Source organism: Streptomyces sp. NPDC044033 (genome assembly GCF_056434425.1).
The window spans coordinates 172,595-218,675 of the sequence record NZ_JBWKFF010000010.1 but is presented as its reverse complement, the minus strand read 5'-3'; the positions used below and the strand labels follow the sequence as shown (position 1 = coordinate 218,675).

At 70.9% G+C, this 46,081-nt stretch carries 46 protein-coding genes and 1 riboswitch (1 of these 47 only partly in view); of the genes, 17 read left to right on the top strand and 29 right to left on the bottom strand.

What is annotated here, in order from left to right; translation table 11 throughout:
• Window positions 1–85: 85 nt before the first annotated feature.
• Window positions 86–1,549 (bottom strand): gamma-aminobutyraldehyde dehydrogenase, encoded by a 1,464-nt coding sequence (locus AC07AB_RS19885; protein ID WP_478568383.1) that lies wholly within the window; start codon window positions 1,547–1,549, stop codon window positions 86–88.
• Between the two features lie 178 nt (window positions 1,550–1,727).
• On the opposite strand from AC07AB_RS19885, the gene AC07AB_RS19880 reads away from it, so the two are divergent.
• The 6 genes from AC07AB_RS19880 (at window position 1,728) to AC07AB_RS19855 (ending at window position 8,021) form a co-directional block, all read left to right on the top strand.
• Window positions 1,728–2,216: an Lrp/AsnC family transcriptional regulator gene (locus tag AC07AB_RS19880; RefSeq protein ID WP_478568380.1), complete on the top strand. Its 489-nt coding sequence runs from the start codon at window positions 1,728–1,730 to the stop codon at window positions 2,214–2,216.
• Entirely contained in the window at window positions 2,201–3,580 is a 1,380-nt protein-coding gene (locus AC07AB_RS19875; RefSeq protein WP_478568598.1) for an aspartate aminotransferase family protein, read from the top strand. Before AC07AB_RS19880 ends, AC07AB_RS19875 begins: the two co-directional genes overlap by 16 nt.
• Before the next feature lie 229 nt (window positions 3,581–3,809).
• Entirely contained in the window at window positions 3,810–4,538 is a 729-nt protein-coding gene (locus AC07AB_RS19870) for an ABC transporter ATP-binding protein (RefSeq protein ID WP_478568377.1), read from the top strand.
• Complete coding sequence (locus tag AC07AB_RS19865) at window positions 4,520–5,683, top strand: hypothetical protein (protein ID WP_478568375.1); 1,164 nt, start codon at window positions 4,520–4,522, stop codon at window positions 5,681–5,683. Before AC07AB_RS19870 ends, AC07AB_RS19865 begins: the two co-directional genes overlap by 19 nt.
• Window positions 5,684–5,749: 66 nt before the next feature.
• Window positions 5,750–6,964, top strand: coding sequence for an LOG family protein (locus AC07AB_RS19860; protein WP_478568372.1), 1,215 nt, complete (start codon window positions 5,750–5,752; stop codon window positions 6,962–6,964).
• A gap of 94 nt (window positions 6,965–7,058) precedes the next feature.
• A complete protein-coding gene (locus AC07AB_RS19855) occupies window positions 7,059–8,021 on the top strand; it encodes a DMT family protein (RefSeq protein ID WP_478568369.1) in 963 nt (320 codons plus the stop codon).
• Between the two features lie 23 nt (window positions 8,022–8,044).
• Here the strand turns inward: AC07AB_RS19855 and AC07AB_RS19850 are convergent, their stop codons facing one another.
• The 9 genes from AC07AB_RS19850 to rpsB form a co-directional block, all read right to left on the bottom strand.
• The gene (locus tag AC07AB_RS19850) at window positions 8,045–9,073 is read right to left on the bottom strand and encodes an ABC transporter ATP-binding protein (protein ID WP_478568366.1); all 1,029 of its coding nucleotides are present in this window, start codon (window positions 9,071–9,073) and stop codon (window positions 8,045–8,047) included.
• The gene (locus AC07AB_RS19845) at window positions 9,074–10,714 is read right to left on the bottom strand and encodes an ABC transporter permease (RefSeq protein ID WP_478568595.1); all 1,641 of its coding nucleotides are present in this window, start codon (window positions 10,712–10,714) and stop codon (window positions 9,074–9,076) included.
• Window positions 10,715–10,809: 95 nt separating this feature from the next.
• Complete coding sequence (locus AC07AB_RS19840; protein ID WP_478568363.1) at window positions 10,810–11,892, bottom strand: thiamine ABC transporter substrate-binding protein; 1,083 nt, start codon at window positions 11,890–11,892, stop codon at window positions 10,810–10,812.
• A riboswitch (TPP riboswitch) is annotated at window positions 11,888–11,992 on the bottom strand. It overlaps the preceding gene by 5 nt.
• Before the next feature lie 22 nt (window positions 11,993–12,014).
• Window positions 12,015–13,121 carry a dual-specificity RNA methyltransferase RlmN gene (gene rlmN / locus AC07AB_RS19835; protein ID WP_478568360.1) on the bottom strand — a complete coding sequence of 369 codons (1,107 nt, stop codon included), beginning with the start codon at window positions 13,119–13,121 and terminating at the stop codon, window positions 12,015–12,017.
• An 80-nt stretch (window positions 13,122–13,201) separates the two neighbouring features.
• A complete protein-coding gene (locus AC07AB_RS19830; RefSeq protein WP_478568357.1) occupies window positions 13,202–14,350 on the bottom strand; it encodes a phosphatidate cytidylyltransferase in 1,149 nt (382 codons plus the stop codon).
• Window positions 14,350–14,907, bottom strand: a complete 558-nt coding sequence (gene frr, locus AC07AB_RS19825) for a ribosome recycling factor (RefSeq protein ID WP_478568354.1) — start codon at window positions 14,905–14,907, stop codon at window positions 14,350–14,352. The genes AC07AB_RS19830 and frr overlap by 1 nt, the downstream gene beginning before the upstream one ends.
• A gap of 183 nt (window positions 14,908–15,090) precedes the next feature.
• Window positions 15,091–15,870 carry a UMP kinase gene (gene pyrH, locus AC07AB_RS19820; RefSeq protein WP_478568351.1) on the bottom strand — a complete coding sequence of 260 codons (780 nt, stop codon included), beginning with the start codon at window positions 15,868–15,870 and terminating at the stop codon, window positions 15,091–15,093.
• A gap of 160 nt (window positions 15,871–16,030) precedes the next feature.
• Complete coding sequence (gene tsf / locus AC07AB_RS19815; protein ID WP_478568348.1) at window positions 16,031–16,885, bottom strand: translation elongation factor Ts; 855 nt, start codon at window positions 16,883–16,885, stop codon at window positions 16,031–16,033.
• A gap of 101 nt (window positions 16,886–16,986) precedes the next feature.
• The gene (gene rpsB / locus AC07AB_RS19810) at window positions 16,987–17,958 is read right to left on the bottom strand and encodes a 30S ribosomal protein S2 (protein WP_478568345.1); all 972 of its coding nucleotides are present in this window, start codon (window positions 17,956–17,958) and stop codon (window positions 16,987–16,989) included.
• A 313-nt stretch (window positions 17,959–18,271) separates the two neighbouring features.
• Here rpsB and AC07AB_RS19805 point away from each other — a divergent pair, with 313 nt between their 5' ends.
• Window positions 18,272–19,321 (top strand): peptidoglycan DD-metalloendopeptidase family protein, encoded by a 1,050-nt coding sequence (locus AC07AB_RS19805; protein WP_478568342.1) that lies wholly within the window; start codon window positions 18,272–18,274, stop codon window positions 19,319–19,321.
• A gap of 90 nt (window positions 19,322–19,411) precedes the next feature.
• Here the strand turns inward: AC07AB_RS19805 and AC07AB_RS19800 are convergent, their stop codons facing one another.
• From AC07AB_RS19800 to proS, 18 genes are all read right to left on the bottom strand, one after another.
• A complete protein-coding gene (locus tag AC07AB_RS19800) occupies window positions 19,412–19,951 on the bottom strand; it encodes a TetR/AcrR family transcriptional regulator (RefSeq protein WP_478568592.1) in 540 nt (179 codons plus the stop codon).
• Between the two features lie 92 nt (window positions 19,952–20,043).
• Window positions 20,044–20,880: an RNA polymerase sigma factor WhiG gene (gene whiG / locus AC07AB_RS19795; protein WP_478568339.1), complete on the bottom strand. Its 837-nt coding sequence runs from the start codon at window positions 20,878–20,880 to the stop codon at window positions 20,044–20,046.
• A gap of 242 nt (window positions 20,881–21,122) precedes the next feature.
• The gene (gene dprA / locus AC07AB_RS19790; RefSeq protein ID WP_478568336.1) at window positions 21,123–22,292 is read right to left on the bottom strand and encodes a DNA-processing protein DprA; all 1,170 of its coding nucleotides are present in this window, start codon (window positions 22,290–22,292) and stop codon (window positions 21,123–21,125) included.
• Complete coding sequence (locus AC07AB_RS19785; protein ID WP_478568333.1) at window positions 22,289–23,899, bottom strand: YifB family Mg chelatase-like AAA ATPase; 1,611 nt, start codon at window positions 23,897–23,899, stop codon at window positions 22,289–22,291. The genes dprA and AC07AB_RS19785 overlap by 4 nt, the downstream gene beginning before the upstream one ends.
• Window positions 23,899–24,204 (bottom strand): YraN family protein, encoded by a 306-nt coding sequence (locus tag AC07AB_RS19780; protein WP_478568589.1) that lies wholly within the window; start codon window positions 24,202–24,204, stop codon window positions 23,899–23,901. Before AC07AB_RS19780 ends, AC07AB_RS19785 begins: the two co-directional genes overlap by 1 nt.
• 352 nt (window positions 24,205–24,556) lie before the next feature.
• Entirely contained in the window at window positions 24,557–24,865 is a 309-nt protein-coding gene (locus tag AC07AB_RS19775; protein ID WP_004944840.1) for a DUF2469 domain-containing protein, read from the bottom strand.
• 39 nt (window positions 24,866–24,904) lie between these two features.
• Window positions 24,905–25,393: an NUDIX hydrolase gene (locus tag AC07AB_RS19770; RefSeq protein WP_478568586.1), complete on the bottom strand. Its 489-nt coding sequence runs from the start codon at window positions 25,391–25,393 to the stop codon at window positions 24,905–24,907.
• A 52-nt stretch (window positions 25,394–25,445) separates the two neighbouring features.
• On the bottom strand, window positions 25,446–26,207 hold the full coding sequence (gene lepB, locus AC07AB_RS19765; protein WP_478568330.1) for a signal peptidase I: 762 nt from the start codon (window positions 26,205–26,207) through the stop codon (window positions 25,446–25,448).
• Window positions 26,208–26,291: 84 nt separating this feature from the next.
• Window positions 26,292–27,203 (bottom strand): signal peptidase I, encoded by a 912-nt coding sequence (gene lepB, locus AC07AB_RS19760; protein WP_478568583.1) that lies wholly within the window; start codon window positions 27,201–27,203, stop codon window positions 26,292–26,294.
• On the bottom strand, window positions 27,145–28,155 hold the full coding sequence (gene lepB, locus AC07AB_RS19755; protein ID WP_478568327.1) for a signal peptidase I: 1,011 nt from the start codon (window positions 28,153–28,155) through the stop codon (window positions 27,145–27,147). The genes lepB (AC07AB_RS19760) and lepB (AC07AB_RS19755) overlap by 59 nt, the downstream gene beginning before the upstream one ends.
• On the bottom strand, window positions 28,148–28,942 hold the full coding sequence (gene lepB, locus AC07AB_RS19750) for a signal peptidase I (protein WP_478568324.1): 795 nt from the start codon (window positions 28,940–28,942) through the stop codon (window positions 28,148–28,150). The genes lepB (AC07AB_RS19755) and lepB (AC07AB_RS19750) overlap by 8 nt, the downstream gene beginning before the upstream one ends.
• Window positions 28,943–28,987: 45 nt before the next feature.
• Window positions 28,988–29,335 (bottom strand): 50S ribosomal protein L19, encoded by a 348-nt coding sequence (rplS, locus tag AC07AB_RS19745; protein ID WP_478568321.1) that lies wholly within the window; start codon window positions 29,333–29,335, stop codon window positions 28,988–28,990.
• Window positions 29,336–29,483: 148 nt separating this feature from the next.
• Window positions 29,484–30,299 (bottom strand): tRNA (guanosine(37)-N1)-methyltransferase TrmD, encoded by an 816-nt coding sequence (gene trmD, locus AC07AB_RS19740; protein WP_478568318.1) that lies wholly within the window; start codon window positions 30,297–30,299, stop codon window positions 29,484–29,486.
• Window positions 30,299–30,856 (bottom strand): ribosome maturation factor RimM, encoded by a 558-nt coding sequence (rimM, locus tag AC07AB_RS19735; protein WP_478568315.1) that lies wholly within the window; start codon window positions 30,854–30,856, stop codon window positions 30,299–30,301. The genes trmD and rimM overlap by 1 nt, the downstream gene beginning before the upstream one ends.
• A 148-nt stretch (window positions 30,857–31,004) precedes the next feature.
• Window positions 31,005–31,244, bottom strand: coding sequence for an RNA-binding protein (locus AC07AB_RS19730; RefSeq protein ID WP_030884973.1), 240 nt, complete (start codon window positions 31,242–31,244; stop codon window positions 31,005–31,007).
• 2 nt (window positions 31,245–31,246) lie between these two features.
• A complete protein-coding gene (gene rpsP, locus AC07AB_RS19725; protein ID WP_030884970.1) occupies window positions 31,247–31,687 on the bottom strand; it encodes a 30S ribosomal protein S16 in 441 nt (146 codons plus the stop codon).
• 156 nt (window positions 31,688–31,843) lie between these two features.
• Window positions 31,844–32,434 carry a hypothetical protein gene (locus AC07AB_RS19720; protein ID WP_478568312.1) on the bottom strand — a complete coding sequence of 197 codons (591 nt, stop codon included), beginning with the start codon at window positions 32,432–32,434 and terminating at the stop codon, window positions 31,844–31,846.
• Window positions 32,435–32,608: 174 nt separating this feature from the next.
• Window positions 32,609–34,021: a proline--tRNA ligase gene (proS, locus tag AC07AB_RS19715; protein ID WP_478568309.1), complete on the bottom strand. Its 1,413-nt coding sequence runs from the start codon at window positions 34,019–34,021 to the stop codon at window positions 32,609–32,611.
• Window positions 34,022–34,212: 191 nt separating this feature from the next.
• Between proS and AC07AB_RS19710 the strand changes: the two genes are divergently transcribed.
• Window positions 34,213–35,040, top strand: coding sequence for a class I SAM-dependent methyltransferase (locus tag AC07AB_RS19710; protein ID WP_478568306.1), 828 nt, complete (start codon window positions 34,213–34,215; stop codon window positions 35,038–35,040).
• Between the two features lie 90 nt (window positions 35,041–35,130).
• Here AC07AB_RS19710 and ftsH read toward each other — a convergent pair whose 3' ends face one another.
• Window positions 35,131–37,050, bottom strand: a complete 1,920-nt coding sequence (gene ftsH, locus AC07AB_RS19705) for an ATP-dependent zinc metalloprotease FtsH (protein WP_478568303.1) — start codon at window positions 37,048–37,050, stop codon at window positions 35,131–35,133.
• Between the two features lie 140 nt (window positions 37,051–37,190).
• Between ftsH and yhfZ the strand changes: the two genes are divergently transcribed.
• The 9 genes from yhfZ to AC07AB_RS19660 form a co-directional block, all read left to right on the top strand.
• Window positions 37,191–38,129, top strand: a complete 939-nt coding sequence (gene yhfZ, locus AC07AB_RS19700) for a GntR family transcriptional regulator YhfZ (RefSeq protein ID WP_478568300.1) — start codon at window positions 37,191–37,193, stop codon at window positions 38,127–38,129.
• Window positions 38,130–38,198: 69 nt separating this feature from the next.
• Window positions 38,199–39,554 carry a YhfT family protein gene (locus AC07AB_RS19695; protein WP_478568580.1) on the top strand — a complete coding sequence of 452 codons (1,356 nt, stop codon included), beginning with the start codon at window positions 38,199–38,201 and terminating at the stop codon, window positions 39,552–39,554.
• 94 nt (window positions 39,555–39,648) lie between these two features.
• On the top strand, window positions 39,649–40,026 hold the full coding sequence (locus AC07AB_RS19690) for a transcriptional antiterminator (RefSeq protein ID WP_478568297.1): 378 nt from the start codon (window positions 39,649–39,651) through the stop codon (window positions 40,024–40,026).
• Window positions 40,027–40,070: 44 nt separating this feature from the next.
• Window positions 40,071–40,427 carry a DUF2620 domain-containing protein gene (locus AC07AB_RS19685; protein ID WP_478568294.1) on the top strand — a complete coding sequence of 119 codons (357 nt, stop codon included), beginning with the start codon at window positions 40,071–40,073 and terminating at the stop codon, window positions 40,425–40,427.
• 65 nt (window positions 40,428–40,492) lie between these two features.
• Window positions 40,493–41,854 carry a YhfT family protein gene (locus AC07AB_RS19680; protein WP_478568291.1) on the top strand — a complete coding sequence of 454 codons (1,362 nt, stop codon included), beginning with the start codon at window positions 40,493–40,495 and terminating at the stop codon, window positions 41,852–41,854.
• A 34-nt stretch (window positions 41,855–41,888) separates the two neighbouring features.
• Window positions 41,889–42,830: a phosphotriesterase family protein gene (locus AC07AB_RS19675; RefSeq protein WP_478568288.1), complete on the top strand. Its 942-nt coding sequence runs from the start codon at window positions 41,889–41,891 to the stop codon at window positions 42,828–42,830.
• Window position 42,831: 1 nt separating this feature from the next.
• Complete coding sequence (locus tag AC07AB_RS19670) at window positions 42,832–43,965, top strand: aminotransferase class V-fold PLP-dependent enzyme (RefSeq protein ID WP_478568285.1); 1,134 nt, start codon at window positions 42,832–42,834, stop codon at window positions 43,963–43,965.
• 2 nt (window positions 43,966–43,967) lie between these two features.
• Complete coding sequence (locus AC07AB_RS19665) at window positions 43,968–45,131, top strand: alanine racemase (protein WP_478568282.1); 1,164 nt, start codon at window positions 43,968–43,970, stop codon at window positions 45,129–45,131.
• 30 nt (window positions 45,132–45,161) lie between these two features.
• Window positions 45,162–46,081, top strand: partial view of a phosphopentomutase gene (locus tag AC07AB_RS19660; RefSeq protein WP_478568279.1) — the 5' portion only. Its footprint extends 301 nt past the window's final position; the window shows 920 of its 1,221 coding nt (coding positions 1–920); the start codon lies at window positions 45,162–45,164; its stop codon lies beyond the right edge, outside the window.

Here is a 46,081-nt window from a genome sequence, read left to right as displayed (position 1 = left end):
CGGGAGGGGGGGGGGGGGTGTTTGGGAGAAAGCTCTGTTTCCTCCCACCCCCCCCCCCCCCCCCCCCCCCCCCCCCCCCCGCGACTCAGCCCTCCAGCGACGTCATCACGTGCTTGACGCGCGTGTAGTCCTCGAAACCGTAGGCGGAGAGGTCCTTGCCGTAGCCGGACTTCTTGAAGCCGCCGTGCGGCATCTCGGCGACGAGCGGGATGTGGGTGTTGATCCACACGCAGCCGAAGTCGAGCTTCTTGGACATGCGCATCGCGCGCGAGTGGTCCTTGGTCCACACCGATGAGGCGAGCGCGTACTCCACGCCGTTGGCGTGGCTGACCGCCTGCTCCTCGTCCGTGAAGGACTGGACGGTGATGACGGGGCCGAAGACCTCGTGCTGGATGATCTCGTCGTCCTGCTTGAGGCCGGAGACGACGGTCGGGGCGAAGAAATAGCCCTTCTCGCCGACTCGGTGGCCGCCCGCCTCGATCTTGGCGTGGGCGGGGAGCCGCTCGATGAAGCCGGTGACCTGCTTCAGCTGGTTGGCGTTGTTGAGCGGCCCGTACAGCACGTCCTCGTCGTCGGGCAGGCCGGTCTTGGTGTCGGCGGCGGCCTTGGCGAGGGCGGTGACGAACTCGTCGTGGACGCTCTCGTGCACGAGTACGCGGGTGGCGGCCGTACAGTCCTGGCCCGCGTTGAAGTAGCCCGCGACCGAGATCTCCTCGACGGCCTTGGCGATGTCGGCGTCCTCGAAGACGACGACGGGCGCCTTGCCGCCCAGCTCCAGGTGGACCCGCTTGAGGTCCTTGGCCGCCGACTCGGCGACCTGCATGCCGGCCCGCACGGACCCGGTGATCGAGGCCATGGCGGGGGTGGAGTGCTCGACCATCAGCCGGCCGGTGTCGCGGTCGCCGCAGACGACGTTGAAGACGCTCTTGGAGTGGCCGAGCTCCTCCAGCACGCCGCCGATGATCTCGCCCAGCAGGACCGTCGAGGCGGGCGTGGTGTCGGAGGGCTTGATGACGACGGTGTTGCCGGCGGCCAGCGCCGGGGCGAACTTCCAGACGGCCATCATCATCGGGTAGTTCCACGGCGCGACCTGCGCGCAGACGCCGATGGGCTCGCGGCGGACGATGGAGGTCAGGCCCTCCATGTACTCGCCGGCCGAACGTCCCTCCAGCATCCGCGCCGCGCCCGCGAAGAAGCGGATCTGGTCCGCCATCGGCGGGACCTCTTCGCTGCGGACGAGCGCGAGGGGCTTGCCGGTGTTCTCGGACTCCGCCGTGATCAGCTCTTCCGCGCGCGCCTCGATCGCGTCCGCGACCTTGAGCAGAACCTTCTGGCGTTCGCCGGGCACGAGGTCCCGCCAGGCCGGGAAGGCGGCCTCGGCGGCGGCCATGGCGGCGTCGACGTCGGCGGCCCCGGAGAGGGGGGCGGTGGCGTACGCCTCGCCCGTGGTCGGGTCGACCACCTCCGTGGTCCGCCCGTCGGCGGCGTCCCGGAACTCCCCGCCGATGTAGTTGCGCAGTGTGCGAAGCCGTCCAGGCTCGGTGGTCACTTGCCACCCCTCCTGTCAGATGTCCGATGGGTGAGATGCCCAGCCTAGCGAGGGGGGCGACGTTTTCGACACACCCACCACGCATAGACAACGGAATCCGTGAGATTTAGAGCGCCACACAACGAATTTCATCGGTTTGAGGTTGCGGGACAGTCGAGTCCCATGCACAGTGGGACGCGTGGCCACTCGTAGTACGGATCCGAGAAGCGCGAACGGCGCGCAGCCGATCGACGCCGTCTCCCTGGCGATCGTCGAACAGCTCCAGGAGGACGGCCGCCGCCCCTACGCGGCGATCGGCAAGGCCGTCGGCCTCTCCGAGGCCGCGGTGCGCCAGCGCGTACAGAAGCTGCTCGACCAGGGCGTGATGCAGATCGTCGCCGTGACCGACCCGCTCACCGTCGGTTTCCGGCGGCAGGCGATGGTCGGCATCAACGTCGAAGGCGACCTCGATCCGGTCGCCGACGCGCTGAGCGCCATGAGCGAGGTCGAGTACGTCGTCATGACCGCGGGCTCGTTCGACCTCCTCATCGAGGTCGTCTGCGAGGACGACGACCAGCTGCTGCACATCATCAACAAGCGCATCCGGACCCTCCCCGGCGTGCGCTCCACCGAGAGCTTCGTCTACCTGAAGCTCCGGAAACAGACCTACACCTGGGGAACGCGATAGCCGTGAGCAAGGACCTCTCGAAGACGGCGTACGACCACCTGTGGATGCACTTCACCCGCATGTCGTCGTACGAGAACGCGCCCGTGCCGATGATCGTGCGCGGCGAAGGCACGTACATCTACGACGACCAGGGCAAGAAGTACCTGGACGGGCTGTCCGGGCTGTTCGTGGTCCAGGCCGGGCACGGCCGGGCGGAGCTGGCCGAGGCCGCCGCCAAGCAGGCCCAGGAGCTCGCCTTCTTCCCGGTGTGGAGCTACGCCCACCCGAGCGCCGTCGAACTGGCCGAGCGGCTCGCGCACTACGCGCCGGGCGACCTCAACAAGGTCTTCTTCACCACCGGCGGCGGCGAGGCCGTCGAGACCGCGTGGAAGCTCGCGAAGCAGTACCACAAGCTGACCGGCAACCACACCAAGTACAAGGTGATCTCACGGGCCGTCGCCTACCACGGCACCCCGCACGGCGCCCTGTCCATCACCGGGCTGCCCGCTCTCAAGGCCCCCTTCGAACCGCTGGTGCCCGGCGCCCACAAGGTGCCCAACACCAACATCTACCGCGCGCCGATCCACGGCGACGATCCGGAGGCGTTCGGCCGCTGGGCCGCCGACCAGATCGAGCAGGAGATCCTCTTCGAGGGCCCGGAGACCGTCGCGGCGGTCTTCCTGGAGCCGGTGCAGAACGCGGGCGGCTGCTTCCCGCCGCCCCCCGGCTACTTCCAGCGGGTGCGCGAGATCTGCGACCGCTACGGCGTGCTGCTCGTCTCGGACGAGGTCATCTGCGCCTTCGGCCGCCTCGGCACGATGTTCGCCTGCGACAAGTTCGGATACGTGCCGGACATCATCACCTGCGCCAAGGGCATGACCTCCGGCTACTCCCCGATAGGCGCCGCGGTCGTCTCCGACCGGATCGCCGAGCCCTTCTACCAGGGGGACAACACCTTCCTGCACGGCTACACCTTCGGCGGCCACCCGGTCTCCGCCGCGGTCGCCCTCGCCAACCTCGACATCTTCGAGCGCGAGGGTCTGAACCAGCACGTCCTGGACAACGAGGACGCCTTCCACGCCACGCTGTCCAAGCTGACCGACCTGCCGATCGTCGGCGACGTGCGCGGCAACGGCTTCTTCTACGGCATCGAGCTGGTGAAGGACAAGGCCACCAAGGAGACCTTCGACGAGGAGGAGTGCGAGCGGCTCCTGTACGGCTTCGTCAGCAAGAAGCTGTACGAGAACGGGCTCTACTGCCGGGCCGACGACCGCGGCGACCCGGTCATCCAGCTCTCCCCGCCGCTGATCTCCGACCAGTCGACGTTCGACGAGATCGAGGGCATCGTCCGGGGCGTGCTCGAAGAGGCGTGGACCAAGATCTGACGGACCTCCGCCGACACGCGCAGAAGCGGCCGCTTCTGCGCGTGTTCGCGTCTACACATCCGTAATCAGCCCAATGTAATGAGCCCGACCGGAGGAAACTGGGCCGCTCCTGCGCCGAGCCTCGACGGAAGCTAGTATCCGGGTTCCGTACGGTGCCAGTGACCCATTGGCCTCCGGTTCGTTCACCCGGACAGGGGAACGGACCCCACAGCGACCCGAGGTGCTCGACATGGCGGCCCCGCCGGACAACGACGTGCTCTGGGCACGCGGACTGCACTACTCGCACAGTGGCTCCCCCGCTCTCGCCGGTATCTCCCTCGGTGTCCGCGAGCGCGAAATCCTCGCCGTCACCGGGCCCCGCGGCTCCGGCAAGACCACGCTGCTCAAGTGCCTCTCCGGCCAGTTGCCGCCCGAGAGCGGCGAGGTGTGGTTCAACAGCGCGCCCGTGCACACCCTCACCCCGCTGGGCCGGGAGCGGCTGCGGCGCGAACGGTTCGGCTGGATCGACACCGAACCGCATCTGGTGCCCGAGCTGACCGGCTGGGAGAACGCCGCCCTGCCGCTGCTGCTGCGCGGCACCGGCAACCGGACCGCCCGCCGGAAGGCCGTCGAGTGGCTGGAACGGCTCGATGTCGGTGACTGCGTTCGCAAACGCCCGGGGGCGCTGCTCCAGGCGCAACGGCAGCGCGTCGCCATCGCCCGCGCGCTCGCCGCCGAGCCGACGGTGCTCTTCGCCGACGAGCCGACGGCGCCGCTGCACCGCGCCGACCGCGCCCAGGTGCTCCGTACGATCACGACGGCGGCCCGCTCGCACGGCATCACGGTCGTCCTCGCCACGCACGACACGGAGGCGGCCACCCTCGCGGACCGGATGATCTCGGTGGTGGACGGCCGCCAGGTCGGCGCGGTCCCGGCCCCAGAGGCGGAGGGCAAGCCCGCGTGCTCAGTCTCCGCCTAGCCCGCGGCGCCCACCCCCTCGTACTCCTGCGGCGGCTGCTGCTCACGGCGGCGGCCGGCAGCGTGGGCTTTCTGCTGCTCTGCACGCTGGGGCACGCCGTGGCGCATCCCAAGGACATCGACGGCTCCCTCGTGCGCCTCGCGTGGTGCGCGGTGCCGCTGGCCGCCACCGCCCAGCTCTCCGTGGCCATCGCCCGTACGGACCCGGCCACCGGCCCGCGCTCGGGGCTGGCCGCCGCCGGGTACGGGCCGGGCCGCCTCACGCTGCTGTCCGCCGTGTCGGCCGCCGTGTCCTGCGCGCTCGGCAGCGCGCTCGCGCTCCTGGTCTTCCTCCAACTGCGCGGCGACCTCGTCGGGGGCCCGGTCGGCGCGACCGCCGAACTGCTCGGCGCGGGCAGGCCGCTGCCGTGGGCCGCGGTCCTCACGCTGCTCGCCGTGGGGCCCGTGACCACCGCGGCCGCCAGCGCCGTCGCGCTGCGGCCCCGGGCGCCGCGCGTCGAGACCCCCGCGCCGGCCGGCATCTCGCACAGCCTGCCGTGGGGCATCGCGCTGACCGCGGTCGGCCTCGCCCTGGAGGCGTACGCGGGCCGCGGCCCGGCCCCCTCTCCCGAGTCGCTGTTCCCGCTGCCCGGCCGCCTCGACGGCAGCCCGCCGGGCGTCGTCGGCGGCTGGGCGCTCACGGCGGTCGGACTCGTGCTGGCCGGGCCCGGCCTCGCGCAGCTCATCGGCAAGGTGCTGTCCGCCGGGCGGCCCGGCGCGCTGCGGCTGCTGGCCGGCCGGGTGCTCCAGGACGACGCGGTACGGATCGGCCGCCCGCTGGGCGTGGTGTGCGCGGTCGCCTCGGGCGCGCTGGCGGCGGCCGAACTGTACGGCACGGCCTGGGAGTCGGCGGGCCCCCGCCCGTTCGGCCCGCTCACCGGTCTGGGCGCCGCGGTCGTCATGGCGTGCGCCGCCGCGACGGCGATCACCGCGGGTCTGGAGACCCGCCACCGCCGGGGCGAGACCACGGCCGCCCTGCTGCGGCTGGGCGCGCCGGTCGCCGTGCTGCGCGGCGCGGCGGTGCTCCGTGCGACCGTACTGCTGGCCGTGCTCGCCGCGCTGACGTGGGCGGTCGGGCTGTTGGCGGCGCTTCCGCTGACCCGGTGAGCGGCGGGGCGGGCCCGTTCTTCGGGCGGGCGACGGGAGTCCGGCGGCAGGACCTAGCATGGCCGGATGCAGCCGAACACCCATTCTCCGGCCGGGCGGGACGCGTCCCACCGCCCCGTCTCGGCGGAGCCGTCGACGCCTTCGCGGCCGTCCTCTCCCGCGTCCTGTGAGATCGCGTCCGTCGAGGAGTTCGACGCGGCCGTGGCCGCCGGTTCGCTCGGCGGCTGCCGCGTCCAGTCCGTCGACCTGACGGAGCGGGGCGCGGCGCTGCTGACCGCGGAGTGCGCTCAGACCGTCTTCCTGGGCTGCCGGATGCCGGAGGAGGCGGCGACGCGGGTGCGGGCGTCGGGCGCGCTGGTCTTCCCACCCATACCGGAGCTGCCGTTCGACCCGTACCGCGGTTCGCTCTACCGGCCCGAGGAGCTCTTCGAGGGGCTGGCGGTGAGCTACGAGAGCACACCGGACGCGCTCGCGTACGCCTGGTACGAGCGGACCAGGGCCGATGGCGACGTCTTCGCCTCGATGCTGCGCGGCATCCACGACGACTCCGTCTCCGACGCCCTGGACGAACTCCTCGTCGGCGCACGGGTCGTGGGCGTCATGGGCGGGCACGCGCTGGAGCGCGGTTCGCGGGGGTACGCGGGCGCGGCCCGCCTCGGCCGGTCGCTGAGCCGGTCCGGGCTGACGGTGGCGACGGGCGGCGGGCCGGGTGCGATGGAGGCCGCGAACCTCGGCGCGTACGCGGCTCCGTACGGCGACTCCGTGCTCGACGAGGCCCTCGAACTCCTGGCGAAAGTCCCCTCGTTCGTGGACTCGGTCGGCGACTGGGCGGCGGCCGCCTTCGCGGTGCGGGAGCGCTGGCCGGACGGCGGCGCCTCGGTCGCCCTGCCCACCTGGTTCTACGGGCACGAGCCGCCGAACGCCTTCGCCGCCCACATCGCCAAGTACTTCGCCAACGCCATCCGCGAGGACGGCCTGCTCGCCCGCTCCGACGCGGGCGTGGTCTTCCTGCCGGGCGCGGCCGGGACGGTGCAGGAGATCTTCGACAACGCGACGTCGAACTACTACGGATCGCACGGCGAGGCGACCCCGATGGTGCTGGTCGACCGCGATCACTGGACGCGCCGGCTGCCGGCCTGGCCGCTGCTGGAGGCGCTGGCCGAGGGCCGCCCCATGGGTGGGCGCATCGCGCTCGTCGACTCGGTGGAGGAGGCTCCCGCGGCGCTGGACCGGCTGCGGTCGACCGACCCGGCCGACCGGTCCCGGTCTGCGGATGACTAATATTTGACCAGTTCTTGACCGGAGGCAACTCTTCCCCCGAAATGCGCGTCTGCCAGACAGAACACAGAGTGCGCACGCGCGAACGGAGCTACTGGTGATCATCGGCCTTCTGACGGCTGTCGCGGCCTCGGCCTGCTACGGCACGGGGTCTGTCCTGCAAGCCGTGGGCTCACGCAAATCCGCCCGGCGGGAGGCAGCCGCGGCCTCGTCGACCGGCACCACGCAGCATGGCGGCCCCAGCCTGTCGTCCACCGCGAAGGCCGCGGTGACCTGGGAGTTCATGGTCGGTACGGGGCTCGACTTCATAGGGTTCGCGCTCGGCGCGCTGGCCGCGCGGCTGCTGCCGCTCTTTCTCTCCCAGACCGTCATCAGCGCCAACCTGGTGGTCACCGCCGTGCTGAGCATCAAGCTCCTCGGCATCAGGCTGACCCGGCCCGAATGGACCTCGATCGCGGTCGTCTGTTCGGCGCTGGTGCTGCTCGCGACCGCGGCCGGGCACGAGGGCGGGGGCAACAGCTCGACGGCCACCCACTGGTGGCTGCTGGCGATCTCGATCGTGCTGATGGCGGGCGGCACGGTGGTCGTGCGGATGCTCGGCTCGCGGGCCGCGATCCTGGCCGGTCTGCTCTCCGGCCTCGGCTTCGGCGCGCTGGGCGTCGGGGTGCGCGTCCTGAACGGCATCGATCCGTTCAACCTGCCCACGCTCCTCGCGGACCCCGCGCTCTACGCCATCCTCGTGGCCGGCATCGGCGGCATGTACCTGCACACCATCGCCCTCCAGATCGGCTCGGTCAACGGAGCGACCGCCGCCCTGGTGGTGGGTGAGACGGTACTGCCGGGCATGATCGGCGTGCTGTGGCTCGGCGACTCCTCACGGCCCGGCTTCGCCTGGGTGGCGATCCTCGGGTTCGTACTGGCGGTGGCGGGCGCGGTGGCCGTCGCCTGGTTCGGCGAGCCGGAGGGCGCTCCGGCGGCGGAACCCCAGCCGGACGACCCGCTCCCGGTGGACGCCGATGACGCCGTGCGGCACAGCGCCGCCTCCCCTACGGGGAACTGATCCAGGGGAAGCCGGCCTGAGGGCTACGGAGAGCTGAGCACCACTACCTCGTCCGCGTCGAACTCGACACCGACCCGCGCGCCCGCCTCCGGCGCGTCGCGCAGCGCGCACGCCGCTTCCAGCTGCGGCCCCCTCTCGGGCCGCAGCAGCAGCGCCACATGGTCGCCGCGGAAGGTGCGCGCCTCGACGGTGCACGGCAGCCCGTCCCGTACGCCCGCCAGCCGCACCCCCGCCGGGCGTACGAGCAGCCGCCGCGCGCCCTGTGGCGCGCCCCGGCGCACCGGGACCTTGCCCCAGGCCGTCTCGGCGGCCTCACCCGTGACGCCCGCCTCGACGACGTTGTCGAAGCCGAGGAACCGGGCCACGAATTCGGAGGCGGGGCGCTGCCACACCTCCAGCGGTGTGCCGCTCTGGGCGACACGCCCGTCGCGCATGACGACGACCCGGTCGGCGAGCGCGAACGCCTCACCCTGGTCGTGGGTGACCGCGAGGACCGTGGTGCCCAAGGTGTCGAAGAGAGAGCGCAGCTCCACCACCAGGCGCTCACGCAGCCCCCGGTCGAGCTGGCCGAAGGGCTCGTCGAGCATCAGCAGCCGGGGCTGCGGGGCGAGCGCGCGGGCGAGCGCCACGCGCTGCTGTTCGCCGCCGGACAGCGCGCCGACCGCGCGCCCCTGCGCGCCCGGCAGGCCGACGAGGTCGAGGAGTTCGGCGACGGTACGGGCCTGCTCGGTGCGGCCGGCCCCGCGCATCCGCAGTCCGAAGGCGACGTTCCCGGCCACATCGCGCTGCGGGAAGAGCTGATGGTCCTGGAACATCAGGCCCACGCCCCGGCGGTGCGTCGGGATACCGCTCTGGTCCCGGCCCTCCAACGTCACCCGTCCGCCGTCGGCACACTGGAGCCCCGCGACGACCCGCAGCAGCGTGGACTTGCCGCTGCCGCTCGGCCCGAGCACGCACACCGTCTCGTGCTCGGCGACCTCCAGGTCCACCGCGTCCAGCGCCGTCCTCGCACCGAAGCGGACGCTCACGCCGTCCAGTCGCAGCAGGGCCATCTAGAACTCTCCCGAACGGTCGGTGCGAATGCGCTCCAGTACCAGCAGAGCCACCGCGCATACCAGCATCAAAATGGTGCTGAGGGCCATCGCCTGCCCGTAGTTCATCTCCCCGGGCCGGCTCAGCAGCCGGGCGACCGCGACCGGCAGCGTCGGGCTGTCCGGCCGGGCGATGAAGACGGTCGCCCCGAACTCGCCGAGCGAGACCGCGAACGCGAACCCCGCCGCGACCGCCAGCGCCCGCCCCACCAGCGGCAGATCCACTTCCCGCCAGGCCCTCAGCGGGGACGCCCCGAGCACCGCGGCGGCCTCCCGCAACCGCGCGTCGACCGCGCGCAGGACCGGGAGCATGGTCCGTACGACGAAGGGGACGCCCACCAGCGCCTGGGCCAGCGGCACCAGGATCCAGGAGTCCCGCAGGTCCAGCGGCGGCTTGTCGAGGGTGATGAGGAAACCGAAGCCGACGGTCACGGCGGAGGTGCCGAGCGGCAGCATGAGGAGCGCGTCGAAGCCCCGTACGAGCCGGCCCGTGCCCTTCGCCCCGCCCTTCGCCCCGCCCCGTAGCGTCAGGGCTGCTGCGGCCAGCCCGCCGATGACCACGGCGATGGCCGTGGCGGCGAGCCCGTAGGAGAGCGAGTTGCCGATCGCCTCCAGCGGCGCGACGACGAAGGTGCCGCCGTTGTCGGCGGCCGATTCGAGGGCACGGTAGAAGGCCGGGCCGTAGCCGTCGGGCCCGTCGAAGGAACGCTGCACCAGCACGGCCAGCGGCAGCAGGATCAGCAGGGCGACACTGGCCAGCACCCCCGACAGCAGCGCCCACTGCCCCGCGCCCCGCGGCCGCCGCGATGTCTGCGCCGCGTCGACCAGCCGGAGCGTCGACTCCCGGCGCCGTACGGTCCAGGCGTGCACGGCGAGCAGCACGCCCACCGCCAGCAGCTGCGTGATCGAGAGCACGGCGGCCGTCGGCAGGTTCAGGAGCTGCGCGGTCTGCTGGTAGATCTCCACCTCCAGCGTCGCGTAGCGCGGGCCGCCGAGGATCTGGATGACGCCGAAGGAGGTGAAGGTGAAGAGGAAGACCATGAGGGCCGCGGCCGCCACGGCGGGCGCGAGCGCGGGGAGCGTCACCCTGCGCCAGGCCGCGAAGCGCCCGGCGCCCAGCACCCGCGCCGCCTCCTCCTGGCGCGGGTCGAGCTGCGCCCACAGGCCGCCGACGGTCCGTACGACGACCGCGTAGTTGAAGAAGACGTGCGCGAGGAGAATGGCCCAGACCGTGGTGTCGAGGCGGACACCCCACATCTCGTCGAGCAGTCCGCCGCGGCCGAGCAGGGCCAGGAACGCCGAGCCCGCGACGACGGTCGGCAGGACGAAGGGGACGGTCACCACGGCGCGCAGCACCTGCTTGCCGGGGAAGTCGAAGCGGGCGAAGACGTACGCGCCGGGGAGCGCGAGGGCGAGGGTCAGCGCGGTGGACGCGGCGGCCTGCCAGGTGGTGAACCACAGGACGTGCCCGATCTGCGGGTCGCTGAGCACATCGGCTATCCGGCCGAACTGCCAGTGCCCGCCGTCCTTCAGCCCCCGGGCCACGATCGCCGCGACGGGGTAGGCGAAGAAGACGGCGAAGAACGCGAGCGGCACGGCCATCAGCGCGAGCCGCGCCGCGGCCCCGCGCGCGGCGGTCCGGCGATCCGCCGCCGCGCGGCCGGGAGCGGTGCCGTCCGGCGCGTTGCCCGGGGGCTCTACTTCAGGACGAGCGACGACCACGACTTGACCCACTGCTCACGGTTCTTGGCGATCTGCTCCGGGGCCAGGGTCTCGGGGTCGGAGATCTTCGCGCCGTACTTCGTGAACACCTCGGGCAGCTTCGCGTCCTGGTTCGCCGGTTTGACGAACATCTGGAGCGGCATGTCCTCCTGGAACTCCTTGCTCACCAGGAAGTCGAGGAGCGCCTTGGCGCCCTTGGCGTTCTTCGCCCCGTTCAGCAGCCCCGCGAATTCGATCTGCCGGAAGCACGTGCCGGTCGCGACCCCGGTGGGGCCCTCCTTCGGCTGCGGCTTCGCATCCAGCACCTCGGCGGGCGGACTGGAGGCGTAGGAGACGACGAGCGGCTTGTCGCCCTTGGCCTTCTTGCCTGCCGCGGAGCCCGAGAACCGCTGGTTGTACGCCTGCTCCCAGCCGTCCACGACCTCGACGCCGTTGCTCCTGAGCTTCTTCCAGTACTTCTGCCAGCCGTCTTCGCCGTACTTGGCGACGGTGCCGAGCTGGAAGGCGAGTCCGGGGGACGAGGTGGCGACGTTCTCGGTGACGAGGAGGTTCTTGTACTGCGGCTTGACCAGGTCGTCGAAGGACTGCGGCGGTGCCAGCCCGTGGTCCTTGAAGTACGCGCGGTCGTAGTTGACGCAGATGTCCCCGGTGTCGACGGGGGTGGCCCGGTGCGCTGCCGCGTCGAGCTGGAGGTCGTGCGGTACCCGGTCCAGCCCCTTGGCCGCGTACGGCGTGAACAGGCCGTTGTCGAGGGCGCGCGAGAGGAGGGTGTTGTCGACGCCGAAGAAGACGTCCCCCTGCGGGTGCGTCTTCGAGAGGATCGCCTGGTTGACGGCCGCGCCCGCGTCGCCGCTCTTGACCACCTGGACCTTGTAGCCGGTCTTCTTGGTGAACTCGGCGAGCACGGGCTTCGAGGCGTTGAACGAGTCGTGCGAGACCAGGGTGACCGTCTTGGCGTCCGACGCCGACGATCCGGAGCCGCCGCAGGCGGCGAGCGTGGCGACGCCGAGGGCACCGACGGCAGCGGCGCCGATGGCACGCCGGATATTGCTGTTCATGAGTGAGCTGACTCCCTACGCCGGTATGACCCGGATCAGGTCCGAGGGTCTGCGGCCGGGCCGCACTCTCAGCGCTCTGTGCGCTCCCCTGTCGGATTGTTCAATTGTGCGAAAGCACCATATCAGCGCTCGGAAGCGGCCAATTGTCCGCAGGCCCCGTCGATCTCCTGGCCCCGTGTGTCGCGCACGGTCACGGGCACGCCGTGGGCCGCGATCGACTCGACGAACGCCTTCTCGTCCTCCGGACGCGACGCGGTCCACTTGGAGCCGGGCGTCGGGTTGAGCGGGATGAGGTTGACGTGCACACGCTTGCCCTTGAGCAGCTTCCCAAGCAGATCGCCGCGCCACGCCTGATCGTTGATGTCGCGGATCAGCGCGTACTCGATGGAGATGCGGCGGCCGGACTTCTCCGCGTACTCCCAGGCGGCGTCGAGGACCTCGCGCACCTTCCACCGAGTGTTGACCGGCACGAGCGTGTCGCGCAGCTCGTCGTCGGGGGCGTGCAGGGAGACCGCGAGGCGGCACTTGAAGCCCTCGTCGGCGAAGCGCAGCATCGCGGGGACGAGCCCGACGGTGGAGACGGTGATGCCGCGCTGCGAGAGGCCGAGCCCGTCCGGCTCGGGGTCCGTGAGCCGGCGGATGGCGCCCACGACGCGCTTGTAGTTGGCCAGGGGCTCGCCCATCCCCATGAAGACGATGTTGGAGAGCCGGGCCGGACCACCGGGCACCTCGCCGTCGCGCAGGGCGCGCATACCGTCGACGATCTGGTGGACGATCTCGGCGGTGGACAGATTCCGGTCCAGGCCGGCCTGGCCGGTGGCGCAGAACGGGCAGTTCATTCCGCAGCCCGCCTGAGACGAGATGCACATGGTGACCCGGTCCGGATAGCGCATCAGCACGGACTCGACGAGCGTGCCGTCGTGCAGCTTCCAGAGCGTCTTGCGGGTGGTGTCGTCGTCGCACGAGATGTGCCGCAACACGCTCATCAGCTCCGGCAGCAGCTCGGCCGCCAGCCTCTCGCGCGCCGTCGCGGGGATGTCGGTCCACTGCGCCGGGTCGTGGGCGTACCGGGCGAAGTAGTGCTGCGACAGCTGCTTGGCGCGGAACGGCTTCTCGCCGATCGCTGCCACGGCCTCGCGGCGCTCGGCGGGGCTGAGGTCGGCGAGATGCCGCGGCGGCTTCTTGGCTCCGCGCGGCGCGACGAAAGTGAGTTCTCCGGGTACAGGCATGGTCCATCCAGTGTGGCAGACAACCGGAAAGGGGTCCGCCGCCCTGTGGACAACGAACCCCTGGCCGGGAAAAGCGCAGGTCAGCCGCTGCCGACGAAGATCACCATAAGCAGCCACACCACCGGCGCGGTGGGCAGCAGGGAGTCCAGCCGGTCCATGATCCCGCCGTGCCCGGGCAGCAGCGTGCCCATGTCCTTGATACCGAGATCCCGCTTGATCATGGACTCGCCGAGGTCCCCGAGCGTGGCGCTGGCCGCGACCGCGCAGCCGAGCAGCAGCCCGTGCCACCAGGTCCCGTCGTCGATCAGGTACTGCATGCACAGCGCGCCCGCCACCATCGCGAAGGCGACCGCGCCGACGAGGCCCTCGCGCGTCTTGCCGGGGCTGATGCGCGGCGCGAGCTTGTTCTTGCCGAACTTCCAGCCCACCGCGTACGCACCGGTGTCGCTGACGACCGTCAGCACCAGGAAGGTGAGCACCCGCCACGCGCCGTCGTCCGCGGCGAGCATCAACGCCACGAAAGTGGCGAGGAAGGGCACGTAGAACGCCGCGAAGATGCCCGCCGTGACATCGCGCAGATAGTCCTCGGGCGGCTCCGTCATCCGCCACACCAGCACGGCGAGCGCGGTGAAGGCCATGGCCACCCAGGCGCCCTCCGGGCCGTCCAGGTAGCCCGCGACGACCATGGCGGCGCCGCCGACCGCCAGCGGCACCAGCGGGGCCTTGATCGCCTTCTTCTCCGACAGGCGCGAGGTCAGCTCCCACAGCCCGACGACGACGGCGACCGCTATCACGCCGAGGAAGACGGGCTTGTAGATGAACAGGGAGGCGATGATGATCCCGCCCAGCCCCAGGCCGACCCCTATGGCCGCCCGCAGGTCACGCCCCGCGCTCTTCTTGACGGGCGCGGCGGCGGGCTCCGGCGCCGCGGGAACGGGTTCGGGCACCGCTGCGGGCTCCTGCTCCCCGTGGAACCGCTCACCACGGAGCTGTTCGTCACGGAACCGTTCTTCACGGAACTGTTCATCGCGGAACAGGGGGCCGCCGAGGTAAGCGGCCCCCTTCTCACGGTCGTCCTGATCTCCGCCTGCGTCGGGCACGATGGGCATGGGCCGAGTCTGCGCCGCGTCACCCATGTCGTGCACGGGACCCGCCGGACGGGCCGGCCCCCGGTCGGTCGGCCCCCGGTATCCGGCGCTCGGCGGGGCCCCCCAGGAAGAGTCGTTCATCAGACTTCGAGCAGCTCGGCTTCCTTGTGCTTGAGCAACTCGTCCACCTGCGTGACGTACTTCGCGGTGGTGTCGTCGAGCTCCTTCTCGGCGCGGCGCACCTCGTCCTCGCCGGACTCCTTGTCCTTGACGAGCTTGTCGAGGGTCTCCTTGGCCTTGCGGCGGACAGCGCGGATCGAGACCTTCGAGTCCTCGGCCTTGCCCTTGGCGACCTTGATGTACTGGCGGCGCCGGTCCTCGGTCAGCTCCGGGAACGTCACCCGGATGATGCTGCCGTCGTTGCTCGGGTTGACGCCCAGATCCGAGTCGCGGATCGCCTGCTCGATGTTGCGCAGCGCGCTCTTGTCGAACGGGGTCACCACGGCCATCCGCGGCTCCGGCACCGAGAACGACGCCAGCTGGTTGATCGGGGTCAGCGAACCGTAGTAGTCCGCCACGATCTTGTTGAACATCGCCGGGTGCGCACGCCCCGTACGGATCGCCGCGAAGTCCTCCTTGGCGACCACGACGGCCTTCTCCATCTTCTCCTCGGCCTCGAGGAGGATCTCTTCGATCACCACTTGCTCCTGGTGTTATCAGTAAGCAGAGCCTCGCCCCTGCGCGCGTCTTCTCCTGCACGGTGTCCGACCGGCAGGCCGTTGTCCATCCCCGTGCCGCGCATCTCCCGCGGCGGGGGTTGCCGTCGTGGCCGCACGGTCCCGGATGGGGGGCGCGTGCCGCTCGTACGGCCGTACGAGCCGTCAGGCCCGGGTACCCCGGTCGCTCACGAGCGTGCCGATCTTCTCACCCTTCACGGCACGCGAGATGTTGTCCTTGGCGAGCAGCTCGAAGACGAGGATCGGCAGCTGGTTGTCCATGCACAGGGTGATGGCCGTGGCGTCGGCGACCTTGAGCCCGCGGGTGATGACCTCGCCGTACTCCAGGGCGTCGAACTTCACCGCGTCCGGGTTCTTCTTCGGGTCGGAGTCGTAGACCCCGTCCACGCCGTTCTTGCCCATCAGCAGGCACTCGGCGTCGATCTCCAGCGCGCGCTGGGCGGCGGTGGTGTCCGTCGAGAAGTACGGCATCCCCATGCCGGCGCCGAAGATGACGACGCGGCCCTTCTCCAGGTGCCGCACCGCCCGCAGCGGGATGTACGGCTCCGCGACCTGGCCCATGGTGATGGCGGTCTGGACGCGGGAGTCGATGCCCTCCTTCTCCAGGAAGTCCTGGAGGGCCAGGCAGTTCATGACCGTGCCGAGCATGCCCATGTAGTCGGAGCGGGCCCGGTCCATGCCGCGCTGCTGGAGTTCGGCGCCGCGGAAGAAGTTGCCGCCTCCGATGACGACGGCGATCTCCGCGCCGTCCCTGACGACCGCGGCGATCTCTCTGGCGATCTTGTGCACGACGTCCGGGTCGACGCCCAGTCCCCCGCCGCCGGCGAATGCCTCACCGGACAGCTTCAGCATGAACCGACGGTGTTTGCCGCCGCCGGTGCCCTCGTCGTCGGCAGCCTGCGTGGCGTCCGCGCCCTGATTCATTGGAGATCTCCTCGTGCACATACGAAGAAGGCCATTGCCGGTGGTACCTTTCGGTTCCCTCTGCGGCAATGGCCTCCTCGTCACATCTGCGGCCGGCCGGTGGACGGTCGGCTGCGTACGACCCTAGCGGGTCGCAGGTCATTCGCTGACTTCGTCAGGCTCAGACGCCGACGCGGAAGCGGGCGAAGTGCTTGAGCGTGACGCCGGCCTCGTCCAGGATCTTCCGGACGGTCTTCTTGTTGTCCTTGGCGAACGGCTGGTCCAGCAGCACGCTCTCCTTGAAGAAGCCGGTGACGCGACCCTCGACGATGCGCTCCAGGGCGGCCTCGGGCTTGCCCTCCTCGCGGGCGGTGGCCTCGGCGACGCGACGCTCGTTCTCGACGGTCTCGGCCGGGATCTCCTCACGGGTGAGGAACTTCGGCGCGAACGCGGCGATGTGCTGCGCCACGTCCTTGGCGGCCTCGGCGGCGGCCTCGTCGGAGGCGGTGCCCTTGTCCAGCTCGACCAGGACGCCGACCTGCGGCGGCAGGTCCGGGCTGGTGCGGTGCATGTACGCGGCCACGTAGCCGGCGGAGTACCGCGTGAAGCGGTCGAGGACGATCTTCTCGCCGAGGGTGGCGTTGGCCTCGTCCACGTAGGCCTGCACGGTCTTGCCGGGCTCGATCTCGGAGGCGCGCAGCGCCTCGATGTCGGCCGGGGCGGTCTTGGCGACGTGCGCGGCGAGGGCGTCGGCGACGGCGACGAACTTGTCGCCCTTCGCGACGAAGTCCGTCTCGCACTTCAGCTCAAGGAGCACGCCGGAGGACTTGTCGTCGGCGATGAGGGAGACGACGGCACCGTTCTGGGCGCTGCGGCTCTCGCGCTTGGCGACGCCCTTCTGGCCCTTGACGCGGAGGATCTCGACGGCCTTGTCGACGTTGCCCTCGGCCTCGTCCAGCGCCTTCTTGCAGTCCATCATGCCGGCGCCGGTGAGCTCGCGGAGCTTCTTGACGTCAGCGGCGGTGGTGTTCGCCATGGTCTGTGAATCTCTTCTCGAAAGTCGATGTGACTACGGGTGAACGGCGGGGACGGTGCTCGTGGCGCCGTCCCCGCCGTCATCAGCCGTGACGTGTGAGGTCAGGCCTGCTCGGCGTCCGTGGCCGGGGCCTCGACGGCCTCCGCGGCCGGGGCCTCGGTGGCGTCCGCGACCGGAGCCTCGGCAGCGGCCGGGGCCTCGGCGTCGGCCGGGGCGTCAGCAGCGGCCGGGGCGTCAGCAGCGGCCTCGGCCGGCTTCTCGGCCTCGGCGGCGGGGGCCGCGGCCTCTTCCTCGGTCTTCTTGGTTTCGAGCAGGTCGCGCTCCCACTCGGCAAGCGGCTCACCGACGGCCTTCTCGCCCTTGGCGTCGCCGGAGGCGGCGCCGGAGCGGGCGATGAGGCCCTCGGCGACGGCGTCGGCGATCACGCGGGTGAGCAGGGTGACGGAGCGGATCGCGTCATCGTTGCCGGGGATCTTGTAGTCGACCTCGTCGGGGTCGCAGTTGGTGTCGAGGATCGCGACAACCGGGATCCGGAGCTTGCGCGCCTCGCCGACGGCGATGTGCTCCTTCTTGGTGTCCACGATCCAGACGGCGCTGGGCACCTTCTGCATCTCGCGGATGCCGCCCAGGGTCTTCTCCAGCTTGGCCTTCTCGCGGGAGAGAACCAGGAGCTCCTTCTTGGTGAGGCCGGAGGCGGCCACATCCTCGAAGTCGATGAGCTCAAGCTCCTTGAGGCGCTGGAGGCGCTTGTAGACCGTGGAGAAGTTGGTGAGCATGCCGCCCAGCCAGCGCTGGTTGACGTAGGGCATGCCGACGCGGGTCGCCTGCTCGGCGATCGCCTCCTGCGCCTGCTTCTTGGTGCCGACGAACATGATGGAGCCGCCGTGCGCGACGGTCTCCTTGACGAACTCGTAGGCGCGGTCGATGTACGACAGCGACTGGAGCAGGTCGATGATGTAGATGCCGTTGCGCTCGGTGAAGATGAAGCGCTTCATCTTCGGGTTCCAACGGCGGGTCTGGTGACCGAAGTGGACGCCGCTTTCCAGCAGCTCCCGCATCGTGACGACGGCCATGGCCGTACTCCTATGTGCTCGGTTCCCGCGCCGGCCGGGCGGCCGTCGCGCCTGACGCCCCGTCGCGCCCGCCGCGGTCGGTGCCTTTGCCAGGAACCGTTCCGCGGACCGAGGGACACGGCCACCGGGCTGCCCGAGAGGGACTGACGCGCCGGCGGCGGGGCGTGCGAAGTCGATCCGGTGACCCGGATCGCCAAAAGAAGTGTACGGGACCGCCGCGCCGACGGGTGACGCCGTTGTCCACAACCCGTCAGTAGTCCACAGATCCGCTCCATGATCCCCGCGCGGAGGCGCTCTGCGCCACCGTTCTGCCATGCGCCGACTGATGACGGCCGTGGGCACGGCCCTGCTCTGGGCCCTCATGGCCACGTATACGACGGACGCCCACGCACTGGTCAGGTACGTGGACGCCCACGCCCCGGAAACCCGTTCGCTGAACGCACGCGCCTCGGGCGCGGGCGCCCCGGAGACCCGTCCGCCGGGCATGCACGCCCCGGACATCCGCTCGCCGGATACGCACGCCCTGGACAGGCCTTTCCTAGGCATGCCCGTCCTGGACGCACAGGCGAGGAGCGAGCCCGAGGGCGGCGGGCGGGCGACTGCCACGGCCCCCGCCGGCAAGGCCGCCCGCGCCTGGCCGGTAGCCGGAGCGGGCACAGCGTCCCGGCCCTTGGTCGTACGGGCGTGGGAACCGCCCCCGGCGCCGTGGGCGGCGGGGCACCGCGGCGTGGACCTCGCCGCCCTCGCCGGGGAAGCGGTGCGCGCGGCCGGGGGAGGCACGGTGTCCTTCGCGGGGACGGTCGCGGGCCGCGGCGTGCTGTCGATCGAGCTGTCCGGCACCGGCAGCCCGCCCTTGCGCACCACGTACGAGCCGGTACGCGCGACGGTGCGCGTGGGCGACCGGGTGGCCGCGGGGCAGACGGTGGGCGTCTTGCGATCCGGTCCGTCCCACTGCGCAGCGGCCTGCCTCCACTGGGGCCTGCTGCGCGGCCACCGCTACCTCGACCCGCTGTCGCTGCTGCCGCCTGAGCTGCTGGGCGGCGGCCCGTCGCGGCTCCTGCCGGTCTTCGGCGTCCCGATGGGCTCCCCGGCCCTGGCCCCGTCGGCCCCGGCTGCCGCCTCCCCGGCGGCACACGCGTCGCGGCGACTGCGACCGGCCGGGTGGGGCGACGACATGTCCCTGGGGCACGTGGCCGCGGCGGCGGCCCTGGTGACGGCCGCGGTGTGGGCGCGCCGCGCGTTGCGCACCTCCCGGCGCACACGACGCGCGCCGGGCGGCCGACGCATGGGGCGCGAGCCGTGGACCGCGGACACACGGGAACGACTCACGCGCAGGGCAGGCGCGCGAAAGCGCGCGGCGTAGACGGCCGGCCCGCGAGAGCGGCCGGCACCGAGGACAGGCCGGCGACAAGCAGCGCGGGCGACCTGCCCGCCGGGGCGGGTCGTGGAGGGGTCAGCCCCGTACGCCCCGAAGGGCCATCGCGACGGCCGCTTCCGTGATGCGGTCCGGGTCCTCGGCCGCGCCGAGCTCGATGCGGCGCACGGCGGCGTCGACGACGCCCTGAAGCAGCATCGCCGCCAGCCGCGGCTGCTCATGCCCGAGACCGCCGAGCGCCTCGACGACCATCGCGATCAGCCCGCCATGCGCGGCGCGGATCTTCTCGCGCGCCCCGGCGTCCAGCTCACCCGCCGAGATGGCGACGACGGCCCGGTGGCGGCGGTCGCCGACGAGCGCGAGCTGCCGCCGCACATACGCCTCGATCTTCGCCTCCGGCGTGTCGACCCGCTCCATGGCGGACTCGACCTCCGCCGCCCAGACGGGGAAGTCGACGGCGCACAGCTCTTCGACGACGGCCGCCCGGGAGCGGAAGTACTCGTAGACGGAGGACCGCGCGAGCCCGGTCCGCTCGGCGAGGGCGGGGAAGGTCAGCGCCTCCGTGCCGCCTTCGGACAGCAGGGTGCGGGCGGCGTCCAACAGGGCGCCGCGCTGCATCGTCCGGTGCTCGGCCACTGAGGCCGCTCGAATCCTTGGCACGCTTCCACTCTACGGATGCCCCGTGCGGGGGACGACGCTGGAGGGACGATTCAGCGTCCGACATCGGCCAATTTGGCCCGCAACTGGAGCACGGACTTGGTGTGGATCTGGCTCACCCGGCTCTCCGTGACACCGAGGACGTTGCCGATCTCGGCGAGCGTGAGCCCTTCGTAGTAGTAGAGGGTGACCACGGTCTTCTCCCGGTCCGGGAGCGTGTTGATGGCGCGCGCCAGCAGCCGCCGCAGCTCCCGGTCCTCGGCGACCTCGACGGGGTTGTCGGCGGCGGTGTCCTCAAGGGTGTCCATCAGGCTCAGCCGGTCGCCACTCTCGCCACCGACGTGCAGCAGCTCCTCCAGGGCCACCACGTTGGCCAGCGACAACTGGCTGAAGACTCCGTGCAGTTCCTCCAGCCCGATGTCCATCTCCGCAGCCACTTCCGCCTCCGACGGCGTGCGGCGCAGGGCCGCCTCCAGCGTGGCGTACGCACGCTCGACCGCCCGCGCCTTCTGCCGGACCGATCTCGGAATCCAGTCCAGGGCCCGCAATTCGTCGATCATCGCCCCCCGGATCCGGGTGATGGCGTATGTCTCGAACTTGATGGCGCGCTCGGGGTCGAACTTCTCGATGGCGTCGATGAGCCCGAAGACCCCGGAAGAGACGAAGTCCGCCTGCTCGACATTGGGCGGCAGCCCCACGCTGACCCGTCCCGCCACATATTTCACCAGCGGCGAGTAGTGCAGGATCAGCTGCTCCCGCAGCCGCCCGTCGCCCGTCGCCTTGTAGGAGCGCCACAGCTCATCGAGCGTCGAGGGCGCGGGAGGGCGCACCGTGCCGCGGGCGGCGGGCGGCACTGCCGCGCGGTCAGAACCCGAGGTGTGCTGGGGCATTCTTCGCCTTGAGCCGTTCTGCCGTGACGTGGATCGAGTGATCCGTGGGAGCCGGATTTCTTGTGAGCGTAGCGTGACTGGAGCGTCGCAGTGTGCGAAGAGGGTGGGTTCGGTGGTGCGCAGATACGTTCCGCTGCCCGCACTCCGGGATGACAGCCGCCGGGTCGAACGGCGACCACGACGGGGACGCATCGCGCGCTTTTGCGGTCATCGTCCATAGCCTTCCACCGAAGCGGCCCAGGTCAAGGACCGCCCCGCCGCGCGCCCGCGCGTCGCCCGGCGACCTCCGCGCCCCCGGCCTCCCCGGTCAACTGCCAGCGTTCGCCGGTGCGTTCGACAAAGCCGAGAGCCCGCAGCTCATAGAGCCTGCCCAGCACCTGATCCCGGCTCAGGCCGGTCTCCCGCACCAGACGGTCCCAGGACGCCCCGCCGCTCCCGGGCAGCGCGTCCAGCACTCGCGCCGCCGCTGCCTCCAGCAGGTCCCTGGCCACCACCGGCCCCTCTCGGGCGGGCGCCAAGTCTCCTATGCTCCCCACCAGCTCGACCACTTCGTCGGCGTCGGTCACCAGCGCCGCCTCCCCCCGCAGCAGTTCATGGACCCCTGCGGACAGACCCGAGGTCACCGGCCCCGGCACGCCCATCGTCGACCGCCCGAGCCGCTGCGCCCGCCGCGCCGTGACCAGGGAACCGCTGCGGTACTCGGCCTCCACCACGACCGTGCCCCGGGTAAGCGCCGCGATGACGCGGTTGCGCAGCACGAAGCGGCTGCGAGTGGGATGCCCGCCGGGCGGCAACTCGGCGACGACAAGCCCTTGTTCCGCTATCCGCTGGATCAACTCGGCGTGCCCGCGCGGGTACGGCACGTCCACCCCCGATGCCAGGACGGCCACGGTCGCTCCGCCCGCGGCGAGCGCTCCCCGGTGCGCCGCCCCGTCGACTCCGTACGCCGCGCCCGAGACCACCACCCAACCGCGCTCGGCGAGCCCCGCGCCGAGGGTCGCCGCCACGCGCGAGCCGTAGTCCGTGCAGGCCCGGGCGCCGACGACGGCGACGGAGCGGAGCGCCCAGAGCCGCAGGTCGGCGTCGCCGCGCACCCAGAGGCCGACCGGCACGGCATCCCCGAGGTCGTCGAGCTGCCGCGGCCACTCCAGGTCGCCGGGGCACAGAAAGCGCCCGCCGAGCCGGGCGACCGCCGCGAGATCCCCGGCGGGGTCACACGCGGCCGCCCGGCGCCGGCACCCCTCGATGCGCTCGGGCCCCGCTCCGGGCGGCGGCTGCGCGCGCCCGGTCAACGCCTCGACCAGCCGCACCGCCCCCAGCTTTCGCAGCCACCGTCCCACGGTCTCGTCGCCCGGCTCGGTGAGCCGGGTGAGCGCCGCCCGCGCGAGACGTTCGCGCCCTGGAACGCTCACGGGAGGCCCCCCGCCATGACGGTGCCGCGCGCGATGCCCGTACGCAGTTCCAGCGCCCGGCCCACGTCCTCTTCCTGCGGTCGGTCGTGTCCGGCAAGGTCCGCGACAGTCCAGGCGACGCGCAGCACCCGGTCCAGACCGCGCGCGGTGAGGAGTCCGCGCTCCATGTCCCGTTCCACGTCGCTCAGCGCCCCCGGGGCAACCTGCCAGCGAGTGCGCAGTTCATGGCCGGGCACCTCGCTGTTGGTGTGCCAGGGGGTGTCGGCGTACCGGGCGGCGGCCCGGTCGCGGGCCGCCCGCACCCGCGCCGCGACCTCCGCGGTCGTCTCTGTCTGCGCGTCGAGACCGACCAGTTGGGACCGGGTGACCGGTTCGACCGTCACCGTGACGTCGATGCGGTCGAGCAGCGGCCCGGACAGCCGGGCCCGGTAGCGCTTGACCATCTGCGGCGAGCACTCGCAGCCCGCCCCGGAGAGCCCGTGCCGCCCGCACGGACAGGGATTCGCCGCCAGGGCGAGCAGAAATCTGGCAGGCAGTCTCATCACTCCCCCGGAGCGCGCGACGATCACGTGTCCCGACTCCAGCGGCTGCCGCAGGGCGTCGAGCACCCGGCCGCTGAACTCCGGAGCCTCGTCCATGAAAAGTACGCCGTTGTGTGCCAGGGAGACCGCTCCGGGCCGGGGCAGACCGCTGCCGCCTCCGACGAGCGAGGGCATCGAAGCCGAGTGGTGGGGCGCGCAGTACGGCGCTCGTTCGATCAGGGGCTGGCCGGCGGGGAGCGCTCCGGCCACGGAGTGCACGGCAGTGACTTCCAGCGACTCCTGCGGGGTCAGAGGCGGCAGCAGGCCGGTCAGCCGCTCCGCCAGCATGGTTTTGCCGGCTCCGGGCGGGCCCTTGAAGAAGATGTGGTGCCGCCCGGCCGCCGCCACCTCCAGTGCGGCGCGGGCCTTGGTCTGTCCGGCGACGTCGGCGAGGTCGGGGATTCGCTCGGCGACGAGCGAGCCGGTGCCCATGCCGGCCCCGGGCAGCGCGAGCCCGGCCAGCATCGGATCCGGCCGCCCGTCGCCGGGCGATTCCTCCTCGTCGGGCACCGGTTCGTCGCCGAGCACCGCGATGAGCTGGCGCAGCGTCCGTACGCCGAGCACGGAGACGCCCGGGACCAGTGACGCCTCGGCGACGGTGCGCTCGGGGACGACCACCTGCCGGTATCCCGCGTCGGCCGCCGCCAGTACCGCGGGCAGGATGCCGCGCACCGGGCGGACCCGGCCGTCGAGCCCCAGTTCACCGATCATCATCAGGTCCGCGATCTGCCTCGGGTCGACCCGTTCCGCGGCGCCGAGCACCGCGCAAGCTACCGCCAGGTCGAAACCGCTGCCGCTCTTGGGCACGGACGCCGGGCTGAGACCGACCGTCAGCTTCTTCTGCGGCCACTCGGCGCCCGAATTGACGACCGCCGCCCGGACCCTGTCGCGGCTCTCCACGAGGCTCTTGTCAGGGAGCCCGACCAGCGCGAAGGCCGCGAGGCCGGGTTCCAGGTCGGCCTGGACCTCCACGACGACGCCTTCGACGCCGACGAGCGCCACGGAGCACGTACGGGCGAAACCCATCAGGCCACCCCCTTGGCGTGCTCGACGACCGGAGCGCCCCGATGGGGCAGCAGCACACCGATCAGATCGATGCGCACGCCGCCGGGCGGCGGCCCTCCGTGCCGGTCGAGCCAGCGCTCAGCGAGCCGCCGCAGCCGCGCGGCCTTGGCCGGGGTGACGGCGGCCATGGGATGTTCGTACGGTCCCGCCCGCCGGGTCTTGACCTCGCAGACCACGAGCGCGTCGCCGTCGAGCGCGACGATGTCGATCTCGCCGTCGCGGCACCGCCAATTGCGCTCCAGGACGGCCAGCCCGGCCTCGGCCAGCTGCCGCGCCGCGAGGTCCTCCCCGTAACGGCCGAGCGCGCGGCGCCGTACCTGCGCCGGATCACGCCGGGCGCTCTCCGCCGGTCCCGCGCCGGCGTGCGCGCCGCTCCGGGACGCGCCGCCTTGCCGTGCCCGTCGAGGCTGTTGAACTTGTTGTGACTGTTGGGCTTGATGTGACTGTTGACCTTGATGTGGCTGTCGCGTTCGTCGCGGCTGTCGTGGGGCTGCGGTCGGCCGCTCCCCGGGGTGCAGCAGCATCGGCACCACCTCCGACACCGACTGTGACGCCCCCGGCCCGATCCATTGGATCTTGGTGGATAACTCTGGCGGTTACCGCCGGGTTGTGGACAACTCAGCCACTCGGAAGGTCGAGGTCGCTCTTGTTGAGCTCCTCAATATTCACGTCCTTGAACGTCAGAACCCGCACCTGCTTGACGAAGCGAGCCGGTCGATACATGTCCCAGACCCACGCATCAGCCATCGAGACCTCGAAGAACACCTCACCTTGAACCGAGTGCACCTGCATCTCGTAGTCGTTGGTGAGGTAGAAGCGCCGTTCGGTCTCGATCACGTATTTGAACAAGCCGACGACATCGCGGTACTCCCGGTAGAGCTTCAGCTCCATCTCGGTCTCGTACTTTTCGAGGTCCTCGGCGCTCATGGCGTGTTCCCCTTCAGCCGTGCGTCCCCCCATTGTGCGTCAGGCGCGCTCAGTCTCCAGGAGCACCGGCCTACTCGGGGGCCCCTCGTCGAGCAGCGTACGCACCAACGCGGCGAGTTTGGTCGGATACACAGTCTCACGCGTCGTGAGAAGTTCCTCGCAGGTCCACCACCGCAACCCGGCCACACTGCGGCGCTCCAGGTCCGTCGCACCGCCCGTCCAGGACGCCTCCTGCTCGGTCCGGGCCAGGTAGTACCACTCCTCCTGCTCCCAGCGCCGCGCGTCGAAGAAGAACGAGCAGTGCCGCTGCCAGAGCACCGGACCCAGCTCGATGTCTGTGATCCCGGTCTCCTCCTCCAGCTCCCGGCGCGCCGCCCGCTCCCACGCCTCGTCGCCCTCCAGCCCGCCGCCCGGCGTGAACCACCAGGTCATGGACGGGTCGTCCGGCTCGAAGCCATGCATCAGGAGCACCCGGTCCCGCCGATCGAGCAGCACCACTCGTGCGGCCCTCCGCCGCCCCTCAGACACGAGCCCCTCAGGCACAGCCCCCTCGGACACGGCCCCCTCGGCCGCGGACTCCTCAGACACGGGCCCCACCGCCCTCCGCGGCGGCCGCCCCGGCCTGCCGCCGCCGGCCCAGCCGGCGCGCGATCGGCCCGTACGCCGCACCACCCAGGATCAGCACCGCACCCGCGGCCACCGAGATCACCACCGGCCGCAGCGGCCCGGGCTCCGAGGTTCCGCCGGGCATCGCCGCGAAAGCCGCCGGACGCGCCATCATGCCGAGGCTCTTCATCGGCCAGGCCGTCGCGTCCACCCGTGCCTTCACCGCGCCGCGCGGTACGGAGCCATGGTCACTGTCGGTCAGGTGCACGCGCGAGTCGAGCGAGCTCATGCGGTGGTCGCCCAGCAGGAAGAGCTGCCCCTTGGGGACCGTGGAGGAGAAGGCGGTCGGCGATGCCGACCCCTTGTCCGCCAGATACGGCTCCTCGACGGGTGCGCCGTCGACGGTCATCCGGCCCGCGCGGTCGCAGCAGGCGACCTTGTCGCCGCCGACCGCCACAACCCGCTTGACCATCGGCACCTTGCCCCACACCTTGTCCTCGAAGACGACGACGTCGCCGCGGCGCACCGCGGCGCCGTCTATGCGCTGCGCGAGCACCCGGTCGCCCTGCCCGATGGTCGGCGCCATCGAGTCGGTGGGCACGGTGTAGGGCTGGTAGAGCACGGCGCCCCAGACGAACCCGCCCAGGAAGAGCACACAGCCGACGGCCACGGCCAGCCCGGACAGCACCCTGCCCGCGCGGCCGTGGCCGTCGTCCGTACGTACCGCTCCACTCATCCCTGCTCCCGCCCCGCGTAGAAGTCGGATCCCCCTGTGCCATCAGGCACGGGATCGCACACTACCCGGCGGTACGGACCGCAGTCAGCCCACTTGCGCGGCCTTGCTGATCAGCCGGCGCCGACGCCAGAGCACCAGCGGCACCGCACCCGCGAGCCCCGCGACCGGCGGTGCGACGGCGCCTGCCGCGCTCAGTCCCGGCTGGTCGAAGGTGTCGGGGACGGACAGCGCCGACCAGCGGTTGATCGGCCAGGCGACGACGATGGCCCGCCCGACGACCTTGCTGACCGGGACCGTGCCGCCGCCGGGCAGGTCCTGGTGGTACCGCGAGTCCAGCGAGTTCTGGCGGTGGTCGCCCATCACCCAGATCTTCCCCTTGGGGATCTTGATCGGGCCGAACGGCTTGTCGCCGCAAGGGGTGTTGCCCGGGAAGATGTACGGCTCGTCGAGCGCCTTGCCATTGACCTTGACAGGGCCGGTGTTCTTGCACTCGACGGTGTCCCCGCCGACCGCGATGGCCCGCTTGATCAGGTCTTTCTCCTGGGACGAGGGCATCAGCCCGATAAAGCTCAGGGCATCCTGGATCGCATTGGTCTTCGGGGTGGGCTCATCGTCGAGCCAGTGCCCGGGGTCGTGGAAGACGACCACCTCGCCCCGCTCGGGCTCCGATCCGAACCACGGCGTCAGCTTGTCCACCAGCACCCGGTCGCCCTCCAGCAGAGTGTTCTGCATCGAGGCCGACGGGATCGAGAACGCCTGCACCAGAAAGGTCTTGATCAGCAGAGCGAGCACCAGCGCGATGCCGATCAGGATCGGGAGTTCCTTCCAGAAGGAACGCTGCTTCTTCTGCTTCACGCCGCGGCTTCCTCGTTGCGAGGAGTCCTCCGGTGGCTCCGGGGGCCCGGCCGCCTCCGGCACACCGGTCTCCGGAGCCCCCTCAGTCCCATCGGGTCGCCTTTCGGGCTCTTCGTGACCGGATCGTGCGCCGACCGCCAAATCCCCCACATCCACTCCTCACTCCGCGCTGCCGCCAGACCCACGACCGACGTAGGCCCACAACTCCCATAACGAGCGGGAGTTCCGCAGGGGTCGGGAGCTGGATCATTCCTTGCCGATCTGTGGAGGACAGACTATTCGGCGAACCCCTCGCCCGCGTCGCCTCGCCTCGCGCGTCTTTCACCGATGCGAACGGGGCCGATTCCGCGAGCCCCCGCCAGTGCGAGAACGGCCACGCGATGACCACGGCCCGCCCCACGACCTGCTCTTCGGAGACAGTGCCCAGGTGAGCGTCCTGCAAGTGGTAGCGCGAGTCCCCCGAGTTGGAGCGGTGGTCGCCCATCATGAAGAACCGTCCGGCAGGCACCGTGACGGAGAATTCGATCTTCGAGGGCGGGTTGCCGGGGTGCAGATACGGCTCGTCGAGCGGCGTTCCGTTGACGGTGATTTTGCCGTTCTCATCGCAGCACTTGACCGTATCGCCGCCGACGCCGATAACTCGTTTGATCAGATCCTGCTCGTCCGCGGACGGCAGCAGCCCGATGGCCGCCAGCCCCTCCTTGACCTGCTTGATCCCCACCGGGTCGGGCTTCGGCTTCGGCTCGCCGCGGAGCCAGCCCCCCGGATCCTTGAAGACCACCACGTCACCGCGGTGCGGCTTGGACCCGAACCAGGGCGTCAACTTGTCCACCAGCACCCGGTCGCCGATCCGGATCGTCTGCTCCATCGAGCCGGTCGGGATCACGAAAGCCTGGACGAGAAAGGTCTTCAGCACCACGGCGATCAGCAGTGCCACACCGATCAGGATCGGCACTTCCTTGACCGCGGACCGGCGTCGCCGACGCTTGACGCGCCGCGCCGTCTTCCGCCGGTCGGCCCGGCCGCCCGTCGCCGCGCGGGGTATCTCGCCGTCGTGCTGCGCGTGCTCCCGCTCCCGCCCCCGGCTACCCATGCGCGCCGCCGGGCTTCGGTACGTCCGCGAAGCCGGCCGGCCGCTTCAGCGAGGTCATCCGGCCGAAGGGCCAGCCGATCCAGTCCGCCCGTCCGATCACCCGGTCGACGGGCACAGTGCCGCCGCCGGGCTCCCCGAGGTGGTCGCGCGAGTCCCGGGAGTCGCTACGGTGGTCGCCCATGACCCACAGCTTCCCCTCGGGCACCACGATGTCGAACGGTGCCCGCGACGGTACGTCCCCCGGATACAGGTAGCCCTCGGTGATCGGCCGACCGTTCACCATCAGCCTCCCACGCTTGTCGCAGCAGGTGACATGGTCCCCGCCGACGCCCACGACCCGCTTGATGTAATCCGTGCCGGCCGGCTTCATCAGTCCGACCACCGAGCCCGCGCGGCGCACCAGGCCGGCCACCGCGTTCTCGGACGGCGCGTTCTGAAGGAAGGAATCGGTGCCGTCGAAGACCACAACGTCACCGCGGCGCGGTTCGTCCCCGAAGCTGTACGCGAGCTTGTTGACCAGGACCCGGTCCCCCACCTGGAGGGTGTTCTCCATGGAGCCGCTGGGGATCAGAAAGGGCTGCACCACGAAGCCGCTGACGAACAGCAGCACAACGATGCAGGTGACTAGCAGCAGGGCCGTTCTGCGCAGCGCCCCGCCGCCCGTGAGCCACTGCCAGGACGCCCCTGGGGAGAAACGGGGAAAACGCGCGGAGCGCGACCCCTGCTCCTGACCCTCATCGGGTTCAGGAGAGCGGTCGCGCTCCGAAAGCTGTGCGTCGGTGTCCATCGAGCCGAGAGCCTATCCGGCCTGGCCCGGACGCCGGACGGCAGATTACTTGTCGCGCTTCTCCTTGATCTTCGCGGCCTTGCCGCGGAGCTCACGGAGGTAGTACAGCTTCGCGCGACGCACGTCGCCGCGGGTGACGAGCTCGATCTTCTCGACGATCGGGGTGTGCACGGGGAAGGTGCGCTCGACGCCGACGGAGAAGGAGACCTTGCGGACCGTGAAGGTCTCGCGCACGCCGGCGCCCTGGCGGCGGATGACTACGCCCTTGAACTGCTGGACACGGGAGCGGCTGCCCTCGATGACGCGCACGTGGACGTTGACGGTGTCGCCGGGGCGGAAGGCCGGAAGGTCGCTGCGCAGCGATGCGGCATCGACGTTGTCGAGAAGGTTCATGACCGTCTGCTTTCTTCGCTGATGCCACAGGTCATCAGCGGAAATTCGTGATGAGAGTTGAGGGGTGCCGCTCCGGTGGAGCGGCGCTGTGTCGGGCGGACGTCGTTCCCCCTGTGGCAGGGGCGCACGCCGGACGTACAGCAGCGGCCTATTCTTCCACGGTCTGACCCGACCGCCCAAATCGGCCGTCGGGAAGCTCCGCCCAGCCCAGCGCGGCGAGGATTTCGCGGTCCTTCTTGTCGAACGCGGCCGAATCGGCGCGCTCGATCAGGTCGGGCCGGTTCGCGGTCGTGCGGCGGAAGGCCTCATCGCGCCGCCAGCGGGCGACCTTGCCGTGGTGGCCGCTGAGCAGGACGTCGGGGATGCCGTGCCCGCGCCACTCGGGGGGCTTGGTGTAGACGGGCCCTTCCAGCAGGTCGGCCATCGCGCCGGGGGCGAAGGAGTCGTCGCGGTGCGAATCGGCGTTGCCGAGGACGCCGGGCAGCAGCCTGGCGATGGCCTCGACCATGACGAGGACCGGGGCCTCGCCGCCGGCGAGCACGTAATCGCCGATGGAGACCTCGCGCACGTCGAGCCGCTCGCCGTACTCGGCCATGACGCGGCGGTCGATGCCCTCGTAGCGTGCCGGGGTGAAGAGCAGCCAGGGCCGCTCGGAGAGCTCCACCGCGAGCCGCTGGGTGAAGGGCACGCCACTGGGGGTCGGTACGACCAGGGTGGGCCGTGCGTCGTCGGCGCCCGATTCGATGACCGCGTCGAGGGCCTCGCCCCAGGGCTCTGGCTTCATGACCATGCCAGGGCCGCCGCCGTACGGGCTGTCGTCGACCGTGTTGTGCCGGTCGTGCGTCCACTCGCGCAGGTCGTGCACCCGTACGTCCAGCTGCCCGCGGGCGCGCGCCTTGCCGACCAGCGAGACGTTCAGCGGCTCCAGGTACTCCGGGAAGATCGTGATGACGTCGAGGCGCATCAGGCGTCGCCCTGCTCGGCGTCCCGGGCGCTCGCGACCTCGGCCTGGCTGTCGTCGATCAGACCGGGCGGCGGGTCGATGACGGCGCGCTGCGCCTCCAGGTCGATCTCCGGGACGATCTCGGTGACGAAGGGGATCATCACTTCGCTGCCGTCGGGCCGCTCGACGATGAAGAGGTCCTGGGAGGGCAGGTGGGAGATCTCGGTGATGCGGCCGACCTCGGTGCCGTCGACGGTGACGACGTCGAGGTCCATCAGCTGGTGGTCGTAGTACTCCTCGGGGTCCTCGGGGACCTCCTCGGGGTCGACCTCCGCGATGAGGAGTGTGTTGCGCAGGGCTTCGGCGCCCGTACGGTCGGTGACGCCCGCGAAGCGCAGCAGCAGCCGGCCGCTGTGCACCCGCCCGGTCTCGATGGTCAGCGGGCCGGCGGCGGCCGGGTCCGTGGCCAGTACGGCGCCGGGGCCGAGCCGCAGTTCGGGCTCGTCCGTACGTACCTCCACCGTCACGTCGCCCTTGATGCCGTGGGCGCGTCCGATCCTGCCGACTACCAGCTGCACTGTGCCTGTCTCCTCCGTGCGGCCGAGCCGCGGCCGCTCGCGCGGGTGTGATCGCGCGCCGTCGCGGTTGCTCGTTTCTTGGTCACCGCCGACAAAGGCCGGGGGTGGCCGAAGCCTCCCCCGGCCCATGCCGGTGCTGTATCGCTGCTCAGTGGACCTGGTCCACGTCGACGAGGTCGACGCGGATACCGCGGCCTCCGAGCGCCCCTACGACAGTGCGCAGGGCACGCGCGGTACGGCCATTGCGGCCGATCACCTTGCCGAGGTCGTCGGGGTGCACCCGGACCTCCAGAACGCGCCCGCGACGCAGGACGCGCGAGGCGACCTGCACGTCGTCGGGGTTGTCGACGATGCCCTTCACCAAATGCTCGAGGGCTTCCTCGAGCATCCTCAGGCCTCGGTCGACTCGGTGGACGCGGTGGCCTCGGCCGCCTCGTCCTTCTTCTCCGACTTCTTCGCCTTCGGGGTGATGGCCTCACCCTTCGGCTCGTCGCCGGAGCTCTTGGCGGCGGCCTCGAAGAGGGCGCGCTTGTCAGCCTTCGGCTCGGCGACCAGCATCGGGGCCGGGGCGGGCAGACCCTTGAACTTCTGCCAGTCGCCGGTCACCTTGAGGATGGCCATGACGGGCTCGGTCGGCTGCGCGCCGACACCCAGCCAGTACTGCGCGCGCTCCGAGTCGACCTCGATGCGCGACGGGTTCTGCACCGGGTGGTACAGGCCGATCTCCTCGATGGCCCGGCCGTCACGGCGGGTACGGGAGTCGGCGACGACGATGCGGTAGTGAGGCGAACGGATCTTGCCCAGACGCTTCAGCTTGATCTTGACTGCCACGGAAGTGGTGTCTCCTGGTCTTGACGTGGTTGGGCACAACGAGATGCCACGTGGGGTTGCGGTACCCGATTTGCCCGATGGACGCGTCAGCCGGAGGAGAGAGGGGTCCTATGCGGCTGTCGAGTACAGCTGACCATTCTGCCATACGGCGACTGATCAGCCGACCGCCAGCGCCTCGGGGATGCGGAACGGCTGTCCGCACCCGCCGCACATGATCGGGGCCTGCGCCAGCACCGACGGCACCACGCGGACGTTCCGGCCGCAGTCGCAGACGGCCTTCACACGCACCCCGCCACCGGAAGAGCCGTGCCGGGCGGCGGGCCCCCGGAACGTACGGGAGGTGTCGGCCGTGGTGGCGACAGTGTGGGCCTTGAGCGCGCGCTGGAGTCTCTCGATCGTCGGGCGGTAGCGCTTTCGCGCCTCGGGGTTGAGCATGACCAGCGAGAAACCGCTGCTGGGATGCGGCTCCTCGGAGTGGTCCAGGCCCAACTCCTCGGCGATCGCCAGGAATCGGCGGTTGTGGTAGCGGCCGGCGCGTGAGGTGTCGCGGACGCCGCGGGCGGCGGCGATGCCGTGGACTGCCTCATGCAGCAGCCGTTCGAAGGAGAGTTCCGCGCCGCAGGCGGACGAGGATTCTCCGATCAGGGATTCGGGCGCGGCCAGGTCCGGCAGCTCGGGATGGTGCCGTTGAATGTCGGCCCAGGCGAGCGCCAGTTCGGCGGCGAGAACAGGCGGTGTCGTGCTCACGTCGTGACAACGAGCCGGGATGGCCCGGTGTTCCGATACCGGGCCATCCCAAATAATTTGCACGTACCAGTCAGTTCACGCTCATGCGTCCCGACGAGGGCGGGTGCGTCGATGTGCGGAGAAGTCGCGCACCCGTTCCCAACCCGGGACGTAACCCCGGCTGAGACCGGGGTATCAGTAGGCGCGCGCGACGATGGCGACGGTACCCGGGGCGTCGTCCGCGTCCGGCACCGCACCGTCCTCGGTCACCAGGCACCGTACGGACGCGGCCTGCTCGGCGAGGGCCGCCTCGCCCGCCGGGCCCAGGTCCGCCCACGGAATGCGCGCCCAGCCGCCCCCGGCCGCCACCTCCGCGGCCTCCTCGACCGTCGTCACCTCGGCGGTACGGGCCTCCCGGCGCTCCCGGGACTGGCGCAGCAGCGTCTCCTGGTCCTCTTCGAGGACCTTGGGGAGCAGGTCGGCCAGCCCCTCCAGGCGTACGGGCTCCTTGCCGCCCGGGATGCGGCGGGCGAGCATGGCGGTGCCGCTCTCCAGGTCGCGCGGCCCGACCTCGATGCGTACGGGCACGCCCTTGAGCTCCCAGTCGACCGCGCGGCGGCCGAAGGGGGTGTCGACGCGGTCGTCGACCTGGACCCGGATGCCCGCGGCCTTCAGCCGGTCGCCGATCTCGCGGACCTTGGCGACGGCCTCGTCGCCCTTGATCGCGAGGACCACGACCTGGATGGGGGCGAGACGTGGCGGGACGCGCAGCCCGTTGTCGTCGCCGTGCATCATCACCATGGCGCCGACCATGCGGGTGGTGGAGCCCCAGGAGGTCTGCCAGACGTGCTCCTGCCGCCCGTCCTTGGAGAGGTACTGGGTGTTGAACGCCTTGGCGAAGTTCTGGCCGAGTTCGTGGCTCGTCCCCATCTGGAGGGCCTTGCCGTCGCCCATCATGCCCTCAAGGGTGAGGGTGTTGATGGCGCCCGCGAACCGCTCCTTGGGCGTCTTGCGGCCCAGGACGACATCCATGGCCAGGACGTTCTCCATGAATTCCGCGTAGACGTGGCGGTGGATGCGAGCCGCGAAGTCCCGGGCGTCCTCATAGGTGGCGTGGGCGGTGTGGCCCTCCTGCCAGAGGAATTCACTCGTCCGCAGGAAGAGGCGCGGGCGCAGCTCCCAGCGGACGACGTTGGCCCACTGGTTGATCAGCAGGGGCAGGTCCCGGTAGCTCTGCACCCACTTCGAGAAGTACTCGTTGACGATCGTCTCCGAGGTGGGCCGGATGACGACCGGCTCTTCCAGCTCCTTGCCGCCACCGTGCGTGACGACCGCGAGCTCGGGCGCGAAGCCCTCGACGTGCTCGGCTTCCTTCGTCAGGTAAGACTGCGGAATGAGTAGCGGGAAGTACGCGTTCTGGGCGCCGGCGTCCTTGATCCGGGCGTCCATGTCCTGCTGCATGCGCTCCCAGAGCCCGTACCCGTACGGCCGGATGACCATGGTGCCGCGCACCGGGCCGTTGTCCGCCAGCTCGGCCTTGTTGATCAGGTCCTGGTACCAGCGGGGGAAATCGTCCGCCTGGGGGGTGAGAACGGGAGCCTTTGCCATGGCGGGAATGGTACGGGGCACCCGCCACGGAGCGTGAATCGCGCCCAGAGGGGCATCCCCCACTGGACGAGTCGGCGGATGCGGAGTTCCCTGGCATACGGGGGTGTTCCACAACTGCGCGCGCGACCGGCGCACACGGGGGCGGCGAATCTTGAATACATCACGTCTCTCGGCGGATTGGGGCGCTTTCGATGACATCCACGCTCGTGCGGCGGCACCATCAGGACTTTCCCGCACCCCAGGAGCGGGCCCGTGACTGGGCCGAGATCCAGGAAAGGATGCTGGTACCGCTCTACGAAGCGGTCTACGAACGGCTGGAAGTCGACTCGGGGACCCGGTTGCTCAGCCTGGGCTGCGGCTCCGGTCTGGCGCTGCTGATGGCGGCGGCGCGGGGCGCGACGGTGAGCGGGGTCGACCCCGACGACCGGCGGCTGGACCTGGCCCGGCAGCGGCTGCTCCCGGAGCGCACTCCGGCGGACGGGCCGCGGCTGGGGCACGGCGGCCCCGGATGCGTAACGGACCCGAGTGGGGCAGCCTTCAATGTGGTGACCGCCTTCGACCCTTTGTACTGCGCGGGCGGCAGCGCCCGGACCATGTCGACTGCGCTCGCGGAGGGGGCCTCCTGCGCGGAACGGGGCTCTCCGGTCGTGCTGGCCGGCTGGGGCCCGCAGGAGCGGTGCGCGACGTCCGGGGCGCTGCGGGTCGCGGCCCGGCTGGCGGACCCGATGTGCGCGCCCGCCCGGTGGCGGCCGAGCGGGCGGGACGACCTGGAGAACCTGGCCCGGCAGGCGGGGCTGCGGCCGGACGGTTCGGGCCGGGTGGCGTGCCCGTTCGGTTACGCGGACATGGATTGCGCGGTGCGCGGCCTGCTCTCGACGGGCGCGTTCGACGCGGCGGCGCGAGCGACCGACCAGACCCAGGTGGTGAAGGAGCTGACCGAGGCGCTCCACCCCTACCTGCGCGAGGACGGCACGGTCTGGATGCCGAATGTGTTCCGTTACCTGATCGCTTTGGTCTGACGGCGACCGCCTTGGTCTGACTGCGATCGCTTTGGTCTGACTGCGATCGCTTTGGTCTGACTGCGGTGCGTCGGGCCGCTGGGGTTCCTGTCAGCTCTCGGGCTTGCTGAGACGGGTGATCCCGGCGACGCGGTACGCCTCGCCCTCCTCCAGGGTCTCGTTGGCGAGCAGCGCCTCGGCGAGTGCGTCGAGCTGCGCGCGGTGCTCGGTCAGCAGCCGGCACGCCTCCTCGTAGCAGTCGTCGACGATGCGCCGCATCTCGTTGTCGACGGCGTCGAGCGTGGCGGGGGCGGCGGAGAGCCCGTATGCCTGCTGGGCGTCGCTGGGGATGGCGGTGAGGCGGCCGACGCGTTCGCTCATGCCCCAGCGGCCGACCATGCCGCGGGCGATCCCGGTGACCTGTTCCAGGTCGCTCTCGGCGCCGGTGGTGATCACGCCGAAGACGGTCCGTTCGGCTGCCATACCGCCGAGCGCGCCGATGATCCGGCCGCGCAAGTACTCCTCGGTGTAGGCGTAGCGGTCGGCGTCGGGGGTGGAGAGGGTGACGCCGAGCGCCCTGCCGCGGGGCACGATGGTGATCTTGCGGACGGGGTCGGCGCCGGGCTGGAGCATGCCGAGCAGGGCGTGGCCGCTCTCGTGGAAGGCGGTGCGGCGCCGTTCTTCCTGGGGCATCACCAGGGGCCGCTCGGCGCCGAGTTGGATCTTCTCCAGGGCGTCGGAGAACTCGGCGGGGCCGACCACCGACCGCTTGCGCTTGACGGCCAGGAGCGCCGCTTCGTTGGCGAGGTTGGCGAGGTCCGCTCCGGTCATGCCCGGGGTCGTACGGGCGACGTGGACGAGGTCGACGTCGTCCGCGAGCGGGGTGCGGCGGGTGTGGATGCGCAGAATGGCTTCGCGGCCGTCGCGGTCGGGCGGGCTGACGGTGACCGTGCGGTCGAAGCGGCCGGGGCGGGTGAGGGCCTTGTCGAGGATGTCCGCGCGGTTGGTGGCGGCGATGACGACGACGCCTTCGGAGCCGGAAAAGCCGTCCATCTCGGTGAGGATCTGGTTGAGCGTCTGTTCGCGCTCGTCGTGGCCGCCCATGCCGCCGCCACCGCGCGCCCGGCCGATGGTGTCGATCTCGTCGATGAAGATGATCGAGGGGGCGACCTTGCGGGCCTCGGCGAACAGTTCGCGGACCCGGCCGGCGCCGACGCCGACGATCATCTCGATGAATTCGGAGGCGGAGGCGGAGAAGAAGGGGACGCCGGCCTCGCCCGCGACGGCGCGGGCCAGGAGCGTCTTGCCGGTGCCGGGCGGCCCGGCGAGCAGGACGCCGCCGGGCATCCGGGCGCCGAGCTTGCGGTACGCGTCGGGGTTCTTGAGGAAGTCGACGATCTCGGTGAGTTCGGCTTCGACCTCGTCGATGCCGGCGACGTCCTCGAAGGTGGTGCGCTTGCCCTCCTCGGGCACTACGGGCTTGGGCGGGGCCTTGCGGCCGAAGCCGCCCATCCCGCCACCCATGGCGCCGCGCATCCTGCGCGCGATGAAGATCCAGAGCACCACCAGCAGCAGCATGGGCGCGAGGGAGATCAGCAGGTTGTAGAGGAAGCTGCGTTCCTTGACGACGGGCTCGGCGGTGACGGTGACCTTGTTCTTGGCGAGGGTCTCCCAGAGCTTGTCGTTGGCGAAGGCCGGGCGCTGGGTCTCGAACTGCGTGTAGTCGCCCTTGCCGCCGGGGACGGGCTTCTTCGCCTTGAGCTCGCCCTGGATCGACTCGCCCTTGGAGTAGAGCTTGGAGATGTTGTCGGCGTTGAGCTGGTTGCTGAACTCCGTGTACGAGATCGACTTGGTGTCGTTACCGCCGAAGAACGAGAGCAGGACGTCCGTGATCAGGAAGACGGCGATAGCGGTGAGGACCAGTCGGCCCCAGCCACCGGGCATCTTGCGCTTCGGTGCCGGGGCCGGTGGGGTGCCCTCCGCCCGCCAGGGCTGATCGGGATTGCCACGCGGGGGTACGGGGTTGCTCACTCCTGCTCTCCTTTTTCCAGAGCCCTGCCGCCGGACCCTGCCGCCGCGACCGTACTGGAGAAATCACACTAATCGGCGCATTGGGAAGTGAGTCTTGGGACCCCTTGTCAATATCCAGAATCCTGGTTACTGTCGTATGCGTGAACGGCATCGATGAGCGGTTCCTGACCCGCAACGGACTTGCTGCCCGGCAGTTGGCGGCCCTGTTGCTCAACCACGAGCAGGACACCCGGATGCCCCGCGTCCGCGATTTCGCCGCGCAGCTCGGCGTCGGCAACGGCACCGTCCAGGCGGCGCTGCAGATGCTGGAGGAAGCGGGCGCGATCGAGACGGTCGCCCGCGGACATCTCGGCACCTTCCTGGTCTGGGCCGACCGCACCATACTGTGGCGGCTGGCCGGCCTCGGCACCCTGCTCGCGGCGATGCCACTGCCCTACTCCCGTCGTTACGAGGGCCTGGCCACCGGCCTGCGGGACGCCTTCGAAGAAGCCGGCGCACCCTTCGCGATCACCTTTATGCGCGGTGCGAGCGCCCGGGCCGCCGCCCTGCTGGAGAGCAAGGTCGACCTCGTCGTCCTCTCCCGCTTCGCCGCCGACCGGCTTACCGAGGAGCACCCGCTGGAGCTGGTCGCGGACCTGGGCCCCGCCACGTACGTCGGCGCCCACGGCATGCTGCTGCGCCACGGCACCTCACTGGAACAGCGGCTGCGCGTCGCCATCGACCACTCCTCCGAGGACCAGCGGATGCTGACCAAGCGCGCCTTCGCGGGCCGCTCGGACATCGAGTGGGTCGAGACCTCGTACATGCAGTTGGGCGACCTCTTCGCGAGCGACCAGCTGGACGCCACCGTGTGGAACCTCGACGAGGTGCCGCACGGTCAGCTCGGCGCCTCGGTGGACATATTGCCGCTGGGCGACGAAATCACCCGCGATCTGTCGCTGCGCAACTCCAGCGCCGCCATCATCGGCCGCGCGGCGGGGGCGGCCGCGCTGACCGCCGTGCGCGAGGCGCTCGACCTCTCGGTCATCACCACATCGCAGAGCGAGGTGCTGCGCGGTGAGCGCATCCCCTCCTACTGACCATCCGCACTGCTTGACCATCCGTACGGCTGAAAGCAGACCCACATGCAAGACCAAGGGCCGGGAGCGATGGAACTCGCCGCCAGTGGGCACCACTCACTGAGTCTCTCCCCCACGCAGATAGTTCTGACCGTCGTCGTCTGCGCGCTCTCGGCGCTGCTGGTGAACATGGCGGTGGCCGTCTTCCACGACGGCGTACGGCCGTTCATGCTCGACTACCGCCAGGGCCGGATGAAGCGGCGCGAGATCACGACCATCGCCTTCAGCCTCTCCTCCGGCTTCATCTTCGGGCTCGGCGCACCGATGGCCTTCTCGACCGGCGTCCTCAACCCCTGGCTGCTCTTCCTGCCGACCGACATCCTCGGCCTGCTCGCGCCCCGGCGGTGGCTCGCCCCGGTGCTGGGCGCGGCCTGGGCGCTGCTGGTCATCTTCGGCCTCGCGGGCGCCACCGACGCGGCACAGGCGCTGCCGGTGGACTTCCTCACCGCGATGCAGGCGCTGTCCGACCCGGTGATGTACCTGTTCGCCTTCTTCCCGGCCGTGGCCATCGCCTATCAGTTCGGCAAGGCGCGCGGCGGGATCGCCTTCGCCGTAGAGGGCTTGATCATGCTGGCCACGGCGTACTTCTGGAAGAGCCTCTTCCCGGGGGCGCTGGCGATGGCAGCGGGCATGGCGATGCTGGTCGCCTTCGCGGTGCGGCGCGACGTCGTCAACCGGCGCACGGTACGGGCGGAGGCCGCGGCGAGGGGCGAGGAGCCGCCCGTGGTCGACACGTCGGCCGCCGACTCGCTCTTCGGTGAGAACGCGAAGCGGCTGCGCAAGTATCTGCCGTGGCTGCTGCTGCTCGGCGGGCTGACGGGCGCGCTGTGCGCGACCGGGGTGTTCGCGGGCGGCGAGGCGACGAGCTACATCGTGCAGAAGGGGGACATGGGCAATGCGGCGCAGATCGACTTCTACCGCACCTTCGGCTTCATCCCGCTGATCGGGCTGACCTCGCTGGCCTCCGGTGTCTACGCCACCAACGGCATGAACTTCGTGTACGCGGCCGGCTACATCGCCGCTCCGAACCTGCTGGTCGGCGGCGTGGCCGGGGTGGTGGTGTTCGGCGTGGAGGTCCTGGCGCTCTCCCAGCTCGGCCGGCTCTTCGCGAGGGTGCCGTCCATGCAGGACGCCTCCGACCACATCCGCAACGCCATCAACCAGGTTCTGGAGATCGCCGTGCTGTTCGGCTCGATCCTGGCCGGGATGCATATGGGCGGCGGGGTCGGGGTGGCGCTGGTCGGCGGGCTCTACGTGCTGAACGAGGCCATGGGCCGGCCCGTGATGCGGCTGGCGGCGGCGCCCTGCGCCGTGATCCTGGTCGGCATCATGTTGAACCTCGCGAGCTGGGCGCATCTGTTCACTCCGATCAAGGTCGCCGGCTGATGGCACCACCCCTCCCGAGTACGCGAATCGGGACTTAAGTCACTGACGAAAATCCAAAATCCTGGTTACTGTCGAATTTGTGGAAAGGATGACCATGGATGACAAGCTCGCCCTCCGCATCCAGCTCTTCCGCGAGAGCGGTCAAGTACGGCCCGAGGTGGCCGACTTCGTGACCAGTGAGCTGCAGGCCCTCGCTTCCGAGGGCCGCACCGTCACCGAGGACACCGCCGGGATGCTCACCAGCCATCTGATGATGGCCCTCACCCGGCTGCTGGCCGGAGAGCCGATCGAGCAGTTCCTCACCGACGACCAGGTGGCCGCCGAGCTGGCGGGGCACCCCGACGCCGTCGACCGGGCTCACGCCATCTCCGCCCGCGCCAAGCGGGTCCTCGGCGCCCCGCTGCCGGAGTCCGAGATCAACTTCCTCGGCATGCACCTCGCCGTGCTCGCTCAGCACTCCACCGCTTCCTGAACGCCCGCACCCCCCAACACCATCAGCAGAGAGAAGGCCCAGTCATGACGAAGATCCTCACCGGCGGTGTCGGCAAGGTCGAGGTCGCGGAGACCGTCAAGAAGCTCGCCCTCGACGGCGTCGAGATCACCGTCTCCAGCGACATGGACGCCGCGATGAAGCTCCGCGCCGGCCAGGCGGACTACTTCCTCGGCACCTGCCACACCGGCGCCGGCGCCTCCCTCGGCGTCCTCGTCGGGCTCATGGGCAAGGACGCCTGCCACACCTTCGGCCGCTCCGTACCCACCGAAGACGCCGTCAGCGCCCTGCTCGCCGAGGGCAAGAAGGTCTTCGGCTTCGCCATCGACCAGATCGACCTGGTGGCCCCCACCGTGGCCCGCGCCATCGCGGCCCGCGGCTGACCCAAGGACACCGGGACGCCGGGAGCAAGACCCTGCCGGAACACCGGGGCACAAAGGAGTGACCTGTGAGTACGACCCTCACCGCCGCGAGCCACAGCCTCAGCTTTACGCTGCCGCAAGAACTGACCGTCATCGTCCTGTGCGCGCTGACCGCGTTCATCTCGCACATGGCACTCGCCGTCTTCAATGACGGTGCCCGCCCCTTCATGCTCGACTTCATCCAGGGGCGGTCGACGCGCAGCGCCATGACAGCGGTGTCGTTCGGGCTGTCCGCGGGCTTCATCTTCGGCCTCGGTGCGCCGATGGCGCTGTCCACCGGCGTGCTGAACCCCTGGCTGGTCTTCCTGCCCACCGACATCCTCGGCATCCTGTCGCCGAAGAAGTGGCTCGCCCCGATTCTGGGCGCCGCCTGGGGCGCGGTCATCGTCTTCGGTCTGAACGGCGCGAACAACCTCGCCCATGACCTGCCCGTCGACTTCATCACCGCCATGCAGCAGATGTCGACGCCGATCCTCTTCCTCTTCGCGCTCTTCCCCGTCCTCGCCATCACCAAGCAGTTCGGCAAGGCGCGCGGCGGCATCGCGGGCGTCGTCGAGCTGGCGCTCGTCGTCATGACGATGAAGCTCTGGCCCAACATGTTCGCGGGCGCTCTGGCCATGGCCGTCGGTGTGCTGATGCTGATCGGCTTCGCGGTCGACAAGGACATGCGGCAGCGCAAGGCCGACCGCGCCGCCGAGACCTCGGCGGCCGCTCCCGAGGACACGGCGGCCGGCGAGGCGGCCGACGACCCGATGGCCTCGCTGTTCAGTGCGAGCGCGACCCGGCTGCGCAAGTACCTGCCGCTCTTCATGGTGCTCGGCGCGGGCGTCTGCCTGCTGGCGCAGATGCATATCTTCGGCGGCGGCGAGGCCACCAGCTTCCTGATCGCCAAGGGCGACTACAGCGGTGCCGCCCAGGTCGACTTCTACCGGGTCTTCGGCTTCATTCCGCTGATCGCGACCACCGCGCTCGCCTCCGGCGCGTACGGCATCGCCGGCTTCACCCTCGTCTACCCGATCGGCTACCTGCTCCCGAACCCCTGGCTCGCGGTGATCGTCGGCGCGCTCGTCTTCGCCTGCGAGGTACTGGCCCTCTCCTGGATCGGCAAGGTGCTCGGCAAGCTGCCGTCGGTCCGTGACTCCTCCGAGCACCTGCGCAGCGCGATCTCCGAGACCCTGGGGCTCGCGATCCTCTTCGGCTCCCTGATGGCGGCCAACGCCATGGGCGGCGGCCTCGGCATCCTCATAGTCGGCGGGCTCTACATGCTCAACGAGGCGATGGGCCGGGTCGTGGTCCGGATGGCGGCGGCCCCCGCCGCGGTCATCGTCGGCGGCATCATCCTCAACCTCCTGTACTGGCTGAACCTGTTCACCCCCGTCAAGGGATGACGGCAGGCCCACTCGCCAGGAAGGCACAGCTCCTATGAACCACCTCCAGACCGTCACCGGCCCCCTCTCCCCCACCGACATCCAAGGCCCCGTCCTCACCCACGAACACCTCGTCATCGACCTCAGCCGGGACGCGGACCACGCGGCCGTCCTCAGCCCGGCCGAACACGCCGGGCCGGTCACCGCGGAACTCACGGCGCTGCGCGACGAGTTCGCACTGTCGCTGGTGATCGAGCAGACCTGCCGGGGCATGGGCCGCGACGCCGACGCCCTGGCCCGCATCTCCGAGCGGTCCGGTGTCGCGGTCGTCGCGGCCACCGGCTGGTACTACGAGCCGTTCCATCCGCGCGAAGTGAGCACGGCCGGACCGGCGGAGCTGACCGAGACGCTCATCCGCGAGATCGAGCACGGATTCGGCGCGACCGGCATACGGCCGGGGCTGATCGGCGAGGTCGGCAGCCACGGCAAACGTCCGAGCCCGGCCGAGACCCGCACCCTGCTCGCCTCCGCCCGCGCCGCCGTCGCCACGGGCCTCTCCCTGGCCACCCACGCGCAGCTCGGCCACGGCGGGCTCGCCCAGCTGGAGCTGCTGACGGACGCCGGGCTGCCCGCTCACCGGATCTGCGTGGGTCACCAGGACCTGCTCGACGACCCGGCCGTCCACCGCGAACTGGCGGCGGCCGGTGCGTATGTCGCCTTCGACACGGTGGGCAAGGAGAGCTACCAGAGCGACGACACGCGGTTGCGGCTGCTGCTCGCGCTGGTGGAAGCCGGTCACGCCGACCGTGTTCTGCTCAGCTGCGACATCTCGCGCCACGGCTATCTGGAGAGTGAGGGCGGCCAGGGCTACGGACACCTGTTCCGCTCTTTCCTCCCCAAGGCGCGGGCCGCCGGGCTGGACGACGACCTGATCGACCTGATGACACGGCGCAACCCGGTGCGGTTCCTGACCGGCTCGACCACGGAGGAGCTCTGAGATGAGCGCAGCACTGCCGCAGACCTTCCCGCTGGGGACGGTCCCGCTGGACGACGCCGTCGCCAAGCAGTTCCGGCTGATCGAAAGCACCGCCCGGCACTTCGAGGGAGCGCAGCTCTTCGAGGCGGACGCGGGCGTCGTACCGGGCCTCGGGCGGCCGCGCACCACCGCGAAGGTGGAAGCGGTCCTCGCCGACTTCTTCTCGGCCGAGGACGCCGCGTTCGTCCAGGGCGCCGGCACCGGCGCGATCCGCGCCGCGTTGAGCGCCGCCGTCAGCGCGGGCGACCCGCTGCTGATCCACCGCGCCCCCGTCTACCGCACCACCGAAGTCACCCTGCGAGGGCTGGGGGTGGAGACCGTGGAGGTCGACTTCAACGACTCGGCGGCGCTGGCCGGCGCGCTGGCCTCCGGCCGCTTCCGATGGGCCTATGTGCAGCACACCCGGCAGCGGCTCGCCGACTCCTACGACCCGGGCGAGGTGCTGGCCGCCTGCCGCGCCGCCGGTGTGCGCACCATCGTGGACGACAACTACGCGGTCATGCGGGTCCCCGAGAGCGGGGTGGAGCTGGGCGCCGACGCCTCCTGCTTCTCGCTCTTCAAGCTGCACGGCCCGGAGGGAGTGGGCGTCGTGGTGGGCGCGCGCGATCTTGTCGAGCGGGTGCGGGCCGACAACTACTCGGGCGGCGGCCAGGTCCAGGGCCACCAAGCGCTGGACGCGCTCAGAGCTCTCACCCACGTGCCCGTGATGTGGTCCGTGCAGTCGAGGGTCGGGGCGGAGGTCGCCGAGCGGCTGGTCGCGGGCGAAGTGGCGGGCGTGGCGGAGGTCCGTATCGCCAACGCGCAGGACCGCTGCCTGCTCGTACGCCTCAACCGGCCCGTCGCCCGCGACCTGCCCGCGGCCGCCGCGCGGTTCGGCGCGGCCCCCTACCCCGTCGGCTCCAACTCCCGCTATGAAGTGGCCCCGCTCTTCTACCGGATGTCCAGCTCGTCCCTCGACGACGCCCCGGAGCTGGCCGACTGGACGGTGCGCATCAACCCGATGCGGGCCGGCGCGGACCTTGTGATCGACATCCTCCGCCGCGCCCTGCAGGACACCCCGCGCGACGCGCACCACTCTCGCGAACCCAAGGACTGACCGTGTTCCTCGACACCGTCCTCACCCGCAACCCTCGACTGGCCGACGCCGCAGCCGCGTTGCATCAGACGGGGGAGATCCCGCCCAACACGTATGTGGTCGACCTCGACGCCGTGGAGGCCAACGCCGAGATGCTGGCCGCCGAGGCCCGGCGGGTCGGCCTCAGCCTGTGGTTCGTGGTCAAGCAGATCGGCCGCAACCCCGAGCTGATCCGTGCCATCGCCCGGCACATCCCGAAGTTCGCGGCCATCGAACCGCCCGAGGCCCGCGTTCTGCACGCCGCCGGCGCTCAGGCCGGCAACCTCGGCCACCTCGCGCAGATCCCGCGCCGCGCCCTTCCGGAGATGCTCGCCTGGCGCCCCGAGACCGTCACGGTGTACGACCTCGCCAACGCCCGCGCCGTCTCCGACGCCGCCGCCCGGCTCGGCTTCGTACAGGACATCCTGATCCGGCTGGAGGGCGCCGAGGGCTCCGTCTACCCCGGCCAGGAAGGCGGCGTTCCGCTCGCCGGGCTGGACGCCTTCGCGACAGAGGCGGAGCGGCTGCCGGGCGTACGGATCGCGGGCGTGACCGCCTTCCCCTGCGTCCTCTGCGACCCCGCGGACTCCCGCCCCCGCCCCACCCCCAACTTCGAGCTGGCCATCGAGGCCCGGCGGGCCCTCGCCGCCCGCGGCCACGCGGACCTGGCGCTCAGCGCGCCCAGCGCCACCTCCATGGCCACCCTGCCGATGCTCGCCGAACTCGGCGCCACGCACGGCGAACCGGGCCACTCCCTCACCGGCACCACGCCCCTGCACGCCGTGGACCCGCACCAGCCGGAGATCCCCGCGTACGTCTACGTCAGCGAGGTCGCCCACACCCTCGCCGACGGGCGGCCCGCCCTGTTCGGCGGCGGTTTCTACGCGCGTTCCGGGGTCAAGGACGCCTTGCTGCCCCGCACCGCGGCCCGGCTGCCCGTACAGGAGGCGCCCGCCGAGAACATCGACTACTACCGCCTGCTGGAGGCTCCCGCGCCCGATCAGGACGTGCGCGTCGGCGACACCGCCGTCCTCGCCTTCCGCACGCAGATCTTCGTCACGCGCAGCACCGTCGCGGTCGTCTCCGGACTGGCCGCCGGCGCGCCGAAGCTGACCGGCCTCTACGACCCCCTGGGCCGCGCGTTCTGAAAGGCGCCGAGCGTTCTGAAAGGCACTGACATGAGCAAGACCGTCATCGTCGTCATCGACGGATTCGGCATCGGCGCGATGCCCGACGCGGGCGCCCTGCGCCCCGGCGACATCGCCGCCGACACCTGCGGCCACATCCTCGACCACTGCCGCAAGGAGCTGGACCGCCCACTGCGGCTGCCGTCCCTCGGCTCGCTCGGCCTCGGCCTGATCCACGGGCACCCGGACCTCGGTCGCACCACCAGGCTGCCGGTCGCCGTCGGCCGCGCCGCGCTCGGCTACCCCGGCGCGGACACCTACGCGGGCCACCAGACGATGATGGGCGCCGACTTCAGCGAGGTCACCGTGGCGCGGCTCGGCGAACACCTCGACGAGGTGCGGGCCGCGCTGGAGGCGGCGGGCCACCGGGTGGCGGAGCTGAACGGCAAGCCCCTGCTCGTCGTCGACGGGTGCGTCCTCGTCCACGACAACCTGGAAGCCGACCCCGGCATCAACTGGAACGCCTCCGGGAGCCTCGACGACTTTCCCTTCGACCGCATCCTGTCCATCGCCCGGACGGTCCGCGCCGTCGCGCCCGTAGCCCGCGTCATCGCGGTGGGCGGCCACGCCGACGGCCCGCTGCCCGGCTTCGTACGGGACGGCGAGAACGGCACGTACGGACTCGACACCCCGGCCACCGGCTTCTACCGCAACGGCGGGCTCGAAGTGCAGCACCTGGGCGCGCCGCTGGACCACACCCGGCAGTTGCCCGACCTGGCCGCTCGCGCGGGCGTCCCGGTCACCCTGGTCGGCAAGGCCGCCGACATCCTCGCCTGCGACGCGGCCGTGCGCCGCCCGGCGGTTCCCACGGCCGACGTGCTCGCCCACACCCTGGACGCCGTACGAACGCCGGGCCCCGGCCTGATCGTCGCCAACGTCCAGGAGACGGACCTGGCGGGGCACCAGCAGGA

Excerpts from the sequence above, each read along its gene's own strand:
- AC07AB_RS19710 (WP_478568306.1), top strand. The coding sequence starts at position 34,213 with ATGACATCCACGCTCGTGCGGCGGCACCATCAGGACTTTCCCGCACCC.
- AC07AB_RS19690 (WP_478568297.1), top strand. The coding sequence starts at position 39,649 with ATGGATGACAAGCTCGCCCTCCGCATCCAGCTCTTCCGCGAGAGCGGT.
- rplS (WP_478568321.1), bottom strand. The coding sequence starts at position 29,335 with ATGAACCTTCTCGACAACGTCGATGCCGCATCGCTGCGCAGCGACCTT.
- rlmN (WP_478568360.1), bottom strand. The coding sequence starts at position 13,121 with ATGCCTGTACCCGGAGAACTCACTTTCGTCGCGCCGCGCGGAGCCAAG.
- AC07AB_RS19685 (WP_478568294.1), top strand. The coding sequence starts at position 40,071 with ATGACGAAGATCCTCACCGGCGGTGTCGGCAAGGTCGAGGTCGCGGAG.
- proS (WP_478568309.1), bottom strand. The coding sequence starts at position 34,021 with ATGGCAAAGGCTCCCGTTCTCACCCCCCAGGCGGACGATTTCCCCCGC.
- lepB (WP_478568324.1), bottom strand. The coding sequence starts at position 28,942 with ATGGACACCGACGCACAGCTTTCGGAGCGCGACCGCTCTCCTGAACCC.
- AC07AB_RS19730 (WP_030884973.1), bottom strand. The coding sequence starts at position 31,244 with ATGCTCGAGGAAGCCCTCGAGCATTTGGTGAAGGGCATCGTCGACAAC.
- AC07AB_RS19785 (WP_478568333.1), bottom strand. The coding sequence starts at position 23,899 with ATGGGTTTCGCCCGTACGTGCTCCGTGGCGCTCGTCGGCGTCGAAGGC.
- lepB (WP_478568327.1), bottom strand. The coding sequence starts at position 28,155 with ATGGGTAGCCGGGGGCGGGAGCGGGAGCACGCGCAGCACGACGGCGAG.
- AC07AB_RS19830 (WP_478568357.1), bottom strand. The coding sequence starts at position 14,350 with ATGAACGACTCTTCCTGGGGGGCCCCGCCGAGCGCCGGATACCGGGGG.
- AC07AB_RS19775 (WP_004944840.1), bottom strand. The coding sequence starts at position 24,865 with ATGAGCGCCGAGGACCTCGAAAAGTACGAGACCGAGATGGAGCTGAAG.
- whiG (WP_478568339.1), bottom strand. The coding sequence starts at position 20,880 with ATGCCCCAGCACACCTCGGGTTCTGACCGCGCGGCAGTGCCGCCCGCC.
- tsf (WP_478568348.1), bottom strand. The coding sequence starts at position 16,885 with ATGGCGAACACCACCGCCGCTGACGTCAAGAAGCTCCGCGAGCTCACC.
- lepB (WP_478568330.1), bottom strand. The coding sequence starts at position 26,207 with ATGAGTGGAGCGGTACGTACGGACGACGGCCACGGCCGCGCGGGCAGG.
- AC07AB_RS19850 (WP_478568366.1), bottom strand. The coding sequence starts at position 9,073 with ATGGCCCTGCTGCGACTGGACGGCGTGAGCGTCCGCTTCGGTGCGAGG.
- AC07AB_RS19840 (WP_478568363.1), bottom strand. The coding sequence starts at position 11,892 with ATGAACAGCAATATCCGGCGTGCCATCGGCGCCGCTGCCGTCGGTGCC.
- AC07AB_RS19800 (WP_478568592.1), bottom strand. The coding sequence starts at position 19,951 with ATGCAGCGCGGCGCCCTGTTGGACGCCGCCCGCACCCTGCTGTCCGAA.
- AC07AB_RS19845 (WP_478568595.1), bottom strand. The coding sequence starts at position 10,714 with ATGGCCGTGCCGCTCGCGTTCTTCGCCGTCTTCTTCGCCTACCCCGTC.
- trmD (WP_478568318.1), bottom strand. The coding sequence starts at position 30,299 with ATGCGCCTCGACGTCATCACGATCTTCCCGGAGTACCTGGAGCCGCTG.
- AC07AB_RS19870 (WP_478568377.1), top strand. The coding sequence starts at position 3,810 with ATGGCGGCCCCGCCGGACAACGACGTGCTCTGGGCACGCGGACTGCAC.
- AC07AB_RS19695 (WP_478568580.1), top strand. The coding sequence starts at position 38,199 with ATGGAACTCGCCGCCAGTGGGCACCACTCACTGAGTCTCTCCCCCACG.
- AC07AB_RS19805 (WP_478568342.1), top strand. The coding sequence starts at position 18,272 with ATGCGCCGACTGATGACGGCCGTGGGCACGGCCCTGCTCTGGGCCCTC.
- pyrH (WP_478568351.1), bottom strand. The coding sequence starts at position 15,870 with ATGAATCAGGGCGCGGACGCCACGCAGGCTGCCGACGACGAGGGCACC.
- AC07AB_RS19860 (WP_478568372.1), top strand. The coding sequence starts at position 5,750 with ATGCAGCCGAACACCCATTCTCCGGCCGGGCGGGACGCGTCCCACCGC.
- AC07AB_RS19675 (WP_478568288.1), top strand. The coding sequence starts at position 41,889 with ATGAACCACCTCCAGACCGTCACCGGCCCCCTCTCCCCCACCGACATC.
- AC07AB_RS19670 (WP_478568285.1), top strand. The coding sequence starts at position 42,832 with ATGAGCGCAGCACTGCCGCAGACCTTCCCGCTGGGGACGGTCCCGCTG.
- rpsB (WP_478568345.1), bottom strand. The coding sequence starts at position 17,958 with ATGGCCGTCGTCACGATGCGGGAGCTGCTGGAAAGCGGCGTCCACTTC.